58 protein-coding genes (2 of these 58 cut by a window edge) are annotated in these 53,272 nt (G+C 68.7%); 22 read left to right on the top strand and 36 right to left on the bottom strand.

What is annotated here, in order from left to right:
• On the bottom strand, window positions 1–282 hold the beginning of the coding sequence (locus AC1Q6E_RS11085; protein ID WP_492572737.1) for an alpha/beta hydrolase. The gene continues 546 nt to the left of window position 1, outside the view; 282 of the gene's 828 nt are visible here — the first part of the coding sequence; its start codon is at window positions 280–282; its stop codon lies beyond the left edge, outside the window.
• A gap of 162 nt (window positions 283–444) precedes the next feature.
• Between AC1Q6E_RS11085 and AC1Q6E_RS11080 the strand changes: the two genes are divergently transcribed.
• The 12 genes from AC1Q6E_RS11080 (at window position 445) to AC1Q6E_RS11025 (ending at window position 10,028) form a co-directional block, all read left to right on the top strand.
• The gene (locus AC1Q6E_RS11080) at window positions 445–996 is read left to right on the top strand and encodes a hypothetical protein (protein ID WP_152798107.1); all 552 of its coding nucleotides are present in this window, start codon (window positions 445–447) and stop codon (window positions 994–996) included.
• 4 nt (window positions 997–1,000) lie between these two features.
• Entirely contained in the window at window positions 1,001–1,258 is a 258-nt protein-coding gene (locus AC1Q6E_RS11075) for a YkgJ family cysteine cluster protein (RefSeq protein WP_492572736.1), read from the top strand.
• Between the two features lie 50 nt (window positions 1,259–1,308).
• On the top strand, window positions 1,309–3,813 hold the full coding sequence (locus tag AC1Q6E_RS11070) for a heavy metal translocating P-type ATPase (RefSeq protein ID WP_296555800.1): 2,505 nt from the start codon (window positions 1,309–1,311) through the stop codon (window positions 3,811–3,813).
• Window positions 3,813–4,007, top strand: coding sequence for a cbb3-type cytochrome oxidase assembly protein CcoS (gene ccoS, locus AC1Q6E_RS11065; RefSeq protein WP_296555801.1), 195 nt, complete (start codon window positions 3,813–3,815; stop codon window positions 4,005–4,007). Before AC1Q6E_RS11070 ends, ccoS begins: the two co-directional genes overlap by 1 nt.
• Window positions 4,008–4,078: 71 nt before the next feature.
• Window positions 4,079–5,548 carry a cytochrome-c oxidase, cbb3-type subunit I gene (gene ccoN / locus AC1Q6E_RS11060; RefSeq protein ID WP_152798111.1) on the top strand — a complete coding sequence of 490 codons (1,470 nt, stop codon included), beginning with the start codon at window positions 4,079–4,081 and terminating at the stop codon, window positions 5,546–5,548.
• A gap of 13 nt (window positions 5,549–5,561) precedes the next feature.
• Window positions 5,562–6,197 carry a cytochrome-c oxidase, cbb3-type subunit II gene (gene ccoO, locus AC1Q6E_RS11055; RefSeq protein ID WP_152798112.1) on the top strand — a complete coding sequence of 212 codons (636 nt, stop codon included), beginning with the start codon at window positions 5,562–5,564 and terminating at the stop codon, window positions 6,195–6,197.
• Window positions 6,197–6,379: a cbb3-type cytochrome oxidase subunit 3 gene (locus tag AC1Q6E_RS11050; protein WP_152798113.1), complete on the top strand. Its 183-nt coding sequence runs from the start codon at window positions 6,197–6,199 to the stop codon at window positions 6,377–6,379. The genes ccoO and AC1Q6E_RS11050 overlap by 1 nt, the downstream gene beginning before the upstream one ends.
• The gene (gene ccoP / locus AC1Q6E_RS11045) at window positions 6,376–7,305 is read left to right on the top strand and encodes a cytochrome-c oxidase, cbb3-type subunit III (protein WP_492572735.1); all 930 of its coding nucleotides are present in this window, start codon (window positions 6,376–6,378) and stop codon (window positions 7,303–7,305) included. The genes AC1Q6E_RS11050 and ccoP overlap by 4 nt, the downstream gene beginning before the upstream one ends.
• Window positions 7,302–8,738 (top strand): cytochrome c oxidase accessory protein CcoG, encoded by a 1,437-nt coding sequence (gene ccoG / locus AC1Q6E_RS11040; RefSeq protein WP_152798115.1) that lies wholly within the window; start codon window positions 7,302–7,304, stop codon window positions 8,736–8,738. Before ccoP ends, ccoG begins: the two co-directional genes overlap by 4 nt.
• 21 nt (window positions 8,739–8,759) lie before the next feature.
• On the top strand, window positions 8,760–8,942 hold the full coding sequence (locus tag AC1Q6E_RS11035; RefSeq protein ID WP_152798116.1) for a FixH family protein: 183 nt from the start codon (window positions 8,760–8,762) through the stop codon (window positions 8,940–8,942).
• On the top strand, window positions 8,939–9,199 hold the full coding sequence (locus AC1Q6E_RS11030) for a hypothetical protein (protein ID WP_152798117.1): 261 nt from the start codon (window positions 8,939–8,941) through the stop codon (window positions 9,197–9,199). The genes AC1Q6E_RS11035 and AC1Q6E_RS11030 overlap by 4 nt, the downstream gene beginning before the upstream one ends.
• Before the next feature lie 25 nt (window positions 9,200–9,224).
• Window positions 9,225–10,028: a sulfite exporter TauE/SafE family protein gene (locus AC1Q6E_RS11025; RefSeq protein ID WP_296555807.1), complete on the top strand. Its 804-nt coding sequence runs from the start codon at window positions 9,225–9,227 to the stop codon at window positions 10,026–10,028.
• A gap of 19 nt (window positions 10,029–10,047) precedes the next feature.
• Here the strand turns inward: AC1Q6E_RS11025 and AC1Q6E_RS11020 are convergent, their stop codons facing one another.
• From AC1Q6E_RS11020 to AC1Q6E_RS10985, 8 genes are all read right to left on the bottom strand, one after another.
• Complete coding sequence (locus AC1Q6E_RS11020) at window positions 10,048–10,698, bottom strand: flavin reductase family protein (protein ID WP_152793038.1); 651 nt, start codon at window positions 10,696–10,698, stop codon at window positions 10,048–10,050.
• Between the two features lie 35 nt (window positions 10,699–10,733).
• A complete protein-coding gene (locus tag AC1Q6E_RS11015; protein WP_152793039.1) occupies window positions 10,734–11,444 on the bottom strand; it encodes an ABC transporter ATP-binding protein in 711 nt (236 codons plus the stop codon).
• 37 nt (window positions 11,445–11,481) lie between these two features.
• Window positions 11,482–12,240 carry an ABC transporter ATP-binding protein gene (locus AC1Q6E_RS11010; RefSeq protein ID WP_152793040.1) on the bottom strand — a complete coding sequence of 253 codons (759 nt, stop codon included), beginning with the start codon at window positions 12,238–12,240 and terminating at the stop codon, window positions 11,482–11,484.
• Window positions 12,233–13,183 carry a branched-chain amino acid ABC transporter permease gene (locus AC1Q6E_RS11005; RefSeq protein WP_492572734.1) on the bottom strand — a complete coding sequence of 317 codons (951 nt, stop codon included), beginning with the start codon at window positions 13,181–13,183 and terminating at the stop codon, window positions 12,233–12,235. Before AC1Q6E_RS11005 ends, AC1Q6E_RS11010 begins: the two co-directional genes overlap by 8 nt.
• A 2-nt stretch (window positions 13,184–13,185) precedes the next feature.
• Window positions 13,186–14,097, bottom strand: a complete 912-nt coding sequence (locus tag AC1Q6E_RS11000) for a branched-chain amino acid ABC transporter permease (RefSeq protein WP_152793042.1) — start codon at window positions 14,095–14,097, stop codon at window positions 13,186–13,188.
• Window positions 14,094–14,672, bottom strand: coding sequence for an NADPH-dependent FMN reductase (locus AC1Q6E_RS10995; RefSeq protein ID WP_152793043.1), 579 nt, complete (start codon window positions 14,670–14,672; stop codon window positions 14,094–14,096). The genes AC1Q6E_RS11000 and AC1Q6E_RS10995 overlap by 4 nt, the downstream gene beginning before the upstream one ends.
• Window positions 14,673–14,693: 21 nt before the next feature.
• Window positions 14,694–15,821, bottom strand: a complete 1,128-nt coding sequence (locus AC1Q6E_RS10990; protein ID WP_492572733.1) for an ABC transporter substrate-binding protein — start codon at window positions 15,819–15,821, stop codon at window positions 14,694–14,696.
• A gap of 108 nt (window positions 15,822–15,929) precedes the next feature.
• Complete coding sequence (locus AC1Q6E_RS10985; protein WP_492572732.1) at window positions 15,930–16,445, bottom strand: 4-hydroxylaminobenzoate lyase; 516 nt, start codon at window positions 16,443–16,445, stop codon at window positions 15,930–15,932.
• 150 nt (window positions 16,446–16,595) lie between these two features.
• Between AC1Q6E_RS10985 and AC1Q6E_RS10980 the strand changes: the two genes are divergently transcribed.
• Complete coding sequence (locus AC1Q6E_RS10980; protein ID WP_152793046.1) at window positions 16,596–17,600, top strand: LysR family transcriptional regulator; 1,005 nt, start codon at window positions 16,596–16,598, stop codon at window positions 17,598–17,600.
• Between the two features lie 4 nt (window positions 17,601–17,604).
• On the opposite strand, the gene AC1Q6E_RS10975 is transcribed toward AC1Q6E_RS10980, so the two are convergent.
• The 4 genes from AC1Q6E_RS10975 to AC1Q6E_RS10960 form a co-directional block, all read right to left on the bottom strand.
• A complete protein-coding gene (locus tag AC1Q6E_RS10975) occupies window positions 17,605–18,042 on the bottom strand; it encodes a hypothetical protein (protein ID WP_152793047.1) in 438 nt (145 codons plus the stop codon).
• 67 nt (window positions 18,043–18,109) lie between these two features.
• A complete protein-coding gene (locus AC1Q6E_RS10970; RefSeq protein ID WP_492572768.1) occupies window positions 18,110–19,018 on the bottom strand; it encodes an AEC family transporter in 909 nt (302 codons plus the stop codon).
• Between the two features lie 210 nt (window positions 19,019–19,228).
• Window positions 19,229–20,140, bottom strand: a complete 912-nt coding sequence (kdgD, locus tag AC1Q6E_RS10965; protein ID WP_296555814.1) for a 5-dehydro-4-deoxyglucarate dehydratase — start codon at window positions 20,138–20,140, stop codon at window positions 19,229–19,231.
• A 118-nt stretch (window positions 20,141–20,258) separates the two neighbouring features.
• Window positions 20,259–20,996: a FadR/GntR family transcriptional regulator gene (locus AC1Q6E_RS10960; RefSeq protein WP_492572731.1), complete on the bottom strand. Its 738-nt coding sequence runs from the start codon at window positions 20,994–20,996 to the stop codon at window positions 20,259–20,261.
• A gap of 343 nt (window positions 20,997–21,339) precedes the next feature.
• Here AC1Q6E_RS10960 and AC1Q6E_RS10955 point away from each other — a divergent pair, with 343 nt between their 5' ends.
• A complete protein-coding gene (locus tag AC1Q6E_RS10955; RefSeq protein WP_492572730.1) occupies window positions 21,340–23,034 on the top strand; it encodes a sensor domain-containing diguanylate cyclase in 1,695 nt (564 codons plus the stop codon).
• A 14-nt stretch (window positions 23,035–23,048) separates the two neighbouring features.
• Here the strand turns inward: AC1Q6E_RS10955 and AC1Q6E_RS10950 are convergent, their stop codons facing one another.
• The 5 genes from AC1Q6E_RS10950 to AC1Q6E_RS10930 form a co-directional block, all read right to left on the bottom strand.
• Window positions 23,049–24,176 carry a GGDEF domain-containing protein gene (locus AC1Q6E_RS10950; RefSeq protein ID WP_152793051.1) on the bottom strand — a complete coding sequence of 376 codons (1,128 nt, stop codon included), beginning with the start codon at window positions 24,174–24,176 and terminating at the stop codon, window positions 23,049–23,051.
• A gap of 194 nt (window positions 24,177–24,370) precedes the next feature.
• On the bottom strand, window positions 24,371–25,906 hold the full coding sequence (locus AC1Q6E_RS10945) for a YifB family Mg chelatase-like AAA ATPase (protein ID WP_492572729.1): 1,536 nt from the start codon (window positions 25,904–25,906) through the stop codon (window positions 24,371–24,373).
• Window positions 25,907–26,015: 109 nt separating this feature from the next.
• A complete protein-coding gene (gene fdhA, locus AC1Q6E_RS10940; protein ID WP_296555817.1) occupies window positions 26,016–27,215 on the bottom strand; it encodes a formaldehyde dehydrogenase, glutathione-independent in 1,200 nt (399 codons plus the stop codon).
• Window positions 27,216–27,243: 28 nt separating this feature from the next.
• The gene (locus tag AC1Q6E_RS10935) at window positions 27,244–28,293 is read right to left on the bottom strand and encodes an aromatic ring-hydroxylating dioxygenase subunit alpha (RefSeq protein ID WP_296555818.1); all 1,050 of its coding nucleotides are present in this window, start codon (window positions 28,291–28,293) and stop codon (window positions 27,244–27,246) included.
• A gap of 10 nt (window positions 28,294–28,303) precedes the next feature.
• Entirely contained in the window at window positions 28,304–29,368 is a 1,065-nt protein-coding gene (locus AC1Q6E_RS10930) for a Rieske 2Fe-2S domain-containing protein (RefSeq protein WP_296555819.1), read from the bottom strand.
• A gap of 209 nt (window positions 29,369–29,577) precedes the next feature.
• Between AC1Q6E_RS10930 and AC1Q6E_RS10925 the strand changes: the two genes are divergently transcribed.
• From AC1Q6E_RS10925 to AC1Q6E_RS10915, 3 genes are read left to right on the top strand one after another with little or no spacing between them, the layout of a single operon-like run.
• Window positions 29,578–30,381 (top strand): class II aldolase/adducin family protein, encoded by an 804-nt coding sequence (locus AC1Q6E_RS10925; protein WP_296555843.1) that lies wholly within the window; start codon window positions 29,578–29,580, stop codon window positions 30,379–30,381.
• A gap of 13 nt (window positions 30,382–30,394) precedes the next feature.
• Entirely contained in the window at window positions 30,395–31,318 is a 924-nt protein-coding gene (locus AC1Q6E_RS10920; RefSeq protein ID WP_492572728.1) for a ketopantoate reductase family protein, read from the top strand.
• Between the two features lie 25 nt (window positions 31,319–31,343).
• Entirely contained in the window at window positions 31,344–32,336 is a 993-nt protein-coding gene (locus AC1Q6E_RS10915; RefSeq protein WP_296555822.1) for a Bug family tripartite tricarboxylate transporter substrate binding protein, read from the top strand.
• 12 nt (window positions 32,337–32,348) lie between these two features.
• Here AC1Q6E_RS10915 and AC1Q6E_RS10910 read toward each other — a convergent pair whose 3' ends face one another.
• Complete coding sequence (locus AC1Q6E_RS10910) at window positions 32,349–32,909, bottom strand: MarR family winged helix-turn-helix transcriptional regulator (protein WP_152793057.1); 561 nt, start codon at window positions 32,907–32,909, stop codon at window positions 32,349–32,351.
• A 115-nt stretch (window positions 32,910–33,024) separates the two neighbouring features.
• On the opposite strand from AC1Q6E_RS10910, the gene AC1Q6E_RS10905 reads away from it, so the two are divergent.
• Complete coding sequence (locus AC1Q6E_RS10905) at window positions 33,025–33,963, top strand: dioxygenase family protein (RefSeq protein ID WP_296555824.1); 939 nt, start codon at window positions 33,025–33,027, stop codon at window positions 33,961–33,963.
• Window positions 33,964–34,009: 46 nt separating this feature from the next.
• On the top strand, window positions 34,010–34,663 hold the full coding sequence (locus AC1Q6E_RS10900; RefSeq protein WP_152793059.1) for an alpha/beta hydrolase: 654 nt from the start codon (window positions 34,010–34,012) through the stop codon (window positions 34,661–34,663).
• A 4-nt stretch (window positions 34,664–34,667) separates the two neighbouring features.
• Here AC1Q6E_RS10900 and AC1Q6E_RS10895 read toward each other — a convergent pair whose 3' ends face one another.
• Genes AC1Q6E_RS10895 through AC1Q6E_RS10885 form a run of 3 tightly spaced genes read right to left on the bottom strand, consistent with a single transcriptional unit; the run spans window position 34,668 to window position 37,303 of the window.
• Window positions 34,668–35,513 (bottom strand): DMT family transporter, encoded by an 846-nt coding sequence (locus tag AC1Q6E_RS10895; RefSeq protein WP_492572727.1) that lies wholly within the window; start codon window positions 35,511–35,513, stop codon window positions 34,668–34,670.
• A gap of 9 nt (window positions 35,514–35,522) precedes the next feature.
• Window positions 35,523–36,293: an SDR family NAD(P)-dependent oxidoreductase gene (locus AC1Q6E_RS10890; protein WP_492572726.1), complete on the bottom strand. Its 771-nt coding sequence runs from the start codon at window positions 36,291–36,293 to the stop codon at window positions 35,523–35,525.
• A gap of 32 nt (window positions 36,294–36,325) precedes the next feature.
• Entirely contained in the window at window positions 36,326–37,303 is a 978-nt protein-coding gene (locus AC1Q6E_RS10885; RefSeq protein WP_152793061.1) for a Bug family tripartite tricarboxylate transporter substrate binding protein, read from the bottom strand.
• A gap of 98 nt (window positions 37,304–37,401) precedes the next feature.
• Here AC1Q6E_RS10885 and AC1Q6E_RS10880 point away from each other — a divergent pair, with 98 nt between their 5' ends.
• A complete protein-coding gene (locus AC1Q6E_RS10880; protein ID WP_152793062.1) occupies window positions 37,402–38,355 on the top strand; it encodes a LysR family transcriptional regulator in 954 nt (317 codons plus the stop codon).
• Here the strand turns inward: AC1Q6E_RS10880 and AC1Q6E_RS10875 are convergent.
• From AC1Q6E_RS10875 to AC1Q6E_RS10865, 3 genes are all read right to left on the bottom strand, one after another.
• Window positions 38,352–39,347 carry a porin gene (locus AC1Q6E_RS10875; protein ID WP_296555829.1) on the bottom strand — a complete coding sequence of 332 codons (996 nt, stop codon included), beginning with the start codon at window positions 39,345–39,347 and terminating at the stop codon, window positions 38,352–38,354. The two genes, AC1Q6E_RS10880 and AC1Q6E_RS10875, sit on opposite strands and share 4 nt — an antisense overlap.
• A 91-nt stretch (window positions 39,348–39,438) precedes the next feature.
• Window positions 39,439–41,061: a sulfatase family protein gene (locus tag AC1Q6E_RS10870; protein ID WP_492572725.1), complete on the bottom strand. Its 1,623-nt coding sequence runs from the start codon at window positions 41,059–41,061 to the stop codon at window positions 39,439–39,441.
• A 2-nt stretch (window positions 41,062–41,063) separates the two neighbouring features.
• Window positions 41,064–42,023 carry a Bug family tripartite tricarboxylate transporter substrate binding protein gene (locus AC1Q6E_RS10865; RefSeq protein ID WP_296555832.1) on the bottom strand — a complete coding sequence of 320 codons (960 nt, stop codon included), beginning with the start codon at window positions 42,021–42,023 and terminating at the stop codon, window positions 41,064–41,066.
• A 119-nt stretch (window positions 42,024–42,142) separates the two neighbouring features.
• Between AC1Q6E_RS10865 and AC1Q6E_RS10860 the strand changes: the two genes are divergently transcribed.
• Window positions 42,143–43,045 (top strand): LysR family transcriptional regulator, encoded by a 903-nt coding sequence (locus AC1Q6E_RS10860; protein ID WP_152793066.1) that lies wholly within the window; start codon window positions 42,143–42,145, stop codon window positions 43,043–43,045.
• A gap of 15 nt (window positions 43,046–43,060) precedes the next feature.
• Here AC1Q6E_RS10860 and AC1Q6E_RS10855 read toward each other — a convergent pair whose 3' ends face one another.
• Window positions 43,061–43,981: a LysR family transcriptional regulator gene (locus AC1Q6E_RS10855; protein ID WP_152793067.1), complete on the bottom strand. Its 921-nt coding sequence runs from the start codon at window positions 43,979–43,981 to the stop codon at window positions 43,061–43,063.
• Window positions 43,982–44,111: 130 nt separating this feature from the next.
• On the opposite strand from AC1Q6E_RS10855, the gene AC1Q6E_RS10850 reads away from it, so the two are divergent.
• Window positions 44,112–45,107 (top strand): Bug family tripartite tricarboxylate transporter substrate binding protein, encoded by a 996-nt coding sequence (locus AC1Q6E_RS10850; protein WP_152793068.1) that lies wholly within the window; start codon window positions 44,112–44,114, stop codon window positions 45,105–45,107.
• Here the strand turns inward: AC1Q6E_RS10850 and AC1Q6E_RS10845 are convergent, their stop codons facing one another.
• From AC1Q6E_RS10845 to AC1Q6E_RS10800, 10 genes are all read right to left on the bottom strand, one after another.
• Complete coding sequence (locus AC1Q6E_RS10845) at window positions 45,108–45,536, bottom strand: nuclear transport factor 2 family protein (RefSeq protein ID WP_152793069.1); 429 nt, start codon at window positions 45,534–45,536, stop codon at window positions 45,108–45,110.
• A 4-nt stretch (window positions 45,537–45,540) separates the two neighbouring features.
• The gene (locus AC1Q6E_RS10840) at window positions 45,541–46,317 is read right to left on the bottom strand and encodes a fumarylacetoacetate hydrolase family protein (RefSeq protein ID WP_152793070.1); all 777 of its coding nucleotides are present in this window, start codon (window positions 46,315–46,317) and stop codon (window positions 45,541–45,543) included.
• Window positions 46,305–47,504, bottom strand: coding sequence for an alpha-hydroxy acid oxidase (locus tag AC1Q6E_RS10835; RefSeq protein ID WP_152793071.1), 1,200 nt, complete (start codon window positions 47,502–47,504; stop codon window positions 46,305–46,307). The genes AC1Q6E_RS10840 and AC1Q6E_RS10835 overlap by 13 nt, the downstream gene beginning before the upstream one ends.
• A gap of 7 nt (window positions 47,505–47,511) precedes the next feature.
• On the bottom strand, window positions 47,512–48,429 hold the full coding sequence (locus tag AC1Q6E_RS10830) for a TauD/TfdA dioxygenase family protein (protein ID WP_152793072.1): 918 nt from the start codon (window positions 48,427–48,429) through the stop codon (window positions 47,512–47,514).
• 108 nt (window positions 48,430–48,537) lie between these two features.
• On the bottom strand, window positions 48,538–49,446 hold the full coding sequence (locus AC1Q6E_RS10825; RefSeq protein ID WP_152793073.1) for a LysR family transcriptional regulator: 909 nt from the start codon (window positions 49,444–49,446) through the stop codon (window positions 48,538–48,540).
• A 10-nt stretch (window positions 49,447–49,456) separates the two neighbouring features.
• The gene (gene dmpH / locus AC1Q6E_RS10820) at window positions 49,457–50,245 is read right to left on the bottom strand and encodes a 2-oxo-3-hexenedioate decarboxylase (RefSeq protein WP_152793074.1); all 789 of its coding nucleotides are present in this window, start codon (window positions 50,243–50,245) and stop codon (window positions 49,457–49,459) included.
• 20 nt (window positions 50,246–50,265) lie between these two features.
• Window positions 50,266–51,210: a catechol 2,3-dioxygenase gene (locus tag AC1Q6E_RS10815; RefSeq protein WP_152793075.1), complete on the bottom strand. Its 945-nt coding sequence runs from the start codon at window positions 51,208–51,210 to the stop codon at window positions 50,266–50,268.
• 1 nt (window position 51,211) lies between these two features.
• Window positions 51,212–51,586 carry a 2Fe-2S iron-sulfur cluster-binding protein gene (locus AC1Q6E_RS10810; protein WP_492572724.1) on the bottom strand — a complete coding sequence of 125 codons (375 nt, stop codon included), beginning with the start codon at window positions 51,584–51,586 and terminating at the stop codon, window positions 51,212–51,214.
• A 3-nt stretch (window positions 51,587–51,589) separates the two neighbouring features.
• Window positions 51,590–52,633: a Rieske 2Fe-2S domain-containing protein gene (locus AC1Q6E_RS10805; RefSeq protein WP_152793077.1), complete on the bottom strand. Its 1,044-nt coding sequence runs from the start codon at window positions 52,631–52,633 to the stop codon at window positions 51,590–51,592.
• Window positions 52,634–52,659: 26 nt separating this feature from the next.
• On the bottom strand, window positions 52,660–53,272 hold the 3' end of the coding sequence (locus tag AC1Q6E_RS10800; protein WP_492572723.1) for a sulfatase-like hydrolase/transferase. It continues 941 nt past the right edge of the window; the window shows 613 of its 1,554 coding nt (coding positions 942–1,554); the start codon falls outside the window, past its right edge; its stop codon occupies window positions 52,660–52,662.

The raw sequence follows: 53,272 nt of genomic DNA, 5'->3' as shown, positions 1-53,272 counted from the left end.
GCCTGTCTCGCGCGCGTATTCGGCCAGCCGGTGTTCGGCATCCACGACCAAATCGTCGCTGGCGCGCAGGGCGCCCCGCTTGCCGCTGGAACGGCCATGGCCCCGATGGTCGTGCGCCGCCATCGACCACCCGCGGGCGGCGAACCAGCGCACCAGCCCCTCGTAGCGTCCGGCGTGTTCCCCCAGGCCGTGCAGCAGGTAGGCCGGCCGATAGCCTTCGGGGCGGGGCGGCACGTCCCAGCGGTACGCCGCGAGCTGCGTGCCGTCCGGAGCGGTCGTCATGGAAATCAGCGACAATTCGTTGTCCCGTATCGATCTTGTATGGATTCAAAGGCGGATTGTCGCTCAGCCGCTTCAAGCGGGCCGGCTGGCTCGTGTAACAGCTTGTACCGCCTGGTCGCGGACCAGCGGGCGACGATGCCGCACTCTGTCGCTGGAATACCCATGTCTGCTCCTGTCCGCGCCTGTCTCGTCCTGCTCCTGGCCATGCTGGCCGCCTGCTCGCCCAAGTACAACTGGCGCGAGATGCCGGCGGCCGACGGGGCGATCCGCGTCACCTTCCCGGCCCGTCCCAAGCCCGACCAGCGCGATGTGGACATCGCCGGCCATACGCTGCCGCTGGCCTTCGATATCGCCCCGGTGGACACTTCCATCTTCGCCGTCGGCCGGGTGACGCTGCCGGAGGCCATCCTGGCCGATCCGGCCGAGCTGGCCAAGATCGCGGACGCCTTCGAGCAGGTGCTGCTGGCCAACCTGCGCGGCACGCTTACCTATCGCAAGGAGATCACGCTGCGGCAGGCGCCCGCCGATACGCGCAAGCTCGGCCGGGCGGTGGAGCTGGAAGTGCATGGCATGGTGGCGAACACGCCGTCCTGGCTGCTGGGGCGGGTCTATCTGCTGGGGAACCAGTTGATCGAGGTCGTGGCCCTGGGCCGGGAAGACGAACTGGACCGCGATTCGGCCCAGACCTTCGTGCAGTCGGTGCGGGCGGATTGACGGCATGGAGTGCCGTCCCGGCTGCGGCGCCTGTTGCACGGCGCCGTCCATCACCACGCCGATACCGGGGCTTCCCGGCGGCAAGCCGGCCGGCATGCGCTGCATCCAGCTGGACGAGCGCGAGCGCTGCAAGCTGTTCGGCCGGCCCGAGCGCCCCGCCGTCTGCGCCTCGCTGATGCCCGCGTCCGACATGTGCGGGGACAGCCGGGAACACGCCATGCACTGGCTGGGGCACCTGGAAGACCTGACGCGGCCCGCCTGAACCTTCCGGCTTGACCTGGATCAACGCGCGCGGCCGGCCTTGCCGCCAGAATGCGTAGCGTGAACACGACTTCGCTGCCTTGCGCCACCCTGGGCGCGCCGGCCGTCGGCGCCAGCGCCCCGGCCGCGGACTGTTATCACTGCGGCCAGCCCGCGGGCGGCGGCCTGCGCGCGTCCGTGGCGGGCGCCGAGCGCGGGTTCTGCTGCGCCGGCTGCCTGGCGGTCGCCCAGACCATCCACGGCGCGGGCCTGGAGAGCTTCTATCGTTTCCGCGACGGCCTGGGCCGTCCGCTGGACGATGCCGAGGGGCAGGCGGACCTGCGCGCGGCGTTCGGGCAGGCCGACATCGAATCGCTGTACGTGCGCGCCGTGGACGCCGGTACGGCCGAGGCCTGGCTGACGATCGGCGACCTGCGCTGCGCCGCCTGTGTCTGGCTGTGCGAGCAGCACCTGGAACGCCAGCCCGGAGTGGTGGCGGCGCACGTCAACCATGCCACCGGCCGGGCGCGGGTGCGCTGGAAGACGGCGCAGACCGGGCTGGGCCGCGTCCTGGACGCGTTCGCCGCCATCGGCTACCGCGCGGTGCCGTTCCAGCCGGGCGCCGCGAACGATGGGCTGCGCCGCGAGAAGCGCGGCCTGCTGCTGCGCATGGCGGTGGCGCTGCTGTGCATGATGCAGGTCATGATGTATGCGTGGCCGCTGTACCGGCACGAGGCCTCGATCGCGCCCGACCAGTGGCAACTGCTGCGCTGGGCCAGCCTGGCGCTGACCCTGCCGGTGGTGGCGTACAGCGCGTGGCCGCTGATGCGGGGCGCCTGGCGCGGGCTGCGCCATGGCCGGCCGGGCATGGACCTGCCGGTGGTGATCGGCATCCTGGCCGCCTTCGGCGCCAGCGTGGCCGCCACGGTGGCCAACCGGGGCGAGGTCTATTTCGATTCGGTCACCATGTTCGTGGCCCTGCTGCTGGCGGCGCGCTATCTCGAACTGGTGGTGCGCCACGAGGCGCAGGACGGCGGCCGCGCGCTGGCCGCGCAACTGCCCGCCACCTGCGCGCGGCTGCGGGACTATCCGGCCAGCCGCGAGGCCGGCCTCATCGCCCTGCAACAGGTGCGTCCGGGCGATGTGCTGCGCATCGGCCCGGGCGAGGCCGTGCCGGCCGACGGCCGGGTGCTGGAAGGCGCCACGCAGGTCGACGAAGCCATGCTGACCGGGGAAAGCCGGCCCATCGCCAAGGGGGTGGGCGATGGGCTGGTCGCCGGCAGCCACAACAACGGCAGTCCGGTATGGATGCGGGTCGAGCAGGTCGGCGGCGAGACCCGGCTGGCGCGGATCATCCAGGCCCTGGACCGGGCGCTGGAGGAAAAGCCGCGCATCGCGGTGCTGGCCGACCGCATCGCGGTGGTGTTCGTGCTGGCCCTGATCGCGCTGGCGCTGGCCACCGGCGCGGTCTGGTGGTGGATCGATCCCTCGCGCGCGCTGCCGGTCATGATCGCGGTGCTGGTGGTCAGTTGCCCGTGCGCGCTGTCGCTGGCGACCCCGGCCGCGTTGGCGGCGGCCACGGCGGCCCTGGCCCGCAAGGGCGTGCTGGTGGTGAAGGGCCATGCGCTGGAAACGCTGGCGCAGGTCACCGACGTGGTGCTGGACAAGACCGGGACGCTGACCCAGGGCCGGTTCACGGTGGCCAGCGTGGAAGTATCCGGCGCGATGGACGCCCGGCAGAGCCTGGCCCTGGCCGCGGCCATGGAGGAAGGCAGCACGCACCCGGCGGGCCTGGCGCTGATCGCGGCGGCGCGCGAGGCGGGCCTGGCCGCGCCGCAGGTCGATGGCGCCCGCCACCTGCCGGGGCAGGGCGTGCAAGCCAGTTTCGCCGGGGTGGCGATGCGCCTGGGCAGCCAACGTTTCGCGGCGGGTGCGCGCGACACGGCGCCATCGCCGCCGTTGGCCGATGGCCGGGACGAAGCGGCCGGCGCCATCGCCACGCAGGTCTGGCTGGCCGGCGACGCCGGGCCGCTCGCGCGCTTCGTGCTGCGGGATGCGCCGCGCGAGGGCAGCCACGAGATGGTGCGGGCACTGCAAGCCATGGGCAAGCGCGTGCACCTGGTGTCGGGGGACGATGCGCGCACGGTCGGAGCCTGGGCCGACGAGTTCGGCATCCGCAGCCATGCGGGCGGCGTCAGCCCCGAGGGCAAGAAGGACTATGTCGCGCGCCTGCAGGCCCGCGGCGCGATCGTGCTGGCGGTGGGCGACGGCATCAACGATGCGCCGCAGCTCGGGCTGGCCCAGGTGTCCATGGCCGTCGCGGCCGGCACCCCGCTGGCCCGCGCCAGCGCCGACGTGATCCTCAACGGCCACGGCATCCTGGGCGTCGCGCACGCGCTGCGGACCGCGCGCCGCGCGCGGCGCGTGATGCGCCAGAACCTGGGTTGGGCCCTGGCCTACAACCTGTCCTTCATCCCGTTGGCCGCGTCGGGCTGGATCACCGCATGGATGGCGGCGCTGGGCATGTCGCTGTCGTCGCTGCTGGTGGTGGGCAACGCATGGAGGCTGCGCCGCTGATGGAAACGCTCTACCTGCTGGTTCCGCTCAGCCTGATGCTGGTGCTGGCCGTCGTCGTGGTGTTGTGGTGGGCGGTGCAGGACGGCCAGTTCGAGGACATGGACGGCGCCGACTACGCCATCCTGATGGATGACGACACGCCGGCGGGTGTGGACGACACGCCGCGCCCCGGGCGCTCTTCCCGCGAGGCTTGATCTGCGTCAAGGCGCGTTCCCCCGCGCATGAGCATGATAGGCGCGGGAATTCAGAATCAGGGGAAACTGCCATGGGCGACAGCGCTAGCGGCGCGCTTTCAGGCGAAACATTCAACTACAAGATCGTCCGCCAATTCGCCGTCATGACGGTCGTGTGGGGAATCGTGGGCATGGCGGTGGGCGTGCTGCTCGCCGCGCAATTGATCTGGCCGGCGCTGAACTTCGACGTGCCCTGGCTGACCTACGGCCGGCTGCGGCCGCTGCACACCAACGCGGTCATCTTCGCGTTCGGCGGCAGCGCGCTGTTCGCCACCTCGTACTACGTGGTGCAGCGCACCTGTCAGGCGCGCCTGTTCTCGGCGCCGCTGGCGGCCTTCACCTTCTGGGGCTGGCAGGCCGTCATCGTCGCGGCGGCGATCACGCTGCCGATGGGCTATACCACCAGCAAGGAATACGCCGAGCTCGAATGGCCCATCGACATCCTCATCACGCTGGTGTGGGTGGCCTATGCCGTCGTGTTCTTCGGCACCATCGCCCGCCGCCGGACCCGCCACATCTACGTGGCGAACTGGTTCTTCGGCGCCTATATATTGACGATCGCGCTGCTGCACATCGTCAACAACCTGGAATGGCCGGCCACGATGTGGAAGTCGTACTCGGCCTACGCCGGCGTGCAGGACGCGATGGTGCAGTGGTGGTACGGGCACAATGCCGTGGGTTTCTTCCTGACCACCAGCTTCCTGGGCATGATGTACTACTTCGTGCCCAAGCAGGCCGAGCGGCCCATCTATTCGTACCGGCTGTCCATCGTCCACTTCTGGGCGCTGAGCTTCACCTATATGTGGGCCGGTCCGCACCACCTGCAATACACCGCGCTGCCCGACTGGGCGCAGTCGCTGGGCATGGTGTTCTCGCTGATCCTGCTGGCGCCGTCGTGGGGCGGCATGCTGAACGGCATCATGACCCTGTCGGGCGCATGGCACAAGCTGCGCACCGATCCCATCCTGAAGTTCCTCGTGGTGGCGCTGTCGTTCTACGGCATGTCCACGTTCGAGGGATCGATGATGTCCATCAAGACCGTCAATTCGCTGTCGCACTACACGGACTGGACCATCGGCCACGTGCATTCCGGCGCGCTGGGCTGGGTCGCGATGATCACGATCGGCTCGCTTTACTACCTGTTCCCGCGTCTGTTCGGGCAGAAGCAGATGTACAGCACCAGGATGATAGAACTCCATTTCTGGATCGCCACGCTGGGCGTGGTGCTCTACATCGCCGCGATGTGGATCGCCGGCGTCATGCAGGGCCTGATGTGGCGCGCCGTGGAACCCGACGGCACCCTGACCTACACCTTCGTCGAATCGGTCAAGGCCACGTATCCGTTCTACGTCGTGCGCCTGCTGGGCGGGGTGTGCTTCCTGGGCGGCATGCTGCTGATGGCGTGGAACTTCATCATGACGGCGCGCGGCCGGCAGCCGTTCGACGCGCCGGTGCCGGCGCCGGTCCCGGTGTCCGTGGCGGCCCAGCCGCGGCTGGCTTGAGGAGCGCACCGCCATGAAATCGAAACGTGCTTCCTTCTTCAGCCACGAAACGCTGGAAAAGAACGTGGGCTGGCTGATCCTGGCCACCATCGCGGTGGTCAGCATCGCGGGGCTGGTGCAGATCGTGCCCCTGTTCTTCCAGCACTCCACCACCACTCCCGTCCAGGGCGTGGAACCCTATACCGCATTGCGCCTGGCCGGGCGGGACGTCTACATCCGCGAAGGCTGCGTGGGCTGTCATTCGCAGCAGGTGCGCACGCTGGCGGCCGAGGTGCAGCGCTACGGCCATTACTCCGAGGCCGGCGAAGGCGTGTACGACCGGCCCTTCCTGTGGGGCTCCAAGCGCACCGGCCCCGACCTGGCGCGGGTGGGCGGCCGCTACAGCGACGACTGGCACCGCGTCCACCTGAACAATCCGCGCGACGTGGTGCCGGAGTCCAACATGCCGGCCTATCCGTGGCTGCGCCAGGCGCCGGTCGCGAGCGACCAGGTCGAGGCGGGCATGCGCGCGCTGCGCACGCTGGGCGTGCCCTATACCGACGAACAGATCGCGGCGGCGGCCAGTGAGCTGGCCGGCAAGACCGAAGAGGATGCCCTGGTGGCCTACCTCCAGGGCCTGGGCCTGGCGATGAAGAAGCAGGGGCGGTGATGGACACGATCGCTTGGATCACATCGATCGCGACGGCGCTGGCGCTGTCGACCTTCCTGGCCATCGTGGCGTGGGCGTGGTCGCGCGCCCGCGCCGAGGCCAACCGCGAATCGGCCATGCTGCCGTTCGCGCTCCCCGACGAAAGCGCCGTCGCGGCGCAAGGCAAGGATGCCGGGCAATGAGCGATTTCACTACCGATTTCTGGGGCTACTACATCGGCGCGATCGCGTTGATCGGCATCGTCTGGTGCGTCTGGCTGCTGTTCTCGCAGCGCGCCTTCCTTAAATCTTCCGGGGGCGCCCCGGGCGCGCCGGTCGACGATACCGGCCATGTCTGGGACGAGGACCTGCGCGAGCTGAACAATCCGCTGCCGCGCTGGTGGATGTGGATGTACCTGCTGTCCTGTGTGTTCGCGCTGGGCTACCTGGTCCTGTATCCCGGCCTGGGCAAGGTCCAGGGCTGGCTGGGCTGGTCGAGCACCGGCGCGCTGGCCGCGCAGCAGCACCAGCTGCGCGAACAGGTCCAGCCGCTGTACGCGCGCTTCGAGGCCATGGAGATCCCGGCCATCGCCGACGATGCCCAGGGGCGGGAGATCGGGCAGCGGCTGTTCCTGAACAACTGCGCCCAGTGCCATGGCTCGGACGCGCGCGGCAGCAAGGGTTTTCCCAACCTGGCCGACGGCGACTGGCTGTACGGTTCCGCGCCCGACGTCATCCGCGAATCCATCGCCAAGGGGCGGCACGGCATCATGCCCCCGTTCGGCGAACAACTGGACTCGCGCGCGGTCGGCGACGTGACCCAGTACGTGCGCTCGCTGTCGGGCCTGGCCGCCGATCCCATCAAGGCCGCCCGCGGCCGGGCGGATTTCCGCGCGAACTGCGCGGCCTGCCACGGCGTCGAGGGCAAGGGCAATCCGCTGCTGGGCGCGCCCAACCTGACCGACAAGGTCTGGCTGTACGGCAGCTCGGCCGCCGTCATCGCCGAGACCATCACCAAAGGTCGCAACAACCAGATGCCGGCGCACGAGGACTTGTTCACGCCGCAACAGATCCGCTTGCTGACCGCCTACGTCTGGGGCCTGACCCGGCCCGCTGAAGAGGCGAAATGAGTTCCCCGCGCGAGCGCGCCGCCTGCCCGGCCGCCGGCGGCGACGAGGACGGCTCGGAACAGGCGCTGTACGAGGTCCGGCGCAAGATCTATCCGCGTTCGGTCAGCGGCGTCTTCGCGCACTGGCGCGTGGCGCTGGTGTTCCTGACGCAGGCGGTGTTCTACGGCTTGCCGTGGCTGACCTGGAACGGCAGGCAGGCCGTGCTGTTCGACCTGGGGGCGCGCAAGTTCTACCTGTTCGGGATGGTGCTGTGGCCGCAGGACATCATCTACCTGACGCTGCTGCTGATCCTGAGCGCCCTGGCGCTGTTCCTGTTCACGGCGGTGGCGGGCCGGTTGTTCTGCGGCTATGCGTGCCCGCAGACGGTCTACACCGAGATCTTCATGTGGATCGAGCGCCTGACCGAAGGCGACCGGTTCGCGCGCATCCGGCTGGACGCGGCGCCGTGGTCCTGGCGCAAGATCGGGCGCAAGGGCGCCAAGCACGCGATGTGGCTGGTGGTGGCGACCTGGACCGGGTTCACCTTCATCGGCTATTTCAGCCCCATCCGCGAACTGGCTGGCCAGGCGCTGCAGGGCGCGCTGGGTCCCTGGCAATGGTTCTGGCTGGTGTTCTACAGCTTCGCCACCTGGGGCAACGCGGGCTTCATGCGCGAGCAGGTCTGCAAGTACATGTGCCCTTACGCGCGCTTCCAGAGCGTGATGGTGGACCCCGACACCTATGTGGTCACCTACGACCCGGTGCGGGGCGATCCCCGGGGCAGCCGGTCGCGCAAGATCGACCCGCGCCAGGCGGGCCTGGGAGATTGCGTCAATTGCAGCATCTGCGTGCAGGTGTGCCCCACCGGCATCGACATCCGCGATGGCCTGCAATACGAGTGCATAGGCTGCGGCGCCTGCATCGACGCCTGCGACCAGGTCATGGACAAGATGCAGTATCCACGCGGCCTGATCCGTTATGCGTCCGAACGCGCCATCGAGCTGCGGCTGGACGCGAAACAGGCGCGACGCCGCCTGCTGCGCCCGCGCGTGCTGGTGTACGGCGCGATCTGGCTGGCGCTGGCGGCGGTGTTCGTGGGCCTGTTGGCGGCGCGGCAGCCGCTGCGCGTGGACGTGATCCGCGACCGCTCGGTGCTGGCGCGCGAGGCCGAGGGCGGCATGATCGAGAACGTCTACCAGTTGCAGCTCATGAACGCGACCGAGCGCGCCCTGCGCGTGCGGCTGGACGTGCAGGGCCTGCCGCAGCTGCGGGTGCAGGGCGCCGATGGCGGCACGGACATCGAACTGGCGCCCGCCTCGAACCGACTGTGGCCGGTGCGGGTGACGCTGCCGGTGGACGAGGCGCGGCCGGGCACGTACCGGATCGAGTTCGTCGTGCGCGACGACCGCGGCGCGGACGGGCTGCGCGAGACGTCGAGTTTCATCGTTCCTTGAATGGACAAAGCGAGGTGCGGGATGCAAGAGCAGAAGGATGCGGGACCCTGGTGGAAGGAACCCTGGCCCTGGCTGTTGATGGCGGGGCCCGCCCTGGCGATGCTGGGTTGCATCGTGACCATCGTTCTCGCGGTGACACATGACGATCCTCCGGTCGTCGATACGGTGGTCAAGCGGGGGCTGGTGGTGGAGCGTGCGCCATGAAATGGCGCCGCGTCAGCATGTGGGTGCTGTGGCCGGCCTTCCTGGCCAGCGCCGGCGCCGCGCTGGTCGTCTTCACCCTGCTCGATCCGCGCGGCCTGACCCTGGTCGGGCGCCCGGTCGAGATGTCGCGCGAGGCGTTCTATACCGTGGCTTTCTTCCTCCTGTGGGCGATCGCCGGGGTGTCCAGCGCCATCACGCTGTACCTGGCGGGCGGCGGCGCGGGGCCGGACGGCAGCGACGTGGACGACCTGCCATGATGCGCGGCGGCCGAGGGGGCGGGGCGTGAGCGGGTGGGTATTCACCGGCTGGCCGGCGCTGGCCAGCGTATTCCTGCTCGGCCTGCTGGGCGGCGTGCACTGCGCCGCCATGTGCGGCGGACTGGTGATGGCGGTCGAGCACCGCCACGGCGAACGGCTGGCGGTGCTGCGGCGCGCGGCGCCCTGGCGGCTGGGGCTGGAGGCCCTGGTCATGCACGCAGGCCGCATCGCTTCCTACGCGCTGCTGGGCGCGGTGGCGGGCGGCCTGGGGGGCAACATCTGGAGCCGGGATTGGCTGCCGCTACAGCGCGGCGCGCTGGTCTTCGGGGCGGCGCTGCTGTGCGTCTACGGCGTGGCGCTGGTGGCGCGCGCGGCCTGGCCCCGCGCGGCGGCGGGCGGCCGGGCAGCCGGCGCGTGGCGCGCCGCGCTGGTGCGGGGTTGGACCGGCGCGGCCGGGGCTGTCGCCCGCTCGCCCGCTGGCCGTTTCGTGCGTGCGAGCGTTGCCGGGCGGCCGCTGCTGGAACGCTTCCTGACCGGCCTGGCCTGGGGCTGGATGCCTTGCGGCATGTCGCTGGGGGTGCTGGCGGTGGCGCTGGTGGCGGGCAGCGCGGCGGCCGGCGCCCTGACGATGGCGGCCTTCGGCCTGGGCACGCTGCCCAACCTGGTCGCGCTGTCCGGCGCCGCCGGCTGGCTGCGCCGCCGCGCGCGGCTGCCGGCCTGGCGTATCGCCGGCGGCGTGGCGGTTGCCGCGTTCGGGGCGGTGGGGCTGGCGCGCGCGGCCACCCTGCCGTCAGCGCTGCTGGAGCAGGGGTTCTGCATCGTCTGGTAGCGCGCGCCGCGCGCCGGCGTCACTCCCGGGGCTGCCCCGTGGCCGGCATGTAGGTCGGCACGGGGATGCGGCGCCGCTCGCGGGTCAGGCAGTAGTTCGGCCCGCCCAGCCGGCCTACCGGGGCGAAGCGCCCGACGTTCACGCGCAGCGCCTGTTCGTCCAGCAGATCGTCGCGGAAGTTCATCGCCAGGATCTCGCCGAAGACGATGGCCCGCTGGGTCGAGATGTCCAGGACGCGGAACAACCGGCATTCCCAGGAGATCGGCGCTTCCACGATGCGCGGCACCCGCACGGCGGTACAGGACGCCAGCGTGAAGCCCACCGCTTCGGCCTCCGAGACGTGCGCGGGAAAATCGCTGCCGCACAGCACCGCCTTGTCGACGATGTCCTCGTCCACCATGTTCACCACGAATTCCTCGCGTTCGCGGATGTTGCGCAGCGTGTCCTTGGCCTCGCCCGGCCGGTGGCTCTCCTGTCCGTAGGCGACCACGGCGATGGCGAACAGCGGCGGATCCTCCCCCATGTAGTTGAACGCGCTGAACGGCGCGGCATTGCACAGGCCGTCCGCATCCAGGCTGGTGACGAGCGCGATGGGGCGAGGCCCGACGCTGCCGGTGATCAGCCAGTAGCGCTGCATCTCGCTCAGTCCGGCCATCGATACGTGTTTCATGTCATTGCTCCAGGTGCCGTGTGCGAAGCGCGCGGTCAGAGACCCACGTAGCGTTGCCAGATGGCCGGGTCGGCGCCAAGCTCCCCCGAACTGCCTTCCCACGCCACGCGTCCGCGTTCGATGATAGTGTGCCGGTCCGCGATGGCGATCAGGCGCTCGACGTACTTGTCGATCACCAGCAGCGTCTGCCCGGCGCGCCGCAGCGCGGCCAGGCAGTCCCAGATCTCCTGCCGGATCAGCGGCGCCAGGCCCTCGGTGGCTTCGTCCAGGATCAGCAGGTGCGGGTTGGTCATCAGGGCGCGGCCGATGGCCAGCATCTGCTGTTCGCCGCCCGACAACTGGTTGCCCATGTTCCGCTCGCGCTCGCGCAGGCGCGGAAACAGGGCGTAGATGCGGTCCAGCGTCCAGGGCTCGGCCTGGCGGCTGCGGTTGGCGGCGAAAGCCGTCAGGTTCTCGCGCACGCTCAGGTTGGGGAAGATCTGCCGGCCCTCCGGTACGACCGCGATGCCCAGGCGGCCGATGCGGTGGGGCGACAGGCGGTCGATGCGCTGGCCGAGAAAGCGCACCTCGCCGCCGCGCGACGGCGTCAGGCCCAGCAGGGTCCGCACCGTGGTGGTCTTGCCCATGCCGTTGCGGCCCAGCAGGGTGCGCATCGCGCCCACCCCGATGTCCAGCGACACGTCGAACAGGACCTGGCTGCTGCCGTAGGCGGCCTGCAAGCCCTTCACTTCCAGTACCGGTTCCATGGCGCGTCTCCTTTTTCCATGTGGCTCGTCGTGCCGCTCATACGGTTGCCTCGTCGCCCAGGTAGGCCCGGCACACGTCGGCGTTGCGGCGGATCGCCTCGGGCGAGCCGGTGGCGATCACGCGTCCATAGACCAGGACCGAGAGGCGGTCGGCCAGGCGGAACACGGCGTGCATGTCGTGCTCGACCAGCAGCATGGTGATCTCGCCGCGCAGGCCCAGCAGCAGTTCCACCATGGCCTCGGACTCCTCGGGCCCCATGCCGGCCATGGGTTCGTCCAGCAGCAGCAGGCTGGGGGACGTGGCCAGCGCCAGGGCTACCTCCAGCTTGCGTTGCTCGCCATGGGACAGACTGTGGGTGAAGGCGTCCGCGCGGGCGGCCAGGCCGACCCGGTCGAGCGCGCGCCGGGCCTGCGCATACACGTCCGCTTCGCGCCGCACCGGCCGCCAGCAGCCGGCGGCGCCACCCGTGCGCGCCTGCACCGCCAGCGCCACGTTGTCCAGCACGCTGAAGGACTTGAACACGCTCGTGATCTGGTACGAGCGGGCCAGGCCCAGGCCGACGCGCCGGTGCATGGGGAGCCGGGTGATGTCGGCGCCGTCCATCGAGATCGTGCCCGCATCCGGCCGCAGCGCCCCGGAGATCTGGTGGATCAGCGTGGTCTTGCCCGCGCCGTTGGGGCCGATCAGGGCGTGGATCTCACCCACCCTGACTTCGAAGCTGGCCTGGTCGGTGGCGGTCAGTCCGCCGAACCGTTTGACCAGCCCGGACACGTGCAGCTTGCAGGAATCAGCCATGGCGCCACCTCGTGGCCAGGCTCAGGGCGCCGTTGCGGGCGTACAGCACCGCGGCCAGCAGCAGGATGCCCAGCGGCAGCTGCCAGTACAGCGTCAGGCCCGACAGGTACTCTTCGGCCACCAGCAACAGCGCGGCGCCCACGACGCCGCCGTACAGGTAGCCCACCCCGCCCAGGATGACCATGATCATCAGCGAGCCCGATTGCGTCCAGTACATCAGGCCGGGGCTGACCATGCCGGCCTGGTTCGCGACCAGCGCGCCCGCCAACCCGGCCGCGCCGCCGGCGATGACGAAGGCCGCGAGCTTGATGCGGAACACCGGATAGCCGATGGCCTCCATGCGCGTCTCGTTCTCGCGGATGGCCTGCAGGGCGCGGCCGAAGCGGGCGTTGACCAGCCGCTGCATCAGCCACATGGCCACGGCCAGGATGGCCAGCACGACGTAGTAGAAGGTCAGGTCGGACGAGGCGTCCAGGCCGAAGGGCAGGGCCGAACGGGCCGCCAGCGGCATGCCGTCGTCGCCGCCGTAGGCGTTCAGCGAGACGAACACGTAGTACAGCATCTGCGCGAAGGCCAGGGTGATCATGATGAAGTACACCCCGCGCGTGCGCAGGCTGACCACGCCGATCAGCCACGCCGCCAGCGCGGCGGCGGCGGTGGCCGCGGGCCAGGCGATCCAGGCCGCGTCCACGCCGGCGTCCATCAGGATGGCCACCGTATAGGCGCCTATGCCCAGGAACGCGGCGTGGCCGAAACAGACCATGCCGCCGAAGCCCATGACGAGGTTCAGGCTGGACGCCGCCAGTGCGAAGATCATGATGCGCGCGGCCAGGTCGACGTAGAAGCCCTGGCCCAGCCAGTCCGCGCCCAGCGGAAAGGTCACGGCCAGCGCCAGCAGGACGGCGCCGGTCCGGCGGCCCAGGATTTGGTCCAGTGGTGCCATGGTTACCCCCGTGCAGGAAACAGGCCCTGCGGCTTCCAGAACAGCACGGCCGCCATCAGGACATAGATCAGGATCGAGGCCAGCGTCGGCCCCAGGTTCGAGGCGACCGCGGGCGAGAACACCGTGCCCAGCGCGCCGGGCACCAGCGTGCGGCCGACGGTGTCGACCATGCCCACCATCAGCGAGCCGGCCAGCGCGCCGCGGATCGAGCCGATGCCGCCGATCACGACCACCACGAAAGCCAGGATCAGGATGCTCTCGCCCATGCCTACCTGCACCGACAGCAGCGGGCCCAGCAACGCGCCGGCCACGGCGCACAGCAGCGCGCCCAGGCCGAACACCAGCGTGAACAGGCGCTTGATGTCCACGCCCATGACGGTCGCCATCTCGCGGTTCGAGGCGCCCGCCCTCACCCACATGCCGACGCGCGTGCGCGCCACCACCAGGTACAGCAGCAGGGCCACCGCCAGGCCCACGCCGATCACCAGCAGGCGATAGGACGGGTACTGGATGCCCGCCAGGTCGACCGGGCCCGAGAACAGTTCGGGCAGCGCCAGCCGGCGCGGCTGCGGGCCCCAGATCATGCGCACGGCCTCGTTGCCGATCAGGATCAGCGCGAACGTCGCCAGCACCTGCGACAGGTGATCGCGCTGGTACAGCGTGCGCAGCACGGTCGTCTCCAGCAGCATGCCGATGGCCGCGGTGGCCAGCATCGCCAGCAGCATCGCCAGCAGGAACGAACCGGTGGGCTCCACCAGCGCGGCGGTCAGGTAGGCGCCGAACATGTACAGCGAGCCGTGGGCAAGGTTGATCATGTCCATGATGCCGAACACCAGCGTCAGGCCCGCGGCCAGCAGGAACAGCATCAGGCCGAACTGGACGCCGTTCAGCGCGGACTCGATGACCGTGCTCATGAGACGCCTCGTCCCGCCTTCGCGGCCAGCGCCGCTCCCAGTTGGCGGGCGAGCTGGCGCGAGGTTTCGTTCAGCAGGTTGCCGCCGGCATCGAAGGCATGCTGGGCCTGCGGCAGCAGCACTTCGTCGGGCAGCACGATCGCGCCCATCTTGTTGAAGATGCCGCGCGCATGGGTGACCGCGCGGATGCCGCCGAACGGGCTCATCGAGGCCGCCAGCAGCGCGACCATCTTCCCCCGGTAGGGAAGCAGGCCGTCCTCGCCGTCGATGGGACGCGAGCACCAGTCCAGCGCGTTCTTGAGCAGGGCGCTGATCGATCCGTTGTACTCGGGCGTGGCGACCAGCAGGGCGTCGTGCTCGGCGATCAGGCCGCGCAGGACCAGCGCGTTGTCGGGCACGCCGGACCGCATCTCGTCATCGCCGTCGTAGATCGGCATGGGATAGTCGCGCAGGTCGACCTGCGTGACCTCGGCGCCGGCGGCGCGGGCGCCGTCGGCCGCCACCGCCAGCAGCAGTTTGTTCAGCGACGCGCCGCGCGAGCTGCCGGCGAAAGCGAGTATCTTGGGAGTTGCCATGGTTGAATCCTCGTGGTCCGGTCAGGGGTTTTTCATCTTGCAGGCGCCGGCATAGCTGTCGGTGTGCGCGGTCATGATCTTGCCGACCGTCTTGTTGGTGACGCGGCCGGACTCGTCCTTGCGCACCTCGCGCAGATAGAAATCGTTGATCGGGAACTGGTTGGTGTTGAACTTGAAGGCGCCCCGCACGGACTCGAACCGGGCCGCGGCGATGGCGTCGTGCAGCGCGCGCTTGTCCCCGATGTTCCCCTTCACGTCGGCCACCGCGCGGTCCAAGAGGCGCACCACGTCATAGCCCTGGAAGGCGTACATCGACGGCAGCCGGCCGTAGCGCTGCTGGAAGCGCGCGACGAAGTTGCGGTTGGCGGCGTTGTCCAGGTCCCAGGCCCAGTGCGACGAATTCTGCAGGCCGACCATCGCCTCGCCCAGCGCCTGGATGGTGTCCTCGTCGGCGGAATACCCCGGCACGAAGTACGGCACCTCGCGCGCCAGCCCGGCGGCCTGGAACTGCTTGATGAAGTTGATGCCCATGCCGCCGGGCAGGAAGAAGAACAGCGCATCCGGCTTCTGGGCGCGGATCCTGGCGATCTCGGACGCGAAGTCCAGTTCGCCCAGCTTGACGTAGATCTCGTCGGCCACGCTGCCCTTGAAGGTGCGCTTGAAGCCTTCCAGGTTTTCTTTGCCGCCCGTGTAGTTGGGCGCCATGATGACCACGCGCTTATAACCCTTGTCGCTCATGTGGCGGCCCATGGCCTCGCTCTGGCCGTCGTTCTGCCAGGCCAGCCCGAAGAAGTACGGATTGCACTGCGCGCCGGCCAGCGAGGCGGGCCCCGCCGCGGCGCTGATGTAGAACGTCCTGGCCGCGAAGGTGGGCGCGCCCACCGCCATCATCACGTTCGAATACACCACGCCGGTCATGAAATCGACCTTGTCGCGCTTGATGAACTTGTCGGCAAGTTGCTTGCCGACGACCGGGTTGGCCTGGTCGTCGCCTTCCACCACCTCGACGGGCAGGCCGCCGATCCGGTTGCCGGTCTCGTCCAGGCCGAGCCGGAATCCGTCCCGGATTTCCGTTCCCAGCGCCGCCAGAGGTCCGGACAGCGTGCTGATGAAACCTATCTTCACCTTGTCCGCGGCGTGGGCGGACATTCCCAAAAGCATTGCGAACGGCAACGCGAACCATTTGACGTGCATGATGGATACCCCTGGATGTGGAACGTTGAGATGGGAACCGGGGTGCTGCAAGAGAGGCGCCGTTCAGGGCGCCGAAGGCGGGTTCCTGTATTCGATCTGGCCGCCGGGCAGGAAGAACAGCATGGTGACCCTGCCGCCCGTGACGGTAGGGAAGTGCGAGCTGTCGGGCGGAAAGACCTTCCAGCCCGCGCCGGCGCCGCAGAAGCGGCCGGTCTCGTCCACGGGGCCGATCATGTTGATCTCGCCCAGCGGGTGCCGGTGATAGTGGCCCGGCACGTTGCGCAGGCAGCCGCTTTCCACCGTGAATCCATCCGTGTCGGGCGAGGCATGGGCGATCCGGCCCCGTCGATAGTCGGGGCCGTCTATTTCGGCATAGCAGGACCAGCCCTCGTCCATGCCGCGGCGCAGCAGCGCCAGCAGGCGGGCATAGCCTTCGGTGCGCGCGCCGTAGCGCTCGTTCAATGCGGCCTCCAGTTCGGGGCCGAGCGGACGGCCGCCGATGAAGTCCAGCAGTTCCCTGACCGCCTGCATCATCTCGGCCTTGCTGGGGCCGGTGGGCAATTCCGATTGCGTGTTCATCGCTGCTACCTGTACGTGTGGGTCTACCTGCATGTCGAGCGAATGCTAGGGACTAACGACCCGTGGCACTAGGAGCGCCGACCGTATAATCGTTCGTAGAAAAAGTATGAAAGCGCGGCCCGCGCACGGGCGTATCCTGGGAAGCTCGCCATGGATCTGATTTCCTCGCTCCTCGCTTTCCTGCGCGTCGCGGAAACCGGCTCGTTCTCGGTGGTCGCCAGCGAACGCGGCGTCACCCAGCCCGCCGTTTCCCGGCAGGTGCGCGCGTTGGAGGAACACGTCGGCATGCGGCTGGTCCAGCGCAGCACGACCGGCGTGGTCCTGACCGAGGAAGGACGTAATCTGTTGCCGGCGGCCCGCAATCTGGTCGAAGCCGCCGAAAGCCTCAGCGTCTCCGCCAGCCCGGCCCAGGCCCGGCCGACCGGCAAGGTCCGGCTGAGCCTGCCCGCGCCGCTGGCCCTGCATATATGCGGCCACGCGCGTGCGTTGCTCGACAGCCATCCCAGCCTGAGCCTGGACATGGTGGTGCGCGACAGCACCAGCAACCTCATCGAGGACGGCCTGGATCTCGAAGTGCGCCTGGGACCCATTGACGACAGTTCGCTGATCTCGCGGCGGGTGGGCATGACCTCGGCATTCCTGGTGGCCGCGCCGTCCTATCTGGCCGGCCGGCCGTTGCCCCGGTCTCCCCAGGACCTGCGCAACCACGAGTGCGTGGTCTACAGCCGGTGGGGCAAGGACGATACCTGGTGGTTCGAGGCGTCCGAGGGGCAGTTCTCGGTGAACGTGCCGTGCCGGCTGCGGGCGAACAATGCGTCGGCCGTGCACCAGGCCGTGCTGGGCGGCAATGGCATCGCCATCCTGTCGCACCTGATGGTGGCGGACGACCTGCGAACGGGGCGATTGGTCTCGCTGTTGCCGGAGTTTCCACCGGCGCGCCTGCCGCTCTACATCGTCTATCCGTCGCGCCGCAATCTGCCTTTGCGCACGCGCGTGGTCATCGAATTCATCGCCGAGCTGCTCAAGGCCGATCCGGCCATGCGCGACCGGACCGCATGGCCTCGCCCGGCGTCCGGCGCACCGGATGCGGGCCGCGGGCAGAACGCCGTCGGCGCGGCGCTGGCATCCGTGGACGCGGCCGGCGAGCGTCGCTAGCCGTTCAGGCCTGGGTATCCACCAGCGAGCCGGCGGCGCTTTCCCCCGACCGTTCGAGTTCCTTGGCCAGTTCGGTCATCGCCGTCTGCAGCGCGCCGGCCAGGCTGTTGATCCGGGATTGCGCCGAGGCCACGGCCCGGGCCTTGGCCTCGGCCGGCATGGCGCTGGCGCGCAGCCGCTCCATTTCCGCCTGGGCCTGCGCCAGTTGTTTCTGCAATTCCTTGATGCGCTTTTTCAGCGCCTTCACCGCAAAGGAGTCGCTGCTGTCGCCGCCGTCCGCCTCGGCGGCCTTGTCCTTGGCCCTTTCGCCGGCCGGGACGCCCAGGCCCCGCAGGACGGCCGAGGCATCGGCCGCCGGAGCGGCTGCCTGGCCTTCCGCCTCGCCTGGCAGCCGCAGGTGCGAGATCGACAACGACGCGGAAATGGGGGTGACGGGCGGCATGGCGTGGGTTCCGGGCGGAGCATGCCCGGATTAACGGCCCCGATGCCCGGGACTTGAGCGTGCCGGCTCAGCCCGCCACGGGCGAACCCAGCAGCCAGAGCAGGAAGGGCGCCAGGATCAGGAACACCACGGTCGAGATCAGCACGGCGCCCGCCGCCGTGTCGCCCATGTCGGTATAGCGGCGCGCGTACATATAGCTGACCACCGCGCAGGGCATGCCCATCTGCAGGGCCATGTTGCCGATCATGTCGGCCGGCAGCCCGACCAGCCAGGCCGCCGCCGCGCCGGTGGCCAGGCCCACCACGAGCCGGATGGCACCGATGATGCCGCCCAGCCGCAGGCCTGCCGCGGGGATCAGCGCCAGCGCGTGGCCCAGTCCCAGCAGCATCAGCGGCACGGTCATGCTGCCCAGCAATTGGGCCGACTCCATGATCCACCGGGGCGGGGTGTAGTCGAACAGGCGGCAGGCCACGGCCAGCACCGAGGCGATCAGGATGGGGCTTTTCCACGCCGCCGGCATGCCGTTGGCGCTGGGCAGCGTGCGCACGCCCACGGTGTGCTGGATGAACGAGCAGACGGCGAAGAACGCGATCGAGGTCGACAGGCCGGCGTCGCCGAAGGCCAGGTGGGTGATGGGCAGCCCCAGGTTGCCGGCGTTGGGGAAGGTCGTGGTCTGGAGCAGCTTGCGCACCGGCAGCTTGCACAGCCTGAGCGCCAGCGCCGAGATGCCCATGCACAGGGCCAGCGCCAGCACCGTGGCGCCCGCGACCGTGGCCATGATCTCGTTGCTGAGCTGGGTCGTGACCAGGGTATTGAACACCAGCGCCGGCGTGGTGACGGTGGTGGCCAGCACCGTGACGAACTGCGCCGGGAAGGCGTGTCCCAGCTTGCCCCAGGTGGTGCCGACGCCGATGACCACCATGAGCGGGGCCAGCAGGCTGAGAATGGAGAAATAGATGTGGAAGACGCCCATCAGGCGGCTCCCCGGGGGAGCGGGGCGAACGGGAAGGGCGGTGGGAGTCGGTGCATTGCGGTGCGTGGGGGCACGAGGCGGCGGGCAAGGGTGTAACAAGGCGCCGGGCAGGCCCGGTGCGGGTCCCCGCAAGGATAGCGCGAAACACCAGGCCGTCGCTCATCTCCCATGGGCGCCGCGCCGGCGCCCCCCGTATCGGCGTGGCCGTGGCGCCTACTGCCCGCCCACCTTCTCGATCAGCGCCGCCAGGCGTTGCATCTCGTCCTGGTCCAGGTCCGTCAGCGGCGCGCGCACCGGGCCCGCGTCGCGGCCGACCAGGCGAGCGCCGGCCTTGACGATGCTGACCGCGTAGCCGGCGCGGCGGTTGCGGATTTCCAGGTAGGGCAGGAAGAAATCGTCCAGCAGCCGGCCGATGGTCTGCGCGTCGTCCCGCGCTACGGCGTGGTAGAACGCCATCGCGGTCTTGGGAATGAAGTTGAACACGGCCGACGAGTACACGGGTACGCCCAACGCCTTGTAGGCCGCCGCGTAGACCTCCGCCGTCGGCAGCCCGCCCAGGTAGGCGAAGCGGTCGCCCAGGCCGCGACGCACGCGCACCATGGCCTCGATGTCGCCCATGCCGTCCTTGAAGCCGATCAGGTTGGGGCAGCGGTCCGCCAGGCGCGACAGCGCCGCCGGCCCCAGCCGCGAGTTGGCGCGGTTGTAGAAGATCACCCCTATGTCCAGCGACTTGCAGACCTCTGCCACGTGGGCCTCGATGCCGGCTTCGCTGGCCTCGGTCAGGTAGTGGGGCATCAAAAGGACGCCCTTGGCGCCCAGGCGCTGCGCTTCCTGCGCATAGGCGATGGCCGTGCGGGTGGGGCCGCCGGCGCCCGCCAGGATGGGAACGCGGTTCTCGCACACGTCCACGGCCGTCTTCACCACGGCCGAATAATCGGCCGGCGTCAGCGAAAAGAACTCGCCCGTGCCGCCCGCCGCGAACAGCGCGCTGGCCCCGTAGGGGGCCAGCCATTCCAGCCGGGCGGCGTAGCCCTTGGGCGCGAAATCGCCGTTCTGGTCGAAATCGGTGACGGGAAAAGAGAGCAATCCCTGGGAAATCGTGGCCTTCAGCTCTTGAGGGGTCATGACGGAATCCGGTGGTGGAAGGGGGTGGTGAGTGATATGTCGTCAGTCATCGTACAACTTAAGATGCGCGAAGGCAATGATCGGGCGACGCCATGCGCCGTCCCTGCGGGACAGCACACTAGGTGGCGGCCGCCGCCTCGCCGCCCTGGCCGGCGGCATAGGCCTGCCGCAGCTTCTCCCGGCTCCGGGCCAGGTGGGTTCGCATCGCGGCATGGGCGGCGTCCCCGTCCTGGCGGGCAATGGCCTCGTAGATCGCCTGGTGCTCGCGATGCACGCGCGCCAGGTAGGCCCGCCGGTCGTCGCGCGCCAGTTCGGCGGTATCGACCCGCGTCCGGGGAATGATGGTGGCGCCCATTTGCGCCAGGATCTCGTGGAAATAGCGGTTGCCGGTGGCGATCGCCACCTGCTGGTGGAAGGCCAGGTCCGCCGCGACGGTGTCGCCGCCCGGCTCGATCTGCGCCTCGAACGCCGCCAGCGTGCGGCGCAGCTCCGCCAGGTCCTGCTCGGTGCGCCGCTCGGCGGCCAGGCGGGCGGCCTCGGTCTCGACCGTGATGCGCAGCTCCAGCACCGCCATCACGTCCAGCATGGTGACCGCGTCCCGGGCATCGAGCCGCAGCGGCGCCACCGGCGGTTCCAGCAGGAAGGTGCCGATGCCGTGCCGGGTCTCGACCATGCGCGCCGCCTGCAGGCGCGAGATGGCCTCGCGCACCACCGTGCGGCTGACGCCGTACTCCTGCATGATCTCGGCTTCCGTCGGCAGCTTGTCGCCCGGCTTCCACACCTTGCCGTGGATCTTCTCGGACATGAGCTGCACGAGTTCTTCGGACAGACTTCGTGTGCGGCCTATGGAGCGCATGCGCTGTGGATCTTCCCTTGCACGTATCGACGGCCGGACGCGGCGGGCGGCCGGCAAGCGTGCATGGTACTACCGGTTGGGCCGGCCCTCGGTCAGATGGACCGACGGACCGGCTTCCGGCGGATCGACCCCGGCATCGACGGCCATCTCATGGACCCGGCCGCGGTGGCCGTAAGCGGGCGTTTGCTAAACTGCCGCGTCTAGCAGCCCAGCGCCCTGCCGCCCTGCTTCCGGTCAATCGGGCGACTGCTCTGCCAAGCTGATGCCGGACGCGATTGACTGCACCGAAATCTTGTTGCGCTGTCGAGACGTTATGGCGTGGGGTTGCTTTCGAAGGTGTGTCTTGGCGGTATCGCTGTTCGTGGCGATACTGGCGCACCTCCGCGTCGGGCCGGCCAGCGCGGCTGATTTCGCCGACGTCCGCAGCGCTTGCTGGGCATCCGGCGGATTGTCGGATGACATCGTCGCGATGGCCCGATCGGACGAACGATGGTCCTGTGCCGACCGGGAATTTTCCATCGATGCGGAGCGGGTGCTGCTTCGTTTCGATCTCAGCCCGGCCGACCCCCTTCCCCGGTATTTCCTCTCGCGGCGCAGCGCGCTCGAGGCGGTGCATCTGCTTGCGATCGACCAGGATGGCGCGATCCGGAAAAGCACGATTCCCGCCGCCGCCTTGTCCAGTTCAATGGTCGGCGGGTACTTCAAGGCTTCCCTGTCCGAGGTAACGCGCGCGACGAAGCAGGTCGTCGTCGCCATCGACCTGCCCAGCCACCGGATGACGCTGGAGAAAGCCCATCTGGCGTCCAAGGATGCCGCGGGCGATGGCGCCGGTGCCTCGCGGCTCCTGGTCATCGTTTCCGCGCTTGCGGGCATGCTCATCATGCCGCTGATCTTCAATGCGGCGTTCTATCAGGTACTGCGCAAACCGTTCGTGCTCTGGCACTCGGCGCTTACGCTGTCGCTGCTGATGACCTTGCTGGTCTCGTCGAACATCGCGGTCGTGCTTTTCGACCCGCCCGCGATGACGTTGAGCTGGATGACGACGGTGATCTTCGGAGCGACCGTCGCTTCCGGCACGATGTTCACCTACAGCTTTATCGAGCCTGGACTGATGCACCCCGTGCTTCGGCGCATGCTGCCGTATTGCGCGGTGTGGGCAATATTCCTGAGTGCATTTCACGCGGCGTTCCCGTTCGTTGCGCGGCCCATGCAATCGAGTGCCTACACGGCCGCGTTCGCGCCGGTCCTGGTTGTGTTCATTCTGTCGATGATCGATGCGCTGCGTCGCGGAAGCCGTGCCGCGAAATTCCAGGCGGTGGGATACACACCCATGGTGCTGGTCGGACTGGTCCGCCTGGTGACGGGGGTGACCCCCTGGTTCCACAGCGCGGACGCCATGCTCATGTTCTACGCCGGTTGCCTGTGCGAAGTCCTCTTCACGACGCTGGGCGTGGCGGACCGCTTCGTGACCATGAGGCGGGAGCGGGATCGCGCACGCACCGAAGCCTATTTGCTTGAACGGCTTTCCGAAACCGATTCATTGACGGGATTGTTCAACCGGCGGGCGCTGGAGAGACAGTTCGCGCAGCGTCGAGCCGAAGGCTTCGGTACGCTGGCCGCCATCGATCTCGATCATTTCAAGGCGATCAATGACTTGAACGGGCATGCGGTGGGAGACGCGGTGCTCAAGGCCGTGGCCAGCGCCATCCAGGCCGGCCCGGACGTTGCGGCATACCGCCTTGGCGGAGAAGAGTTCGTGCTTCTCTTGCGCGGCGACGATGCCGGTGTCGAGGCCGAGCGACGGCGACAGGCGATCCCCGCGGTTGTCGCCGATAAGGTTCCGGGTCTCGCACGGCCTGTCACCGCCAGCATGGGCGTGGTGAGTGCCTTGGGTGATGAAGGCTTGGTGCAGCTCTATGAGCGGGCCGACAGGCTGCTCTACGAAGCCAAGAGCTCGGGACGAAATCGAACCCGGGCCGCCATCGAGCCGGCGGTTGCGCTTGACGTTTTCCCGCGCAAACGAACGACGGCCGCATAGGCAAGCCGCCACGCCTACCGGACGCAGTCCCGTCCCTCGTTCTTCGCCCGGTACAGCGCGTGGTCGGCGCGCTCCATCAGGCCCAGGAGATTGTCGCCGGCGCGCGCAATGGCGATCCCGAAGCTCGCGGTCGGGTGGAAGGCGTGCGCGAAGATGGCGGGCGCCGTGGCCTTGAACGCGGATCGGGCGGTATCGGCCATGGCGTGGGCGGCGGCGGCCAATCCCGGCGGCAGGAGTATCGCGAATTCCTCGCCGCCGATGCGCCCGACGATGGCATCGCGCGGCGCCTTGTCTTTCAGGATGTCGGAGAAGGTCCGGATGACCTTGTCGCCGTCGAGATGCCCGAAGCGGTCGTTGATCGACTTGAAGTGATCCAGGTCGGTCAGGATGAGGGCGGCGGGCGCCGCGCCGGTCTGCCGGGCCAGCATGGGCAGGGCGCGGGATTCGAAGCCGCGGCGGTTGAACAGGCCGGACAGCATGTCGATCTGTGCTTCCGCCTTGAACCGGTCCATCACGTCGACGGCGATGACCGCGAAGATGGCCGCCGCCAGGGTCGAACAGATCAGCGTGTCCGAGATCGACACCACGATCCAGTACACGGCTTCGGATTGGGCGGGGTCGATGCCGGGAATCAGGAAAGTCAGGGGGCGGGAGACGAAACTCAGGAACGCGATGGCGATCTGGCCGAGCAGCAGTTGTTCGACCGGAGTGCGTCGATGGCGCCGGGTCAGGTCGGCCAGCATCACGAAGCAGATCGCGGCGAGTCCCAGGTTGATCACGGCGGCCCGGATGGGCAGGTTGTCTTCGACGAACACGAAGAAACATCCGCCTGCCAGCGAGATCGCCGTGATGGCCGCCAGGCTGCCGTAGTGGGGCCGGAGCCGAAGCCGCTTGGAAATCGCGACGGACAGCAGCGCCGTGGCCGCCAGGATCAGCGCATTGGCCACCATGCGCAGTTCCAGCATGTCCAGGGCGAAGGCGGCATATAGGCTGCCGAAAGACAGGATTCGTACCGCGTACGAAAAGACGAGGATCGCGATATAGCCCAGTTCGCGCTGGTAGTACCAAAGGGCCAGCAGGCTCGCGCCGAAGATCGCCGACATCGACGTATTCAGCACCCCGATGACGAACTCAACGCTCATGTCGCACCGGGCGGATGGCCGGGGTCGGGGTGTCATCCCGACCGATGGGAATCGTATCTCGTCCAACAAAAAGGCAGGAGGTCATGAGGGATGAACAACCCGGAGCATGTTTGAGCGTCCGCGATTGTAGGACCACATCGAATCTCTGGTCGAGAGGGGATGTTGATTGTTGACGGACTGCGGCGGGGCCTTGCCTATCCTTCGCGCAACGGCCGCCGGAGCTGTACCGCTTCCGCCATGTGCGGGCTCCCGATCACGGCCGATTCCGCCAGGTCCGCCACCGTCCGGGCCACCTTCAGCACCCGGTGCGCGGTGCGCGCCGACCACGCGAACTGTTTCATGGCCTGCTTCCACAAGGCGCGGGCGGCGGCATCGGGCAGGCAGTGGATGTCCACCTGCCCGGGCGCGAGCGCCGCGTTGGCGCAGCCCTGGCGGCGATGCTGCCAATCCAGGGCGGCTTCGACACGCTGGCGCACGGCGGCGGTGGGCTCGCCGGGCGGCAGATCGGTCCAGTCGTCGCCGGCGGCGGGGACGTCGACCTGGAGGTCGATGCGGTCGAGCAGGGGGCCGGACAGCCGGGCGCGATACGCGGCCACCTGGTCGGGTGTGCAAGTGCACGCTTTCAAGCTGCTGCCATGCCAGCCGCATCGGCAAGGATTCATTGCGGCCACGAGCTGGAAACGTGCCGGATAGTCGGTACGATGCCGGGCCCGCGCGATGGAGACCCGGCCGGTTTCCAGCGGTTCACGCAGGGTGTCGAGCACATGCCGGCCGAATTCGGGCAATTCGTCCAGGAATAGCACCCCGAGATGGGCGTAGGTGATTTCTCCCGGCCGGGGGCGGGTGCCGCCGCCGACCAACGCGGCACCGGACACGGAATGATGCGGTGCGCGAAAGGGCCGCAGGCCGAAGGGCGGGGCCGGGCCGGGAGCAAGGCTGGCGATGGCGGCGGCTTCCAGCGCATCGCCGTGGCGCAGGGGCGGCAGCAGGCCGGGCAGGCGCTGGGCGAGCATGCTCTTGCCCGAACCCGGCGGCCCCAGCATCAGCAGGTTGTGGCCGCCGGCCGCCGCGATCTCCAGGGCGCGCCGCGCGCCGTACTGGCCCTTGACGTCGGACAGGCAGGGCGGTGTGCCGGCCGCCGTGTCGGGATGGCAGGCCGTGGCGGCCAGCACGTGTTTTTCCTCGAGGTGGGCCACGACGGCCCGCAATGTGGCGGCGCCGTAGACCCGCAGGCCCGGTACCCGCGCCGCCTGCCCGGCGCTGGCGGCGGGAAGCAGCAGCTCGGCGCCGGGCTGGCGCCGCGACAAGGACAGGGCGATGGCCAGGGCGCCCGAGATGGGCACCACCGCGCCGGTCAACGACAGTTCGCCGGCCAGCACCAGCCGGGCAAGTGGCGGGATCGCGTCCCGCGCACGATCGCGGCCCGCCAGCGAGGGCATGGCGATCTGCCCGGATGCCAGCAGCACGCCCACCGCGATGGGCAGGTCGAAGCGGCCCGATTCCTTGGGCAGGTCGGCGGGCGCGAGGTTGACGGTCAGCCGGCCCGCCGGGAAGTCGAAGCCGGAGCTGAGCAGCGCGGCCCGCACGCGCTCGCGGCTTTCTCGCACTTCGGTGTCGGCCAGCCCGACCATGGTGAAGGACGGCAGGCCGGGCGCGAGGTGGACCTCGACGCGCACCGGCGGCGCGTCGATGCCGGTCAGGGCGCAACTGGCGAGGACGGCGAGGGTCATGGCGGCAGGGGGAAGGGAAAGCCGCAGTATCCGTCCAAACGTGGCAAGTCCGGCGGCCGGGCGGGACAAAGCTATCCCAGCCCCGGTCCGGCCCTTCACCGCGCTTCGCTCAATGCTTCTTCGTCATGCCGTGGGGATCGATGACGAATTTCTTCGGCGCGCCCGCGTCGAACTCGGCATAGCCCCGCGGCGCTTCGTCGAGCGAGATGAGCTCCACGCCGACGATGTCCGCGATCCGGATGCGGTCCCACAGGATGGCCTGCATCAACGCGCGGTTGTATTTCATGACGGGCGTCTGTCCGGTGAAGAAGCTGTGCGATTTCGCCCAGCCCAGCCCGAACCGGACGTTCAATGCGCCCTTGCGCGCCGCCGGGTCGGCCGAACCCGGGTCGTCGGTCACGTACAGGCCGGGAATGCCTATCTTCCCGGCCGCGCGGGTGATCTCCATCAGCGAGTTCAGCACGGTGGCGGGCGCTTCGTGGCGCGCGCCCTCGTGACCGTGGCCACGCGCCTCGAAGCCCACCGCGTCCACGGCGCTGTCGACCTCCGGCACGCCCAGTATCTGTGCGATCTGATCGCCCAGGGAGGCATCGCGCGACAGGTCGACGGTCTCGAACCCCACTTTGCGCGCATGGTCCAGGCGCGCGGGATTGACGTCGCCGACGATGACCACCGCGGCGCCCAGCAGGCGGGCCGAGGCGGCGGCCGCGAGCCCGACCGGTCCCGCGCCGGCGACGTAGACGGTGCTGCCCGGCCCGACCCCCGCGGTCACCGCGCCGTGGTAGCCGGTGGGCAGGATGTCGGACAGGCAGGTCAGGTCGCGGATCTTCTCCAGGGTGCGTTCGCGCCCGGGCAGCTTCAGCAGATTGAAGTCGGCGTAGGGGATCATCACGTATTCCGCCTGCCCGCCTATCCAGCCGCCCATGTCGACATAGCCGTATGCGCCGCCGGCGCGCGCCGGGTTGACGGTCAGGCAGACGCCGGTCTGTTGTTCCTTGCAGGTCTGGCATCGGCCGCAGGCGACGTTGAACGGCACCGAGACGATGTCGCCCTTGCGGAGGAACTCGACGTCCTGGCCGGCCTCGATGACCTCGCCCGTGATCTCGTGTCCGAGGATGAGTCCCGCCGGCGCGGTCGTCCGCCCCCGGACCATGTGCTGGTCCGAGCCGCAGATGTTCGTCGTCAGGACCTTGAGGATGACGCCGTGGCGGATCGCCCGGCCCTGTGGACTCTCGAGTTTCGGGAAGGGGATCTCCCGGACTTCGACGACGCCTTGCCCGACGTAGGCAACGCCACGGTTTCCTGTCATGTCTGTCTCTCTTCAGTGTGGGAAAACGCTAGCCCGCCAGGTGGGCGGGCACGGGTTCGGGGGCGGGCGCCGATGGCTCCTGCTGGATCAGCTCCTCCAGCAGGCGGCGGCCGCGCAGGGGACCGCTGTCCACGACGATGGCGAGGTTGACGGGATTCTCCCGCTGCGGCGCGGTCAGCGCGGCGTGCTGCAGTTCGACCACGACCTTGTCTTCGGTGTGCGTGGCATCGATGGCCTGCCGGATGTATTCGGTCAGCGCCGGCTCGTCCTGGCGGAACCGGCGGATGAAGGCCCAGAAGTAGTGGGAGCTGTCCTCGGTTTCCGGCGTGATCAGGTGCATGACGACGCCCTCTATCCTGCCCAGCCCGTCGCCCGGCTGCATCGCCTCGCAGCCGACCTCGATGATGCAGGTGGAAGGAGCGTGGTAGTTCACGGTGTGCCAGCGGTGGATGGGCTGCCGGAAGCCGCCCAGGTGGGCATAGAACGGCGGTGCGTGCGCGCCCACGACGTCGCGATGGACGCTGACGACGTTGCCCTGCTGGCTGACCTTGATGGGCGATTGCGCGACGGCGGTGTTGCCGATGGTCCGCCCGTGCACGAAGGCGACGTGCGACAGGTCCAGCAGGTTGTCGTTGAGCAGCCGGTAGTCCGCTTCCAGGTGGCAATAGCCCGCGCTGGGCACCCAGTCCGGGTGCTTCATGCGGCCCGCGTCCGGGGGCGAGGATTGTCCGGCCAGGGCCGGATCGCCCAGCCAGATCCATATCAGGTCATGCCGTTCCTGGATGGGAAAGGCGCGTACGCGCGCGGCCGGCGGTATGCGCTCCTGGCCCGGTATCCCGGTGCATTTCCCGTCGGCGCCGAAGGACATGCCGTGGTAGCCGCAGACGAGTCGGTCGTTCTCGACATGGCCGAAGGAAAGCGGCAGGCGGCGATGCGCGCAGCTGTCCTCCAGGGCCGCGACCTGGCCGTCCTCCTGGCGGTACAGGACGACACGGGTTCCCAGAAAGGTACGCGCCAGCAGGTTCGTATGAACCTCTTTCGAAAAGGCCGCCACGTACCAGGCGTTCTTCATCCACATGAGTTGCTCCTTACGTTTGATGGGCGTTGACCGTCCGTGACGCCGCCTCGGCCTGCAGCCGGCGCGCGCGATTGGGGCCGACGTCCACGCGGATGTCGACCGCCGGGGCGCCGGCGAACCGCCGCATGTTGCGGTGCTGGGCTTCGATGACCGCCTTGTCTTCGTTGAATGTCAGTTCGACCTGCTCGCGGATGGCATCCGTCATGTCCGGCATGCCGGGATGGGGATTGGTGGCGACCGTCCAGAAGTAATGGCAGGTCGTTTCCGTTTCCGGCGTCACGCCATGGAAGCCGCGGATGTGCAGGCCGCCCCGGTCCGGATCGTCCAGCGCGCCCGAACCGGCATCCATGGCGCCGGCCCATATCAGCAGGTGGCTGCCGTGGAATTCGATTTCCTGCCAGCGGTCCACCTTGCCCGCGAACGGCCAGGCCAGCCCGTAGGTGGGGGGCGGATCGGAATCGGGCATCAGGCGGACGATCCGCAAGGTGTCGCCGGATTGCTCGACCTGGATGGGCGCGTGCATGTGCAGGCCCGGATCGCCGCCTATGGTCTTGAGGTGCACATAGGCGAGATGGCTGAGATCCAGCAGGTTGTCGTGCACCAGCTGGCTGGGAGCGTCGTAGTGGACGACGCCGCCGCGGAAGCGATAGCGGTCGTCGTCGTGCACGCCATAGTCCGGTGGCGGCGCGGTGGCCTCGTCGTCGCCCAGCCAGATCCAGAGGATCTGGTTCTGCTCGCGCAGGGGATGGCTTCGGACCCTGGCGCGGGGGGGAACGGTGGCTTGTCCCGGGACTTCGATACAGGCTCCCCGCGCGTCGTAGAGCAGGCCGTGATAGCCGCAGCGCAGTCCGCGGTCTTCGACCGTTCCCAGCGAAAGCGGCAGGTGGCGGTGGCAGCACCGGTCTTCCAGCGCGGCGACCCCGTCCGCGGCCCTGAAGAGGACGACCGGATGTCCGAGCAGGGTTCTTGCGATGGGCTGCCCCTGGAGTTCCCAGGAAAAACCGGCGACATGCCAGCGGTTCTTCGGGAACGCGGGCGGTGAAGTTCGCGCGGTCGCTTCGCCGTCATGTTTCATTGCGGTCTCCTTCGCATTCCTGATATTGCAATTCAGTACACTGAATCAGTGTATGCAAAGCCATTTTGGAAAGCAAGATACGGCTGAAAAAGCCCATGTATTAAGGGTAAACGTGAACTGAGAATGCTCTTGTTGCCGCCTCTCGCTGTCGCTATGCTAGCGCCAATTCAGTAAGCTGAATTGCTTCCGGAGAAGAAAGCATGAATGACATGGATGAGACAGGTAGCCTGCCGCGGCGAGGGAGCGAGCCGCCACCCGGCATGACGTCCGAGCGGCTTGCCCGCGTCGACCTTGCGGCCTGCTATCGCCTGGTCGCCCACTTCGGCTGGACCGACCTGATCTACACGCACATTTCCATGCGGGTTCCGGGTTCGCACGATCAGTTCCTGCTCAATCCGTTCGGCTTGGCGTTCGACGAGATCACGGCTTCGAATCTCCTGAAGGTCGATCTGGAGGGAACGCTGGTCGAGCCTTCCGAACACGAGGTCCACAAGGCGGGCTTCGTCATCCACAGCGCCATCCATGCCATGCGCGAGGATGCCAATTGCGTGCTGCACCTCCACACCCGTGCGGGCATGGCGGTATCCGCGCTGGAAGAAGGGCTGCTGCCGCTGACGCAACATGCCATGCTCTTCCACGGACGGATCGGCTATCACGAGTCCGAGGGACTTGCGCTCAGCCTGGACGAGCGGGCCCGGCTGGCGCGCGACCTGGGCGACAACATCGTCCTGATGCTGCGCAACCATGGAACGCTGGTGGTCGGAAAGACCGTGGCCGAAGCGTTCAGCATCATGTGGCACCTGGAGAAGGCCTGCCAGGCGCAGCTCGACATCCTGGCCTGTGGCCGCCAGCCCCGGCTGCCGCCGGCCGGCATCGCGCGGGAGATCGCCAGGCTGGGATTCAGCGATGCCAGGCTGGACGAATACTCCACCGGCAAGAGCCCGCTCGGCCACAAGGAATGGCCGGCCATGCTCAGGCTGGCCGACAGGGTGGCGCCTGGCTTCAGGGATTGAACGGGGGCATGCGATGAAGATAGTGGTCTTTGGCGCGGGCGGGATAGGCGGGTACTTCGGGGCCATGATGGCCCGCGCTTCCCATGACGTGACCCTGGTCTGCCGGGGCGCGCACCTGGACGCGATCAGGAAGCACGGATTGAGGATCCGCCATGGCAAGGACGAGTTCACGGTATCGAACCTGCTGGCCACGGATGCGCCCGGCGCGGAACTGGCGGACGTCGTGATCTGCGGCGTCAAGCTCTACGACCTGCAGGATGCCGCCCAGGCCATCCGGCCCGTGGTGGGGCCGGGGACGCTGGTCGTGACGACCCAGAACGGCATCGTGGCCCACCGGATCCTGGCCGAACACCTTGCGCGCGGCAGTGTCTGTCCGGGCACCGTGCTGCTGTCGTCGCACATCGTCGCGCCGGGGGTGATCGAGCGCAAGACGCCCACGGCCACGCTGACGCTGGGCGATCCGGACGGCAAGGTGTCGCCCGCGATGCTGGCGTTCCAGCGGGCGGGCCGGGAGGCCGGTTTCTCCGTCGAGCTTTCGGCGGACATCGTGTCGGAACTCTGGCAGAAATTCATCATGCTGGCGGCCACCGCCGCGCTGTGCTGCCTGTCGCGCCAGCCGGTCGGGCCGATCACCGGCGACGCGCGGCTGCGGGAACAGCTCGAACGCGCCATGCGCGAAGCCGCGTCGGTGGCGCGCGCGTTGGCGATTCCTCTGCCGCCGGACCTGATCGAGAAGGCCATGCGTTTCACCGACCGGGCCAATCCCGATGCCAAGGTCTCCATGCTGGAAGACCTGGAGGCCGGCAGGCGGCTGGAAGTCGAATGGATCATCGGGGAACTGTGCAGCCAGGGGCGCCGTGCCGGCGTGCCCACGCCCATCGCCGATCTGGCGCTGGCCTGCCTGGGCCCCTACAGGAATGGAAACCGTCGTGGATAAGCCGGACATTGCCGGAGGAGACAGCATGAAACGCAGCAAGACAGCAGGACTGGGGTGGATGACGAAGGTCTCGATCGCATTGGGCTGTGCCCTGGCCCTGCCCGCCCACGGGCAGGCGCCGTTCCCGTCCAAGCCGATCACGTTGATCGTGTCGTATCCGACCGGCGGCGTGGCCGACCTGGCCGCCCGGACCGTGGCCCAGCAACTGACCGCGGCGCTCGGCCAGACGGTGGTCGTCGAGAATCGCCCGGGGGGCAACCAGATCATCGCGACCAGCGCCGCGCTGCGCGCGCCGGCCGACGGGTACACCCTGCTGGTGGCCGACGACGGGATCGTGACGCTCAATCCCCATCTGTTCAAGAAGCTGCCCTACAAGGCCGCCGACCTGCGGCCGGTGGTGGACCTGGCCGAGTCCCGCATCGTTCTGTCCGCTTCCAAGGGGCTGCCGGCGGATACCTTGCGGGGCATGGTGGACTATGCCCGGGCCCATCCCGGAAAGCTGAACTACGGCACGCTGGGCATCGGCAACACGCACCACCTGCTGCTGGAGTCGATCAAGCAGCAGGCCCGGGTCGACATCGTGAACGTGCCCTATCAGGGCTATGCGGCCGCCATCAACGACCTCGTGGCCAATCAGGTCCAGCTCGTGTCCGGCGGCGTGGGGTCGCCGGCGCTCGGCCATATCAAGACCGGCGCGATCAAGGCCCTGGCCGTCACCGGCGCGACCCGCAGCCCGCTGCTGCCGGACACGCCCACGTTCGCCGAGGCGGGATTCGCCGAGCTGCAGCCGCGGGTCAGCTTCATCGTGTTCGCGTCGTCGTCGGTGCCGGACCGGATCGTCGATACTTTGAACGAAGCCTTCGCCAAGGCGTTGGCCCATCCCCAGGCCGCGTCCGTCTTCACCCAGAACGGCCTGGATCCCCAGGGCAGGAAGGCGGACGCGGTGAAGGCCGACTTGTCGGCGACCTCGCGCAAGAACGAGGCCCTGGTGCGTACCGTGGGCCTGACCCTGGACTAGGGCGGCATGGCGTCAGGCGGAGTTGCGCCTGCCCTTGGGGAGCCGGCTGACTTCCCCCAGCGGCGCCCGGCTGAACTCGTTGTTCACCTCGACGAACTTGCGCAGCAGGCGCATCAGGGTTTCCTGCTCCCAGGGGCTCAGCCGGGAAAGCAATTGCTTGCGCATGTCGGTCAGGCCCTGGGTCATGCCTTCCATGGTCCTGACCCCCTGGCCCGTCAGGTACAGCTTGCGCTGACGGCGCAGGACGACTTCCAGGCGCCGCTCGATCAGGCCCTTTTCCTCCAGCCGGGTGGCGGTGGCCGCGGTGGTCGAGGTGTCCAGGCCGACCAGGCTGGCCAGCGTGACCTGGTCGACGCCGGGGTGGTGCTGGATGGCGTTCAGGAGGGCGAACTGTATGGGCGTGATGTGTTCCCCGAGCGTCGCGTAGAAGACCGAGGTGGAGATCTGCTGCGCGCGGCGGAAGAGGTGGCCGGGATGCTCGTTCAGGTCGTCGATCAGGGAAGGCGAATCATCGGCCGGTCGATCGGCGCCGGGTTTCTCGGCGGCGGGGCCGGATTTCGGGGTACGAGTCATCGTTCGCGAAGCGCTTTGAAAAAACCATGGGGACGGAGGACACGCATCGCGGCCCTTCGGCCTCGCATTGAAAAGCAATGTTCATCGGTAGTCAATGCAGCAGCAGGAGAAAGTGATGATCATAGGAAATGAGGCCGATGTAACGGCCGCCGTGCTCGATGAGCTGGAGCGGGCGCCCGATGCGCGCTTCAGGCAGATCATGGGCGCCGCCGTGCGCCATCTGCATGACTTCGCGCGTGAAGTGAAGCTGACCGAGGCCGAGTTCCAGCAGGCATGCGCGGTGATCGCGCAACTGGGACAGCGCACGACGGCATCCCACAACGAGGTGGTGCTGGCCGCCGGTTCGCTGGGGCTGTCGTCGCTGGTGTGCCTGCTGAACAACGGGCAGGGAGGTGAGACGACCGCCAACCTGCTCGGCCCGTTCTGGCGTGAAAATTCGCCGCCGATGGCCAGCGGCGACAGCATCGTCCGCGACGAGACCGCCGGCGTGCCGCTGCTCGTCCGCGTGCGTGTCGTCGATCCGGCGGGATTACCCGTGGCGGACGCCGAGGTCGATGTCTGGCACTGCTCGCCCGAGGGGTTCTACGAGAACCAGGACCCCGCGCAGGCGGAAATGAACCTGCGGGGGAAGTTCCGCACGGACGCGGCCGGGATGGTGGAGTTCGTCTCGGTCAAGCCGGTGGGCTATCCGATACCGGTGGACGGTCCGGTGGGCGCGCTGCTGCGCAAGCAGGGCCGGCACAACATGCGCCCCGCCCACATCCATTTCCTGGTCCACAAGCCAGGCTACAAGACGCAGTTCGCTCAGGTCTATTCGAACGACGACCCGAACCTGGACAGCGACGTGCAGTTCGGCGTGACGCGGGCGTTGGTGGGGAACTATGTGCGCCATGCCGGGCGCGATCCTCGCTTCGGGGAAAATGCGGGGGAAATCTGGTACAGCCTGGAGCACACGCTGGCCATCGAACCGGGAGCCCCGCGGCTGCCGGTCCCGCCCATACGGGAGAAGGCCACCGGGGGGCGTCCCATGCTGACGGTGCTCGAGCGGTCGTGACGGTTCCGGCGGGAGGGGGGCCTGTCCAGGGCGTATGATTCCCGCCATGAAAACACTCGATCTGACCCAGGGCGGCGCCGCGTTGCTGGACGGCCCGGCGGGAGACCTGGAGGTCGTGTTCGACCTGCCCGGCGGTCCCGCGGCCGGGCTGGCGGTCGTCACGCATCCCCATCCGTTGCAGGGCGGCAGCGCCCGGCACAAGATTCCCCAGTTCCTGGCGCGGGCGCTGTGCGACGCGGGCTGGCTGGTCGCCCGGCCGAACTTCCGCGGCGTGGGGCGCAGCGCGGGTCCGCACGACGAGGGCGACGGCGAGACCGACGACGTGCTCGCGCTGTGCCAGGCGCTGCGCGACGCTCAGCCCGGCACGCGGCTGGCCCTGGTCGGTTTCTCCTTCGGCGCGTTCGTGCAGGCCAGGGTGGCGCGGACATTGGCCGATGGCGGCGACCCGGCATGGCGCGTGTGCCTGGCCGGGATGCCGGCCGGCGAGATCCCCGGGCGGCGCAGCTACGAGCCGCCGGCGGATATTCCCGATGCCATGGTGATCCACGGCGAACAGGACGAGCGCGTGGCGGTGGCGTCGGTGTTCGACTGGGCGCGGCCGCAGATGCAGCCGGTGGTCGTGGTCCCGGGCGCGGACCATTTCTTCTCGGGCCGGCTGCCGGTGCTGCGTTCGCTGGTGATGGCGCACCTCGCCGGTTGACCGGTCAGGCCCGCCGCTGCGTGATGGCCACCCCGGCGATGCAGAGGAACATGCCGCCCACCAGCGTGACGGTCAGCGGCTCGTCCAGGAAGAGGGTGGCGGTGATGACGGCGAATGCCGTTTGCAGCAGGCCATACGGCGCGACGCGCGCCATCGAGTAGCGGCCAATCAGCCAGAACCAGAGTCCGAAGCCGGCGATGCCTCCCAGCAACACGGTATAGGCCAGCGCCAGCCAGGCCGAGCCGGGAGCGGACCGCAGCGCGTCGATCTGGCCGGTTTCCATCGCGAGCGACATCGCCAAGATCTGCGGCAGCGCCAGGGTGGACATCCAGGCGACCAGCATGAACGGGTCGAAGGGGCCGTAGCGCTTCGTCAGCACGCCGCCCATGGCCAGGCCGAAGGCCGCGCCGACGAACATGAGCGTGGGCAGCAGCGCGACCTGCGCGCCGGGGTCGACCGTAGCCAGGGCCACGCCGCCGAACGCGATGACCACGCCCAGCAGGACGCGCGGCGGCGGACGCTCGCCCAGCAGCGGCCACGCGAGCAGCACCGTGAACGGCGTCGCCAACTGGATGGCCACGCCGGCCAGGCTGGCCTGGCCCTGCCCCAGGCCCATGAAGATCAGCGAGAAGTTCAGGCCGCCCATGAAGATGGAGATCAGGACGACGGGCCACACCTGGTCGCGCCGCGGCCTGGGCACGAAGGGCAGCAGGATGGCCGAGAGGATGGCGAAGCGCAGCGACACGAAGAACAGCGGTGGGAAGGCCGCGAGGCCGACCTTGATGACGACGAGTTGGGCGCCCCAGATCAGCGGGGCGAGGATGGCGCAGGCAATGGCAACGGGAGGCATGGACGGTATCTACTGGGCGAGGTAGCCGCCGTCCACGGGAAGAATATGCCCCGTGATCATCGAGGCGGCGGGGCTGGCCAGGAACAGCATGGCCTCGGCCACGTCCTCGGGTTCGGCCAGCCTTCCCAGCGGCGTCAGGGCATCGATGCGCGTACGGACGTCGGCCGACAGTTCGCCGATGAACGAGGTGCGGGTCCAGGTCGGCGCCACGGCGTTGACCCGGACCCGGCGCGGCGCCCACTCGATCGCCAGCGACCGCGTCATGTTGACCACCGCACCCTTGGCCGTATGGTAGGCCGCGTTGGGATACAGGCTTCCGCCGGACAGTCCCATGATGGACGCGGTATTGACGATGCAGCCGCCCGCCGCGTCCATGTTGCGCACCGCTTCCCGCGCGCACAGGAACGCGCCGGTCACGTTGATGTCCAGGACCTGCTTCCACATCTCCAGCTCAAGCTCCAGCGCGCCCTTGCGGATCGAGATGCCGGCGTTGTTGATCAGGATGCCGATGGGGCCGTGCTGCGCGCGGATGGAGGCGAACGCGGGGCCGATCGCGCCCGTATCCTGGACATCCAGTTCCCGGGCATCGCCGTCGCCCAGCGCCCGCGCGGCGGTCCGGGCGGCAGGGCCGTCGCGGTCGACGATCACCACCCGGGCTCCCGCTTCGCGCAGCAGCCCGGCGCATGCGAGGCCGATGCCGTGGGCGCCACCGGTCACGACAGCAAGCTGGCCTTCCACCCGGTATCGCTCCATCGTTCCCGGTTTTGACTTCGATTGCATGAAAAACGTCCCCTTCTCGTTGCGTGTGTCGGTCAGTCGTCCAGCCGCAGGCCGGCCTGCTTGATGACGGCGCCCCAGGCGTCCGTATCGCGCTGGATCCGGGCGGCGAATTGCCTGGGATCGAGGTCCGGATTCTCGTAGCCCAGCAGCCGGTAGCGTTCGACGATCTGTGGCGACTTCAGGACGGCGGCGACGTCGTCGCTGATGCGCTGCTTGATCGCCTCGGGCGTGCCGGGCGGCGCGAACAGGCCGACCCAGGCCTGCACGTCGTATCCCTTCGTGTCCGGGCTCTCGTCCACGGACGGCACCTGCGGATGGATGGGCGAACGCGCGGGCGCGGCGATCGCGAGATAGCGCAGCTTGCCCGCTTTCTCCAGCGGCCCGGCGCTGGCGTCGCTGCCCAACGTCCACCCGACTTCCCCGGCGGCGACGGCGGTCATCAACTGGCCCATGTCCTTGAACGGCACGTGCAGCATCTCGATGCCTTTCAGCGATTGCAGCCGTAGTCCACCCAGGTGTCCGGGGCTGCCCACGAACCACGATCCATAGGTCACCCTGCCGGGTTGCTCCCTGGCGGCCCGGATGATGTCCCCCAGCGTCTTGTAGGGGCTGTTCGCGCCGACCACGACGAAGAACGCGGTGTTCAGGATCGGCCGTATCGGCTCGAAGTCCTTCTGCGGGTCATAGGGCAGCTTGCGAAAAGTGTGCGGATGGGTCGCGATGTGGCTGCTGTCCGGCGCGATCAGTTCGTAGCCGTCGGGCTTGGCCTGCTTGAACAGGCCGGTGGCGACGAAGCCGTTGCCGCCCGGGCGGTTGTCGACGATCACGGGCTGCCCCCATTTCTTGCCGAGCTGCTCCGCGATGGCCCGCAGCGCGACATCGGGACCGCTGCCCACGGAAGAGGGCGTGAGGATGCGGACGGGTTTCGTGGGGAAAGACTGCGCGTTCGCCGCCGTGGCGGCCATGGAAAGAATGCCGGCCAGAACGGCCAGCCGTATGTGCTGGTTCATGGTATTGCCTCCCTTGGCGCTGCTACTCTAGGGGACGGGTACTCATTTGAGAAATTAAAAGATAAGATTTGTGATATCGAATCCACTGATATCTGACCATGCGCCCGACGGCCCGGCCCCTTACCCGGCAGATCGATCTCAACCTGCTTGAGCTGTTCGACACCATCTACCAGACGCGCAACCTGACCGCCTGCGGACAGCGGCTGGGCCTGTCGCAGCCGGCGGTCAGCTACGGGCTGGCCAAGCTGCGCGAGACCTACGGCGATCCGCTGTTCGTGCGCATGCAGCGCGGCGTGGTGCCGACGCCCTTTGCCGAACAACTGTCGATACCCGTCGCATCCGCGCTGCAAACCGTGCGGACCACCATCGAACGGACGGAGTTCAATCCCAGGGACGCCAATCGTTCATTCCGCATCGCCATGAGCGATGCCGGCGAGCGCTACTTCCTGCCCAAGCTGTTGGCCTACCTGGGCGATCATGCTCCCGGCATCACGGTGGAAAGCCTGTCGGCGGACCTGCGGGAACTGGGCGAGGGCCTGGCCTCGGGCGACATCGACATGGCCATGGGCTTCATTCCCGGCCTGGGCAAGCAGGTACACCAGCAAACGCTGTTTCCCGAGCACTTCGTCTATGTGCGGCGCAAGAGCCGCGCCACGCAGGGCATGCCGTTGACGCTGAGTCAACTGCGCAACTCGCGGCACATCCTTGCCGCCCCGCCCGCGACGCATCACCTGGCGGCGGTGGAGGGTGTCCTGCTCAGCCGCGCGGTGCGCGCCGAGATCGCGCTGCGCGTGCGCAGCTTCCTGTCGGTGCTTCCCATCGTGGCGGACACCAACCTGATCGCGCCCGTGCCCAGCAACTTCGGCCGGCTTGCCGTGCGGGAGTCCAACCTCGAGATCTGCGAGTCCCCGGTGAAATTCCCGGTGTTCGACCTGAACATGTACTGGCACCACCGCTATCACGCGGACCCGGCCCTGACCTGGCTGCGCGAAAGCCTGGTCGAATTGTTCGGCAGCAAGGAAGGCAAGCGCGGCCGCAAGGGCGCCGTCTAGAACCGGTGGGACATGCCGACGGCGAACTGGCTTTGCCTGAGCCGCGCCGGAACGGGGCCCGGCGACGTCTTGCCCCAGTTGACGAAGGTGTACAGCGAGGTGCGTTTGGACAGCGCGTGGCTGTAGCCGATCGCCCAGTTGTCGAGCTTGCTGGCGCTTGCCGTCTGGTAGGCGGCAAGCAACCGGCCCCGGCTGCCGACGTCGAACGAGCCGCCCACGGAATACGAGCGGTCGGCCCCGACGCCGAAAGCCGTGCCGGAGGATTGGCGCAGGTGCCCGTATCCGGCGTTCACCGTGAGGCGGCCGAGCCGATAGGATGCGCCCAGCGTGAGGACCTTGGGACTGGCGGCACCCGCCGCGCCCCGCACGGCCTCGTAGGCGGCCACCATGCCGAGCGGACCGCCCGTGAAGCGCAGGGCCAGGTCGATCATGCGGTTGTTGGCGGAGCTGCCGGGCAGTTCGCTGCCGTTGACCTGGAAGCTGTAGCCGATTCCGCCCTGGAACCCATGCAGGGAAGGCGAGTAGTAGTAGATCGCGTTGCTGACGCGGCCCGAACCGAACTCATTGTCGTTGTAGGCGAAGGTGGTTCCCAGTTGCGCCCGGCCATAGCCCAGGCCGAACGGGTTGGCGATGCCGGGTGCCCATTCGAATGCGAGGTGGGTCGTGCGGCCGGCGCGCACGGTGCCCATCGGGCCCGACAATCCCAGGTAGGACGCCCGGTTGAACAGGCGGTTGCCGCCTTCGGTGCCGGTATCGGTGCTGATGGCTGATTCCAGGACGAAGAACGCCTCCAGGCCGCCGCCGAGCGATTCGGTTCCCCGCATGCCCCAGCGGGACGCGTACTGGTTGCTGCTTTCGAGGCCGTGGACGGGGCGGCTGCCTTCGGTCTTGTCGTACCGATAGCCGTTGTCGACGATGCCGTAGAGGGTGACGGCACCCTGGCATTGCGTGGCGTAGACGAGGCCCGCGGCAAGCACGTACGGGATCTTCATGGGGGTTCTCCTTGGGTGGGTAAGGGCGTGAGCCGGCCCGCGCCAGGACGCGCGTCTTTGCGTTGGGACGGAATGGGGGGCGGTGGGCCGCTCAGGCTACGGCGGCGGGCAGCGGCGATTCATCGGACAAGTCCAGCATTTCCTGGACCAGTTGCAACAGCAGGCTTTCCCGCTGGGTGCGGGCATCCGCCGAGGCCCAGAGGTTGCGCGTTTCCAGCGGATCCTCGCGCAGGTCGTACAGTTCGCCCGCCTGGGCGTGATTGGAAAGCGTGATCCGCCATCGGTCGGTCACCAGGCTGCGGACCCGCAGCCGGGGAAGGCCGGGGTCGGTCTGGCGTGGCTGCTCGCTCTCGATGACCATGCCGCGCCGGCGGGGAGGGGGCGCCTGGCGGCCTTCCAGCCAGGGCAGGAGGCTGAGCCCCTGGAGGCCGTTGTACGGGGCGACACCGGCCTTCTCCAGGATGGTGCGCGCGATGTCCAGCGTGCCGGCGGGAATGTCCAGCGTCGCGCCCGCGCGCCCGTCATGTTTTCCCTGCCCCTCGCGCCAGATGAAGGGCACGCGGATGACGCCCTGCGCATGGATGGGACCCTTGAGCATCGTGCCGTAGTCCCCCATCAGGTCGCCATGGTCGCTGGTGAAGATCACCACGGTGTCGCCCCGCAGGCCCAGCCGTTCAAGGGTGGCGTCGATGCGTCCGACCTGTTCGTCGATCATCGAGATCATCCCGTAGGTCAGCGCGATGATTTCCTGGCATTCGGCGGGGGAGACGGAGAACGCGGCCGTGCCTTCGCGGCTCAGGCCATTGCGCGTGCGGCCATGGATGCGCTCGAGCGCATCCGGCCGGGGCTGCTGGAAGAACGTCGGCGGCAAGGGAATGTCCTGTGGCCGGTACATGTCCCAGAAGCGCCCGGGCGGGGTATAGGGATGGTGGGGATCGGGGAACGAGCACTGCAGGAAAAAGGGCTGGGTGGCGTGTTGGCGGGCATGCTCTTCCAGCCAGGCGCAGGTGCGCTCGCCGATGTAGGCGGAGGGATAGAGATGCTCGGGCATGCGCGTCCGCCAGGCCTGGGGAGTCCCATGGCGCGGGCCGGAAATGGCATGGGCCGGGCCGCGCAGGCTGGCCGGATCGGCATGGCGGCGGGCCAGCCACGCATCGTAGTCGCCACCGACCTGGTCGCCGTGCAGGGTGCAGAGCTCGACGTGATCGAAGCCGTAGTAGGGGGTGTCCACCGCCGATCGGCCGCCCTCCCGCCAGAGCGGTGTCCACTCGTTCAGGTATTGCGGGCCCGTGCGGGTGGCGCGCACGGCGTCCCGCAGCGGGGGGCTTGGCGGCGTCCCCGTTCCCGCGTTCGTCCAGGTGCGTCGGCCCGCGCCGTCGTAGCCGAAGGCCTGGAGATGGGACTTGCCGATCAGCGCGGTGGCGTAGCCCGCGTCTTTCAGGAGGTCGACGAACGTGACGTGGTCGCGATCGAGATTGATCCCGTTGTGGACCACGCCGTGCCGCGAGGGCATGCGGCCCGTCATCAGCGTGGCGCGGTTCGACATGCAGGTGGTGTTGGCGACATAGAAGCGTCCGGCGCGGACGCCGCGGCGGGCGATGGCGTCGATGTGGGGCGTGCGCAGCACGCCGTTGCCGTAGCAGCCGAGGTGGTCGGCGCGATGCTGGTCCGTCATGATCAGCAGGATGTTCGGGGCGGAGCGGGTGCTCGGCATGGTCATTCCGGCTGGATGTGCGCGTCGCGGATGATGCGGCCGTAGCGGTCGTAATCGGCTTTCACCTTGGCGGCGAAGGCCGACGGATTCATGGGCTCGGGCGCCTGGCTCATCTCGGCCAGCTGTTTCGCGACCGCGGGGTCTTTCAGGACGGTGTTGACGTCCTCGTTGATCCGCGCGACGAGGCCGGGCGGCAGGTCCCTGGGGCCGTACATGCCGAACCAGGCATCCATGAGGGTGCCCGGGAAGCCTTGTTCCTCGGCCGTCGGCACATCCGGAAGCAAGGGCGTGCGCCGGCTTTCGAGCGTGGCCAGCGGGACGAGCCTGCCCGAGTCGATCTGCGCCTTGCCGCCGGCCAGGCCCACGAAGATGACTTTCACGTGCCCGCCCAGGACGTCGTTCATGGCCAGCCCGATGCCTCGGTACGGCGAATAGGTCATCGACACGCCGGCCGCCTTCTTGAAAAGCTCGCCGGCCATGTGCATGGGGGAGCCGTTGCCGGATCCGGCGAACAGCAGCCCCGGCTCCTTGCGCGCGAGCGCGGCCAGGTCCGCCAGGTTCCTGGCCGGCACCGAAGGATGGACCAGGGCGACGAGCGGCGTGGTCGACAGCATCGCGACGGGCTTGAAGTCGGCCATGGCGTCCGCCCTGGCCTTGTTCGCCGGGCTCAGGACGTGGGGGTTGATGAGGAAACCGTTGGTCGTGACCAGCAGCGTATGGCCATCGGGGGCGGCGCGCGCCACCAGGTCGCTGCCGATATTCCCGCTGGCGCCGGGACGGTTGTTGACGATGACGGGCTGGCCCCATTTCTCCGCCAGCTTCGTCCCCACCAGGCGCGCGACGGGGTCGACGCCCCCGCCGGGCGGAAAGGGCACGACGAAGGTGACAGGGTGCGAGGGAAACGTGTCGGCCCCGTGGGCCGGCAGGGAGGACACCGCGAGACTGGCGGCGATGGCGAACATGCGTTTCATGGCGGCGGGGAAGGCGTCGGCGTTGGGATGCGAGGCACTTTACCGACCGTACCTGCTCTGGCATAGTGCCGCCGACCGGAAACACTTGCAGGACGCCGATGTAAATCGCCATGGACCGACTACGGCTCATCTCCACTTTCCTGCAAGCCGCGCAGGCGAAGAATTTCAGCGAAGCGGCAGGCAAGCTGAAAATCGCCCCGCAGGCCGTCAGCTCGCAGATCGCGCAACTGGAAGCCTGGCTGGACATCAGGCTGTTCCAGCGGACGACCCGCCAGATGTGGCTGACCGAAGAGGGACGCATCTTCTACGAAAAGTGCCGGGCGGGCGTGGCGCTGATCGAAGAAGGCGAAGCTGCCTTGCGGGAAAGGCACAGCGACGCCGTGGGCACGGTCAGGCTGGCCGTGGGCCACAGCCTGGGCGCGTCCACCATCGCGCCCCTGCTGCTGGAATTCGGCGCCAGGCATCCGGCAATCCATGTCGACCTGCTGGTACTGAACCAGTTGGCCGACATGGTCCAGATGCAGGCCGACATCGGCGTCATCGGCGGCGGCCTGCCGGACAGTTCGCTGACGGCGCGCCGCATCGGGGTGGTCGGACACGACCTGTGCGCCTCGCCCGGATATCTGGCCGCGCAAGGAGTGCCCACGTCCCCGGAGGACCTCCGCGCGCACCGCTGCATCGCCTTGAGGCATCCGCGCAATGACACCGTCCGGCCGTGGTCCTTCAAGATCGGCAGCGAGGTGCGGACGCTGGAACTGCCGCACGCGATCACGGTCGCGGATGTCGGCACGCAGCGCTGGCTGGTGCTCAACGGCGCGGGAGTGGGGCAGATCACCGATTACTATGCCGAGCCGTTGGTCCGCGAAGGCCAGCTTGCGCGGATCGAGGTGGGGTACGTGTCGCGGCCGGTGGAGCTGTTCATCTACATGCCCCGGCGCGAGCTCGTGCCCCGGCGCTGCCGGTTGCTGAACGATTTCCTGTTCGAGGCACTCCGCTCCCGGCTCAAGCAATGATCCGGGTCGCCCGCGCTACTCCATGCCCTTGCTCCAGGACTTGGGTGTCCTGGCCCATTCCTTCAGGAACTCCAGGAAGACCTGGACCCGCATGGGGAGGTTCTTGCGCGACGAGTAGATGGCGTAGACGTCCAGGCCCGATGGCACGTAGCCGGGCAGCACGACCTGTAGTTCGCCGCGTTCGATCTCGTCGGCGATCATGTAATAGGGATGCATGGAGATGCCCATGCCGGCCAGCGCGGCTTCCTTGAGCGCGTCGCCGAAGTCCGAGCGCAGCGGCCCCTGGACCCGGACCGCCACCGGACCCTCGGGGCCCGTGAAGTTCCAGGTGGCGGTGGGCGATTTGTTCCAGTTGACCAGGCACTTGCAGTGCTGGAGGTCGCGGGGATGGGTGATGGGCGGAACCTTCGCGAGGTAGGCGGGCGAGGCGACCAGCGCCTGGCGCGCCTCGGCCAGCGGAATGGCGATGAAACTCGCGTCTTTCAGCACCGGGACGATGATGATGCCCACGTCCAGGCCCTGTTCGACGAAGGTCTCCTGCTTGCGGACCGTGAGCAGGCTGAGCGCGATCTGGACGTCGGGATAGCGTTCGTGGAATTCGCCTATCACCGGCAAGAGGCGCTGCGTGCCGAAGGCCGGCGGCACGCCCACCCGCACCACGCCCGCCACGTCGCGCGACAGATCGTGGACGGATTCGCGCAGGTCGTCGTAGCGCTGCAGCAGGTCGGTGCCGTTCTCCAGCACCTGCAGGCCCGCGGGCGTCAGCCCCAGTTGCTTGGTCGTGCGGTTGAGCAGCTTGACGCCCAGGGAGCGTTCCAGCCAGGCCACCTGCTTGGTGCAGGTGGCGCGCGATACGCCGAAGTGCTGCGCCGCGCCGGCGAAACTGTTGCGCCTGGCCACCTCCAGGAACATGCGCAGGCAACTGAGCTGGTCCACGTGTTTATCCTTGCCGGTTTCTTCTTAGGAAATTTCAAATTTAGCACCGCCGCCTTGTTGAGCCGGCTGGGCGAACGAATAATGCCCTCATTCATTGTTTCGCATTCGATACCAGAATCCGGAGACCCGTATGACCAAGACCCTTTCGTCCTCTACCCGCCGCCGGCTGACCGCGCTGGCGCTCGCGCTTGGCGCCGCCGGCCCCTGGGCCGCGCCGGCAAGCGCGCAAGGTTTCCCGTCGCACCCGCTGCGCCTGGTCGTGGCCTACGCGCCGGGCGGGGCGACCGACATCGTCGGGCGGATGTTCGCCCAGGAAATGTCCGACAGCCTGGGGCAGACGGTGGTGCTGGAGAACCGCGCGGGCGGCGGCACCCTGGTGGGGACCGAGTCGGTCAAGCGTTCGGCGGCCGATGGCTACACGCTGCTCTTCGGCACCAACGCCTTCGTGATCACGCCGCTGCTGCACGACGCCAAGACCTACGATCCCGTCGCCGATTTCCAGCCCATCGGCCAGGCCACGGTGCAATCGCTGGGCATCCTGGTGACGCCCGGGCTGAAACTGCGCACGGTCAAGGATTTCATCGCCTACGCCAAGGCCAACCCGGGCAAGGTGAATTTCGCCTCGTCGGGCAACGGTTCGGCGCAGCATCTGGCGGGCGAGGCCTTCGCCAAGGCGGCGGGCGTCAAGATGGTCCACGTCCCCTACAAGGGAACGGGACCGGCCATGGCCGACCTGCTGTCCGGACGCGTGGACGTCATGTTCAGCTCGCTGGTGGGGAACATGGAGCACGTGGCCGACGGCCGGCTGGTGCTGATCGCGACGACCGGCGCCAAGCGCTCGCCCGCCACGCCCGACGTGCCCACGGTCGACGAGAGCGGCGTCAAGGGCTTCCAGGCCGAGACCTGGCAGGCCGTGCTGGCGCCCGCCGGCACGCCCGCGCCGGTGGTCGATCGCCTGAACGCCGCGCTGGCCAAGGCCGGCAAGTCGGCGAAGATCGTCGAGACGCTGGCGGCGCAGGGCATGGAGGTGCGGACCACCTCGCCCGCGGAGCTGCGCGAGCTGCTGGTCCGCGACACCACCCAGTACAAGGCCCTGCTGCAGCAGGCCAAGAACACGCTGCAATAATCAGTCGCCGAACCGGCGCTGGCCGCGCTTTTCCTCCGCCAGCCAGCGCCCGTCCGGCGCCCGGGACAGGCGTTCGTGGTGCAGCGAAATGGACAGGGGCGACGGCATCGGGACCGGCCCCGCGGGCGGGACCGCCGCGTCGACGCGGTAGACCAGCGTCATGTATCGGGCCGTGGCCCGGTCCGGTCCATCCAGGTCGATCACGAGGTTCTGCACCAGATGGGCCGTGGTGCGTCCGGCGGGCCGGTCGGCCAGCGCCTGGCGGACCTCGGCGGGGCCTTGCAGCATGCGGCCCTGGCGATGCCAGATTCCTTGTCCGGCCATGCAGGCGGCCACGGCGTCGAAGTCGCCGCCGTCCAGTGCCAGGTAGAAGCCATGGATGGCCTGCTGGCAGCCGGTCACGGCCGCCCAATGTTCCAGATCGGTCATGGCGTCATCCTTGCACGAAGGTGTTGCGCAGCGTGCCCAGCCCGGTGATCTCGATCTCCACCACGTCGCCGGCACGCAGGTCGGGCGACTGGCCGTCGGTGCCCATCCACACCACGTCGCCGGGATACAGGGTCAGGTATTGCGTCATGGCGCACAGGAAGGTGGGCACGTCGAAGATCATCGCCGCGGTGGCGAAGTCGATGGTGGTCCGGCCGTTCACGCGCACCTGGGTGCGGGCCCCGGACGGATCGAAATCGGTGTCTATCCACGGACCCATGGGCTTGAAGGTGTCCGAGTTCTTGGCGCGCCAGAAGGTGCGGTCCGACCGCTGCCAGTTGCGTTCGCTGACGTCGTTGCCGATGGTGTAGCCCAGCACGCAGTCCAGCGCGTTTGCGGGCGTCAGGTGGCGTGCCTGTTTGCCGATGACCACGACCAGTTCGCCTTCGTAGTGGATGGTGCGGGCATCGGCCGGCATCACCACGTCGTGGCCGTGCGGCACCAGCGCGTTGTTGGCCCGGTAGCCGATGTCCGCCTGTTTCGGCAGTTGCGGCTCCTGGCCTCGCTTGCGGGCCGCCTCGATGGCGTGCTCGGCGTAGTTCAGCCCGGCGCAGTAGAAGGTGCGCGGGATGACCGGAACCTCCAGCCGCACCTGGTCCAGGCTGGCCCAATCGTCCGTCTGCGCATAGCCGTCGAAGGGCGTGCCCTCGACCCGCCGTATGCGGTCGCCCTCGGCCAGTCCGTAGTGGGTGCCCGTCGAATCCGTGTATCTCAGCCAGCGCATGTCCGTCCTTCGTGGGTTGCCTGGCGCGGCGGGCGCGCCAGGAGGGTTTCGTCGATGTCCTCGATGCCGGGCGCGCCGCACAGCTTCATCGCGCGCACCAGTTCCTCGGTCAATATCTGCAATGCCCGGTGGGCGCCCGGTTCGCCGCCCGCGACCGCGCCATACAGCGTCGCGCGTCCGACCAGCACGCCTTCGGCGCCCAGCGCCCGGGCCTTCAGGATGTCCACGCCGCGCCGCACGCCGCCGTCCAGCCAGACCGGGATGCGGCCGGCCACCGCGTCCACCACGCCGGGCAGCGCATCCAGCGTCGCGCAGGCGCCGTCGAGCTGGCGCCCGCCATGATTGGACACCACCACGGCGTCGGCGCCCAGCCGGACCACCCGGTCGGCGTCGTCCGGGCGCAGGATGCCCTTGACGATCAGCTTGCGCGGCCAGCGGTCGCGCACCTGGGCCAGGCGGTCCCAGTCGAACGAGGGGTCGTAGTTGCGTCCCACCGCCGAAGCCAGTCCCGCCACCGAGGTCACGTCGCGTTGCAGGCCGATCAGGTTCTTGTTCACCGGCATGCCGTGGCGCAGCAGCGCCAGCGCCCAGCGGGGATGGGCCGCGACGTCGCCGAAGCTGCGGGTTGTGAGCCGGAAGGGCGTGCGGAAGCCGTTGCGCACGTCGCGTTCGCGCTTGCCGCCCACCGGCAGGTCGACGGTGATGACCAGGGCCTCGTAGTCGGCCGCTCGCGCGCGTTCGATCAGGGCGTGGAAGAAGTCCTGGTTCTTCAGCACGTAGGCCTGGAACCACAGGCGGCCCGGCGCCTCGCGCGCGACTTCCTCGATCGACGCGGTGGCGCTGGTCGACAGCGTATAGGGGATGCCGTGCCGCGCCGCCGCCCTGGCGATGGCCAGGTCGCCGCCGTGGCGGCCGTAGCCGACCCCGCCGGTGGGGGCGATGGCCAGCGGGTAGTCGGCCGGCGCGCCCAGCACGGTGCACCGGGTCGAGACCTGGGAGACGTCCACCAGGGCGCGTGGCAGGAGGCGCACGCGCTCGAAGGCCTGGCGGTTGTCGGCCAGCGTGGCCTCGCTCTCGGCGCCGCCGTCGAAGAAATCGAACACCAGCCTGGGCAGGCGGCGGCGCGCCGCCGCCCGCAGGTCGTCGATGGACTGGGCGCGGCCGATGCCGCGATCGAACAGACCCATGGCGCGCTCAGTGCGCGGCCGCGGCGCGCGCGGGACGGATCGCGGCCGGGAGGAAGGACGGATCGAAGATGCGGTCGGCCATGACCTGGCAGCGCTTGATCAGCCGGTGCTCGTGGGGTAGGTAGTCGGGCCAGGCGTTGTGCAGCGTGCCGATGTGGTCCCACATCAGCACGTCGCCTTCGGCCCACTCGTGGGTGTACTGGTACTTGGGCTGGAGCTGGTGCGTGAACAGGAAGTCGAGCATCTCGTCGCTGCGGCCCGGATCGAGTCCGTTGATCCGGATGGCGTAGCCGGGATTGCAGTACAGCACCTTGCGGCCGGTGATGGGGTGCGCCAGGAACACCGGATGCGTCGATGGCGGCCGCTTGGCGCGCTGTTCGGGCGTGAGCGGCGGCCGTTCGCTGCCCGGCCGCGCCCGCATGTTCTCCCAGAACTTGTTGAAGTCGTGGACGGCGGTGGCGCCGTCCAGCTCGCGCTTGACGTCGGCGGGCAGGTCCTCGTAGGCGGCATGCATGTTGGCGAAGCTGGTCGAGCCCAGCGCGCGGCCGTCGCGCCGCGGCACCTTCAGGGCGTGCAGCACGTTCACGAAGCCCACGGTGGGGTTGTAGGACATGTCGGTGTGCCAGTCCTGGCCGGCGTCGGCGATGCCTATCAGCCGGCCGTTCTCGACGATATTGGAAAGAATGCTGACCTCGGGAATGCCGGGTTCGTTGGCATCCGACAGCGTCCGCTGCAGGCCGCCGAAACGGGCCGAGAAATCCCGCAGCTGCGCCGGCGTGATCGATTGCGCGGGGAAGCGCAGGACGCCGTGCGCGCCCAGCGCCGCCAGCAGCGCGGCGAAATCCTGCTCCGAAAGCGGCCGGGAAAGATCCAGGCCGCGCACCGTGGCCCCGAGTATCTTTCCGTTGGGGGCGATATCCGTCATCTTGAGTCCTGTCTGGCTGGTCGATGGCGAAATGGTAGGCATCGGCGGCCGGTTTGGACATCCCGCCGGGCGCAAACTTGTTATTTCCTGAACGGAAACAACTGGCGGTCAGCCGTCCTTGGGCCGCAGGGTCCGGCTGATGCTGTGGATGGCCGAATACAGCGCCTGCCCGGCGGGGCTCAGGATCTTCTGGACCGGCATGAAGGCGGAGATCGTCAGCGACGGCAGGGTCTCGGCGACAGGCACGATGGCCAGGAGGCCGCCTGCCTGGGCTTCTTCGGCCAGGTAGCGCGGTACGAAGCTGGCGACGTTGCCGTGCTCGATGATCTGGATGGCGCCGCCCACGGATTCGCTGTGCATGACGCACTGGGGCGGCGGCAGGCCGGCGTCGATGAAGGATTGCTGGATGACCATGCCCGGGCCGTCGGCCGGGCCGGTGATGAGCCAGGGCACGTCGGCCAGCGCCCGCAGCGACTTCGCCCGCGCCTTGGGATGGCCGTGCCGGACCGCCACCACCAGGTCGAGCTTGAATAGCGGGTCGTGGCGGTAGCCTTCACCGGGACCGCCCGCGGGCAGCGGGCCGATGGCGAAGTCCAGGCCTTTCTCGCGGAACAGGTCCATGACCGTGGGATAGGTCGCTTCCTGGAGGTGGATATAGACGTCGGGAAACTGGAGCCGCATGATTTCCACCGCCCGCGGGACCACGAGCGCGAACGGCGCCGCCGACGAGGCGATGGACAATTTGCCCGACAGGTCGCCGGCCAGTTGCCGGATATGCGCGCGCGCATCGGCCGCCGCGCGCACGATGAAGCGGGCATGTTCCAGCAAGGCCTGTCCGTAGGGCGTCAGCTCGATGCCGTGGGCCGAGCGCGTCAGCAGCGTGGCGCCCACCGACAGCTCCAGTTGCTGCAGCGCGCGCGTGATGGCGGGCTGGGTCACGTCCAGCTGCTTGGCGGCGGCGCTGATGCTGCCCGCTTCCGCAACCGCCGCGAAGGCCCGGAGCTGGTGGAGCTGCACGGCGCGGCGCCTAGGCGAAGCGCAGGGACAGGCTGCCCAGGTCGTGCAGGTGCAGGGTGACGTGGTCGCCGGCCTCGACCGCGATGGCTTCGGTCACGCCGCCAGACAGTACGATGCTGCCGGCGGGTATCTCCAATCCGCGCGCGCCCAGGTGGTTGGCCAGCATGGCGACCGCCACGGCGGGGTTGCCCAGCACCGCCGCGCCGGCGGCGGTCGCCGCCACCTGGCCGTTCTTTTCCAGCACCACGCCCAGTGTGCGCAGGTCGGTCCGGTCCACGGGCACGGCGCGGCCGCCGATGGCGAAGCGAGCGGCCGAGGTGTTGTCGGCGATCACGCTCTTGAGGTCGAACTTGAAATCGCGGTAGCGGCTGTCGATGACCTCGATGCCGGGCATGATGCATTCGGTCGCGGCCAGCACCGCGCCGGCATGGCAGCCCGGGCCCCGCAGCGGGTGCTTCAGGATGAAGGCGATCTCCGGCTCCACCTTGGGATGGATCAGCGCCCCGGCCGGGATCTCGGCGCCTTCCGGCACGCAGAACTCATCGACCAGGAAACCGAAGCAGGGCGTGTCCACGCCCATCTGCCGCATTTTCGCGTGCGAGGTCAGGCCCGCCTTGTAGCCGACCAGGCGCGCGCCGCGCGCCTGCTTGCGGCGCAGGATCTCGTCCTGGATCGCATAGGCGTCGTCCCAGTCCATGCCTGGATGTTCGTCCGTGATCTTGGGGGTGTCGCGGGCCTCCCGTTCGCAGGTTTCCAGGTGCGCGGCCAGCGCGGCGATGGTGGCGGAATCCAGGTTCATGATCGTCTCGCGGGAGGGGGTCAGGTATAGACCTCGGTGAAGGAAGGGACGGCCTCGCCCGTATGATAGAAGATCCCGCTCCAGAGCTTGTCCTCGGACCAGGTGATGACCGGGCGGTCGCGCTGCGCCAGGTAGCCCAGCCCGGCGAAGGTTTCGTTGCGGTTGCCGCTGGGATCGAAGAAGTAGATGGTTTCGCCGCGCGTGATGCCGTGGCGGGTGGGCGCCACGTCGATGCGCGTCCGGTTCTTGGCCATGATGTCGGCCGCCTTGAGCACGTCGTGCCAGGAGTCCAGGAAGAAGGAGATGTGGTGCAGGCCCGAGCTGGGTCCGCCGACGAAGGCGATGTCGTGGGGGGTGTTGGTGCGGCTCATGAACGCGCCGGCCTGGATGGCGCCGTCCGGCCCCACCATGATCTGCTCGGTCAGGTAGAAGTCCAGCACCTCGGCCATGAAGCGGGCGTTGTCCGCCACCGTGTTGACGCCGGTCTCGGGATTGAACTCGCACATCAGCAGGCAGTGGTCCAGCCAGTGCGCGCCCGCGCCGCGCAGGCCGTCGGGCCAGGGGTCGGGGTTGAGCGAGCCCACGTCGGTGCCCACGCACTCCTTGTGCGCGTACAGCCGCATCTCGTGGCCGCTGGGCAGCGCGAAGGCCAGCATGCGGCCGGTGGCCGGCAGCGTACCCTCGGGCAGCATGCGGGTGGCGATGCCGTAGGCCTCGATCCTGCCTTGCAATTCGTCCAGGTCGGCGTCGCGTTCGACCTTGTAGGCGACGTGGTTCATGCCGGCCCGGTCGGCCGGGGTCAGGATCACCGAGTACCGGTCCCACTCATCCCAGCACTTCAGGTAGACGTGGCCGTCGGCGTCCTCCATGACGCGCTTCATGCCGAGCACGTGCTCGTAGTGCCGCAGCGCCTGTTCCATGTCCATCACACGCAGGCTTGCGTGTCCGATTCTCAGTATGCCCATATCAAGTCTCCGTTGTGTTCGTTGGGGGCGGCGGGGATGGCCGGCCCTGCGTGCGATAGCCGTTGCGGAAGGGTTTCTCGAATCGGCCGGCCACTTCCAGTTCGACGGCGCAGGCCGGACCGGCGCGGCAGGCCAGGGTGTAGCCGTCCCGTTCTTCTTCGGGGCTGACGTGGGCGCGGCTGATCGGGCCGAGCGGGCGCACCGCGCCCCGCACGACTCGCACCTTGCACACGCCGCAGCCGCCGCCGGTGCAGCCCACGGGAATGCCCTTGCGGCCCAGGCGCAGCATGCCTTGCAGCAGGCTTTCATCCGGCGAGCAGAAATAGCTTTCCCCTGTCTGAGGAAGGTGGATGGGGAGTTTGTCCATGGCGGGCATGGTTCAGGCCCGCGTTTCGCGCGCCAGCATCTCGTCCATCATCCGGCGGTAGCGGACGGGACCGGCGTCGATCTCGAACAAGGCGGGCCGCGGCGCGTCGGGTCCCGCCCTGAGCAATTCCCGCTGCTGCGCCTCGATGACGGGGGCATCCTGCTGCTCGAAGGCGTAGCGGCGGATCTCGGAAAGCGTGCGGCCGATCCGCGCGTCCTGCGCGGCATCGTGGCCGGGAGGTACCCGCAGGGCGGCGGCGAAGTGGTAGTGCGTGGTGGTGGCGGTCTCGGGCGTGAGGATGTGCGCGCCCAGGATGCGGTAGCCCCGCGACCGGTCGCCGCCGGGGTCCGTCGCGCCCACGTCGTTCACCAGCGCGCAGGGCGCCTGCCAGTTCATGTCGAACCACATGTCGACGCGGCGCCCCGGGTGTTCCGAGAAGGTGTCGAACAGGCGGGGCGAGGGCACGTTGGGCATCCATCGCCGCACCGTCAGCCCGCGCTCGTGCTGCGCCACCTCGGTCTGCGCCGCGACGGTGGCGGCGCTGCCAAGTATGCCGTCGTGCAGGAAGGAGGCGTGGCTCAGGTCCAGCAGGTTCTCCACGATCAGCTCGGCGCCGGCGCGGATGACGATGCGGTCGCGCGCGCTCAGCAGGAAATCCGGGCCGCCTTCGAGGAAACCGTAGTCGGGAATCGTTTCCGGCGTGGCGGCGGCCTCGCCCATCCAGATCCACACCATGCCGTGGCGCTCGGCGACCGGGTAGGCGCGGGTGCGGGCGGCTGGCGGAATCCTGCCATTGCCGTGGGGGTTGTGCGCACAGGCGCCGTCCAGGCCGAATTCCAGGCCGTGATAGACGCAGCGGATCCGGTCGCCGGGCACCCGGGCGCCCAGGCTCAGGGGAACGAAGCGATGGGGACAGCGGTCGAGCAGGGCCGCGGCGCGGCCGGCGTCGTCCCGCAGGAAGACCACGGGCTCGTCCAGCAGCGTCCGGGCAATCATCTGTCCTGCCGGCAGTTCCTGCGACCAGAGGGCGGCGTACCACGCGTTCCTGACGTACATGCTGCGATCTCCTGGAGGGGACGGCGCTACCACTGGCCGATATGTATGCCCGGCGGCAGGTTGTCGGTCATGGCCTCGATGCGGTCGAGGTCGACGGCGATGCGGCGCTTGAGCGTCAACTGATGCGCCAGCAGCCGGGCGGACAGCGATTGCCGGACGGGTTCGAAGGCGGGGTCCGCGCCCAGGTCGTGGAATTCGTCCGGGTCCTCGGCCAGGTGGAAGAGCTGCGGGCGGTAGCCGTTCCAGGCCACCAGCTTCCAATCGGCGGTGCGCACCATCCAGCCCCGGCAGTCGGCGTCGCGGGGGCGGCCCAGGACGTGGCGGGCGCGCCGCGTGGCATAGTCCAGTTCGCTGAAGACGCAGTCGCGCCAGTCGTCCACCGCCGCGCCGCGCACCAGCGGCAGCAGCGAGCGGCCTTCCACCCGGTGCGCCTGCGCGGGCAGGCCGAGCGCCTCCAGGATGGTGGGCACGACGTCCACCGCGGCGGCGAAGCGCTGGTCGCGCGTGCCGCGCGTGGCGTCGGCGGCGGACGACGGATCGACCACGATCAGCGGCACCCGCTGGACGACGTCGTGGAACAGTTCCTTTTCGCCGAATCCGTAGTCGCCCAGGAAATCGCCGTGGTCGGAGGTGAAGACG

It is taken from the genome of Pigmentiphaga sp. MLSB6-MA01 (assembly GCF_058793475.1).
Note: the sequence above shows the minus strand (reverse complement) of the source record. Positions and strands in the feature narration are given on the sequence as shown.

What these genes read in the sequence shown, in the direction of transcription:
- AC1Q6E_RS11080 (WP_152798107.1), top strand. Translation starts at nt 445, where the DNA reads ATGTCTGCTCCTGTCCGCGCCTGTCTCGTCCTGCTCCTGGCCATGCTG.
- AC1Q6E_RS11075 (WP_492572736.1), top strand. Translation starts at nt 1,001, where the DNA reads ATGGAGTGCCGTCCCGGCTGCGGCGCCTGTTGCACGGCGCCGTCCATC.
- AC1Q6E_RS11070 (WP_296555800.1), top strand. Translation starts at nt 1,309, where the DNA reads ATGCGTAGCGTGAACACGACTTCGCTGCCTTGCGCCACCCTGGGCGCG.
- ccoS (WP_296555801.1), top strand. Translation starts at nt 3,813, where the DNA reads ATGGAAACGCTCTACCTGCTGGTTCCGCTCAGCCTGATGCTGGTGCTG.
- ccoN (WP_152798111.1), top strand. Translation starts at nt 4,079, where the DNA reads ATGGGCGACAGCGCTAGCGGCGCGCTTTCAGGCGAAACATTCAACTAC.
- ccoO (WP_152798112.1), top strand. Translation starts at nt 5,562, where the DNA reads ATGAAATCGAAACGTGCTTCCTTCTTCAGCCACGAAACGCTGGAAAAG.
- AC1Q6E_RS11050 (WP_152798113.1), top strand. Translation starts at nt 6,197, where the DNA reads ATGGACACGATCGCTTGGATCACATCGATCGCGACGGCGCTGGCGCTG.
- ccoP (WP_492572735.1), top strand. Translation starts at nt 6,376, where the DNA reads ATGAGCGATTTCACTACCGATTTCTGGGGCTACTACATCGGCGCGATC.
- ccoG (WP_152798115.1), top strand. Translation starts at nt 7,302, where the DNA reads ATGAGTTCCCCGCGCGAGCGCGCCGCCTGCCCGGCCGCCGGCGGCGAC.
- AC1Q6E_RS11035 (WP_152798116.1), top strand. Translation starts at nt 8,760, where the DNA reads ATGCAAGAGCAGAAGGATGCGGGACCCTGGTGGAAGGAACCCTGGCCC.
- AC1Q6E_RS11030 (WP_152798117.1), top strand. Translation starts at nt 8,939, where the DNA reads ATGAAATGGCGCCGCGTCAGCATGTGGGTGCTGTGGCCGGCCTTCCTG.
- AC1Q6E_RS11020 (WP_152793038.1), bottom strand. Translation starts at nt 10,698, where the DNA reads ATGAAACACGTATCGATGGCCGGACTGAGCGAGATGCAGCGCTACTGG.
- AC1Q6E_RS11015 (WP_152793039.1), bottom strand. Translation starts at nt 11,444, where the DNA reads ATGGAACCGGTACTGGAAGTGAAGGGCTTGCAGGCCGCCTACGGCAGC.
- AC1Q6E_RS11010 (WP_152793040.1), bottom strand. Translation starts at nt 12,240, where the DNA reads ATGGCTGATTCCTGCAAGCTGCACGTGTCCGGGCTGGTCAAACGGTTC.
- AC1Q6E_RS11005 (WP_492572734.1), bottom strand. Translation starts at nt 13,183, where the DNA reads ATGGCACCACTGGACCAAATCCTGGGCCGCCGGACCGGCGCCGTCCTG.
- AC1Q6E_RS11000 (WP_152793042.1), bottom strand. Translation starts at nt 14,097, where the DNA reads ATGAGCACGGTCATCGAGTCCGCGCTGAACGGCGTCCAGTTCGGCCTG.
- AC1Q6E_RS10995 (WP_152793043.1), bottom strand. Translation starts at nt 14,672, where the DNA reads ATGGCAACTCCCAAGATACTCGCTTTCGCCGGCAGCTCGCGCGGCGCG.
- AC1Q6E_RS10990 (WP_492572733.1), bottom strand. Translation starts at nt 15,821, where the DNA reads ATGTCCGCCCACGCCGCGGACAAGGTGAAGATAGGTTTCATCAGCACG.
- AC1Q6E_RS10985 (WP_492572732.1), bottom strand. Translation starts at nt 16,445, where the DNA reads ATGAACACGCAATCGGAATTGCCCACCGGCCCCAGCAAGGCCGAGATG.
- AC1Q6E_RS10980 (WP_152793046.1), top strand. Translation starts at nt 16,596, where the DNA reads ATGGATCTGATTTCCTCGCTCCTCGCTTTCCTGCGCGTCGCGGAAACC.
- AC1Q6E_RS10975 (WP_152793047.1), bottom strand. Translation starts at nt 18,042, where the DNA reads ATGCCGCCCGTCACCCCCATTTCCGCGTCGTTGTCGATCTCGCACCTG.
- kdgD (WP_296555814.1), bottom strand. Translation starts at nt 20,140, where the DNA reads ATGACCCCTCAAGAGCTGAAGGCCACGATTTCCCAGGGATTGCTCTCT.
- AC1Q6E_RS10960 (WP_492572731.1), bottom strand. Translation starts at nt 20,996, where the DNA reads ATGCGCTCCATAGGCCGCACACGAAGTCTGTCCGAAGAACTCGTGCAG.
- AC1Q6E_RS10950 (WP_152793051.1), bottom strand. Translation starts at nt 24,176, where the DNA reads ATGAGCGTTGAGTTCGTCATCGGGGTGCTGAATACGTCGATGTCGGCG.
- AC1Q6E_RS10945 (WP_492572729.1), bottom strand. Translation starts at nt 25,906, where the DNA reads ATGACCCTCGCCGTCCTCGCCAGTTGCGCCCTGACCGGCATCGACGCG.
- fdhA (WP_296555817.1), bottom strand. Translation starts at nt 27,215, where the DNA reads ATGACAGGAAACCGTGGCGTTGCCTACGTCGGGCAAGGCGTCGTCGAA.
- AC1Q6E_RS10935 (WP_296555818.1), bottom strand. Translation starts at nt 28,293, where the DNA reads ATGTGGATGAAGAACGCCTGGTACGTGGCGGCCTTTTCGAAAGAGGTT.
- AC1Q6E_RS10930 (WP_296555819.1), bottom strand. Translation starts at nt 29,368, where the DNA reads ATGAAACATGACGGCGAAGCGACCGCGCGAACTTCACCGCCCGCGTTC.
- AC1Q6E_RS10925 (WP_296555843.1), top strand. Translation starts at nt 29,578, where the DNA reads ATGGATGAGACAGGTAGCCTGCCGCGGCGAGGGAGCGAGCCGCCACCC.
- AC1Q6E_RS10920 (WP_492572728.1), top strand. Translation starts at nt 30,395, where the DNA reads ATGAAGATAGTGGTCTTTGGCGCGGGCGGGATAGGCGGGTACTTCGGG.
- AC1Q6E_RS10915 (WP_296555822.1), top strand. Translation starts at nt 31,344, where the DNA reads ATGAAACGCAGCAAGACAGCAGGACTGGGGTGGATGACGAAGGTCTCG.
- AC1Q6E_RS10910 (WP_152793057.1), bottom strand. Translation starts at nt 32,909, where the DNA reads ATGACTCGTACCCCGAAATCCGGCCCCGCCGCCGAGAAACCCGGCGCC.
- AC1Q6E_RS10905 (WP_296555824.1), top strand. Translation starts at nt 33,025, where the DNA reads ATGATCATAGGAAATGAGGCCGATGTAACGGCCGCCGTGCTCGATGAG.
- AC1Q6E_RS10900 (WP_152793059.1), top strand. Translation starts at nt 34,010, where the DNA reads ATGAAAACACTCGATCTGACCCAGGGCGGCGCCGCGTTGCTGGACGGC.
- AC1Q6E_RS10895 (WP_492572727.1), bottom strand. Translation starts at nt 35,513, where the DNA reads ATGCCTCCCGTTGCCATTGCCTGCGCCATCCTCGCCCCGCTGATCTGG.
- AC1Q6E_RS10890 (WP_492572726.1), bottom strand. Translation starts at nt 36,293, where the DNA reads ATGCAATCGAAGTCAAAACCGGGAACGATGGAGCGATACCGGGTGGAA.
- AC1Q6E_RS10885 (WP_152793061.1), bottom strand. Translation starts at nt 37,303, where the DNA reads ATGAACCAGCACATACGGCTGGCCGTTCTGGCCGGCATTCTTTCCATG.
- AC1Q6E_RS10880 (WP_152793062.1), top strand. Translation starts at nt 37,402, where the DNA reads ATGCGCCCGACGGCCCGGCCCCTTACCCGGCAGATCGATCTCAACCTG.
- AC1Q6E_RS10875 (WP_296555829.1), bottom strand. Translation starts at nt 39,347, where the DNA reads ATGAAGATCCCGTACGTGCTTGCCGCGGGCCTCGTCTACGCCACGCAA.
- AC1Q6E_RS10870 (WP_492572725.1), bottom strand. Translation starts at nt 41,061, where the DNA reads ATGCCGAGCACCCGCTCCGCCCCGAACATCCTGCTGATCATGACGGAC.
- AC1Q6E_RS10865 (WP_296555832.1), bottom strand. Translation starts at nt 42,023, where the DNA reads ATGTTCGCCATCGCCGCCAGTCTCGCGGTGTCCTCCCTGCCGGCCCAC.
- AC1Q6E_RS10860 (WP_152793066.1), top strand. Translation starts at nt 42,143, where the DNA reads ATGGACCGACTACGGCTCATCTCCACTTTCCTGCAAGCCGCGCAGGCG.
- AC1Q6E_RS10850 (WP_152793068.1), top strand. Translation starts at nt 44,112, where the DNA reads ATGACCAAGACCCTTTCGTCCTCTACCCGCCGCCGGCTGACCGCGCTG.
- AC1Q6E_RS10845 (WP_152793069.1), bottom strand. Translation starts at nt 45,536, where the DNA reads ATGACCGATCTGGAACATTGGGCGGCCGTGACCGGCTGCCAGCAGGCC.
- AC1Q6E_RS10840 (WP_152793070.1), bottom strand. Translation starts at nt 46,317, where the DNA reads ATGCGCTGGCTGAGATACACGGATTCGACGGGCACCCACTACGGACTG.
- AC1Q6E_RS10835 (WP_152793071.1), bottom strand. Translation starts at nt 47,504, where the DNA reads ATGGGTCTGTTCGATCGCGGCATCGGCCGCGCCCAGTCCATCGACGAC.
- AC1Q6E_RS10830 (WP_152793072.1), bottom strand. Translation starts at nt 48,429, where the DNA reads ATGACGGATATCGCCCCCAACGGAAAGATACTCGGGGCCACGGTGCGC.
- dmpH (WP_152793074.1), bottom strand. Translation starts at nt 50,245, where the DNA reads ATGAACCTGGATTCCGCCACCATCGCCGCGCTGGCCGCGCACCTGGAA.
- AC1Q6E_RS10815 (WP_152793075.1), bottom strand. Translation starts at nt 51,210, where the DNA reads ATGGGCATACTGAGAATCGGACACGCAAGCCTGCGTGTGATGGACATG.
- AC1Q6E_RS10810 (WP_492572724.1), bottom strand. Translation starts at nt 51,586, where the DNA reads ATGCCCGCCATGGACAAACTCCCCATCCACCTTCCTCAGACAGGGGAA.
- AC1Q6E_RS10805 (WP_152793077.1), bottom strand. Translation starts at nt 52,633, where the DNA reads ATGTACGTCAGGAACGCGTGGTACGCCGCCCTCTGGTCGCAGGAACTG.